Here is a 57,671-nt window from a genome sequence, read left to right as displayed (position 1 = left end):
GGCCTGCCCACCTCGCCCTGGTACGCCGCGGCCAACCGCTACGCGCCGAAGGGCGTGGGCGCGGTGCTCTCGTTCGAGCTCAAGGGCGGAGTGGACGCCGGCCGGGCCTTCGTCGACTCGCTGGAGCTGTTCTCGCACCTGGCCAACATCGGCGACGTCCGCTCGCTCGTCATCCACCCCGCGTCGACCACGCACTCGCAGCTCTCGCCCGAGCAGCAGCTGACCGCCGGCGTCACTCCGGGCCTGGTGCGCCTATCGGTGGGACTCGAGAACGTCGACGACCTCCGCGCCGACCTCGACCAAGCCCTCCGCGCCGCGCGCGCCGTCGTCGAGGCCTCCCGCGCGAACGCCTGAGGCCCCTCGGCGCCCTGACGGGGTCCCCGTCCTCGGGGATCGCGTCAGGGCGCTCCGCGCGCGGGCGGAGGAGCGCGGGAGCAGGGCGTAACAAACGGCTCCGCCCCGCGGCGCTCTGACACGATGGACAGCGCTATGGACTGGCAGCAGACACTCGAGGACACGGTCCCGTCGGCGTTCGTCACCGAGCGCCAGCTCCTCTCGGTCATCGGCAAGCCGCCCGCCACCGGAGCCTGGCGCGACGGCGACCACCCGGGCGGACGCCGCTTCGTCGACCTCGGCCCGTTCGACTTCGAGGCGGGCGGCCGCCTCCCCCACGCCCGCATCGCCTACGAGAGCTGGGGCGCGCTGAACGAGCGCCGCGACAACGCCGTCCTCGTCCTGCACGCGCTGACCGGCGACTCCCACCTGCTCGGCCGCGGCGATCCCGGCCACGCGACGGACGGCTGGTGGTCGGGACTCGTCGGCCCCGGCCTCGTGATCGACACCGACCGCTTCTTCGTGGTCGCCCCGAACATGCTCGGCGGCTGCCAGGGCTCCAGCGGTCCCGCGTCCCTCGCCCCCGACGGCCACGAGTGGGGCGCACGGTTCCCGTACACGAGCATCCGCGACCAGGTGCGGGCGCAGGTGCAGTTCAGCGACCTGCTCGGCGTCGAGCGCTGGCACACCGTCATCGGCGGCTCGATGGGCGGGATGCAGGCGCTGGAGTGGGGGATCGACCACGCGGAGCGGGTCGCGCGCCTCGCGGTCCTCGCAGCTCCCCCGCGGGCCACGGCCGACCAGATCGCCCTCAACTTCGTGCAGCTCGAGGCGATCCGCAACGACGCGGCCTTCGCGGGCGGCTCCTACTACGACGCCGGCGACGGCCAGGGCCCGTACCACGGCCTCGCGCTCGCCCGCCGGATGGCACTGCTCAACTACCGCAGCCCCTCCGAGCTCAACGACCGCTTCGAGCGCAGCTGGCAGTCGGGGCTCAGCCCGCTCGGCGGCGGCGGCCGCTTCGCCGTGGAGTCGTACCTCGACTTCCACGGCAACAAGTTCACGCGCCGCTTCGACGCGAACAGCTACATCACGCTCGTCGAGGCGATGAACTCGCACGACGTCGGCCGCGGCCGGGGCGGCGAGGCGGCCGCCCTCTCCCGGATCACCAGCCCGACCCTCGTCCTCGGCATCGACAGCGACCGGCTCTTCCCGGTCGAGGGCCAGCGGATCATCGCGGCGCACGCTCCCGGCGCTCTCGACGGCGGAGAGGTCGCGGTGATCACCTCGACGTTCGGCCACGACGGGTTCCTCATCGAGGACGACGCGGTCGGCGCGCACCTCGCCCGGCTGCTGGCGCATCCCGCGACGGCCTGACCCGCCCGACTCCGGCGCGGTTCGACGCCCCGAACCGCGCCGACCGGCCCGGCCAGTGGCTATCGTGAGACGGGGGCCAGCCCCGCGCCACGACCGGAGGGGGCCAGAGCGTGCCGATGATCCGCAGCGCCCGCGAGCGCGATCGGCTGCTGCGCCACTCCGCCTGCGGGATCGGCCTGCTCACGGAGGCGGGGGCGCTCGGCATGGCCCTCATCCCCGGGACGCTCCAGCCCGCCGCCGTGCCGTTCGCCGTCGCGCTGCTCCTGGGCATGATGGCCGCCCACGTCGAGCTCGCCCGGACGGGGCGCCGCAGCCGAGTGATCGCCGTCGCCGTCGGCGGCCTGCTGCTGGGCTGGGGCCTCGCGCTTGGGCTCGCTCCGGGCGCCGACTTCGCCGGGTTCGTCCTGGTCAACACCGCGAACGCCGTGACCGCGAGCATCGCCGTGGTCGTGACGACGTCCGCGCGCCGACTGCTCCTGCTGCTGCCGGTGCTCCTCCCGAGCCTGATCCCGTCGGTGCTCGTCTCGAGCGGCACCATGATCCCCACCGTGGTCGTCCAGAGCCTGCTGCCCTGGGGCACGCTCTGCGGATTTGCCCTCTGGATCGGCACAGCGGTCCCTCGGGTGGTGCGGCGGATCGACAGCATCGGCAACGCGCACCGTGTGGAGCGCCTCGCCAGCGAGACGGAGGCGCAGCGCCGGCAGGGTGCGCGGCTCCTGCACGACACGGTGCTGGCCACCCTCACGCTCCTCGCGCACTCGGGCCGCGGAGTGTCGGTCGACGCGCTCCGGCAGCAGGCGGCGCAGGACGCGCAGCTCCTGCGCCAGCTCCGGCTCGGCGGGACCCCCACCCCGAGCGCGTCCGGCTCCTACCAGCTGACCAGCGTCACCTCCGCCCCCGCGGCCAACACCCTCGAGACCGTCCGCAACCGCTTCGGCCGGATGGGGCTCGACGTGATCTGGCACGGCTCCGGCCAGGTGGCGCTCACCGGCGCGGCCCTCGACTCCTTCGTGCTCGCCCTGGCGGAGTGCCTCGAGAACGTGCGCCGCCACTCCGGCGTCGCCTCGGCCGACGTGACGATCACCGAGGACGAGACGACCGTCCGCGCGATGGTCACGGACGCGGGCGCGGGCTTCGACATCGCGACCGTCCCCGACACGAAGCTCGGCTTCAAGGAGTCGGTGATCGCCCGGCTCGGCGACGTCGGCGGCCGCACCAGACTGTTCAGCGCCCCCGGATCGGGGACGACCGTGGTGCTGGAGGTCCCCAAGTGAGCCCCGCGCCGGAGTCGCGGGCCCCGCTGCTGGGACGCGTGCCCGCGACGCACGGCCGCTCCTCCCGGTCCGCCCGCTCGGTCCGCCGCCAGCAGGAGGGGCTCGGCACCAACTACCTCGGCAGCGGCCTCAACGGCATCGCCGCCGCGATCCTCGCCTACGAGCTGCTGATCTTCCTCTCGACCTCCGCCCGCTACAGCGACCTCGCACCCGCGGCGATCGCCTGGGTCCTCGTCGTCCTGGCCTTCGGGTCCACCGTCCTCGCGATCCACCTCGGCGGACGCCGCCTGCCGCTCCCGGTCTACCTCTGCTTCCTCGTCGCCCTCGGAGCCGCCGTCGTGCTCGACCTGGTGGCCGTGACCGACTCCGGCGCGGCCCGCACCGTCCCCACCGCCGCGGTCGCGGGCGCCGTCGCGCACGCCGCGCTGATCGTCCACCGGCGCGGGATCGAGATCCTCGCGGTGAGCGCCCTCGTCGCGATCGCCGAGGTGATCGCGTTCCTCTCGATGGAGTCGGGCGGCGCGGGCGCGCTCTCGGTGCGCATCAGCGCCCTCGTGGTGACGATCGCGCCGGCCGTCGTCGTGGTCGTGATGATGCGCGGATTCCGCCGGATGGTCCAGCTCGAGATCGACCGCGCCCTCGTGCAGAGCACCACGCTCGGCCCGCGCTACGCGGTCGGGATGCTCGCCTCGGAGGAGCTCGCACGGCTCGACCTCGCCGCCGAGCGCCTCCTCGCCGAGGTGGGCGACGGCTCGGTCCGCCTGCCCCTCGACGCCCAGCGCGCCGCGCACGCGACCTCGCTCGCCACCCAGCTCCGCCTCCACCTCATCGAGGGGCGGCGCGAGACCTGGCTGCACCACGCCGTGCTCGAGTCCGAGCTGCTCGCGCCGCTCGTCGAGCTCGACGACCCGGACGGCACCGCCGGACTCCTCGGGCACCAGCAGCGCGACGGGCTCCTCTCGGCGATCTGGCTGATGGCCGACAGCGCGACCGGGCTCGCCGTGGTCCTCCACGTCGAGTCGGGCAGCCCCCGCGATCCCGGAGCCGGGACGGCCGCCCGAGGACTGCTCGTGCCGATCACGCTCCGCTCCTCAGGCGCGCCCTTGCGCGGCGTCGATCCTGCGACGTGGGAGGCTATCGCTCAGGTCGGCGTCTTCCGCGACACCTCGCGCGACGGGGAGCTCCGGATCGAGATCGACTGCCTGGTCGAGAATCCCGCCGACCGGTGAGCAGCCGCCGAGAGACCGCCGACGACCGCCGACCGAAGGACACCGATGACACCCACCGCTGACGCGAAGATCACTCTCGCGGTCGTGGACGACCACAAGATGCTCCTCGGAGCGCTCACGGAGTGGATCCGCGGAGCCGCCTCCGACATCCAGCTGGTGGCCGCGGTCGCCTCCTGGCCCGAGCTGCTCACGCACCCCGAGTTCCCCGTCGACGTCGTGCTCCTCGACCTCGACCTCAAGGACAACATCCCGATCTCGGTGAAGCTCTCGACCCTCAAGACCACCGGGGTGAAGACCGTGCTGATGAGCACCTACTCCGAGCCCGCCGTGGTCCGCGAGGCGCTCGCCTCCGGAGCCCTCGGCTACCTCGTGAAGACCGAGGACGCGGACATGATCGTCGAGGCGATCCGCGCGGCCAAGGACGGCCACTCCTACATCTCGCACGAGCTCGACATGGCGCTCTCCACCGGCGACTCCGACGGAGCGCCGAAGCTCAGCGCGCAGGAGCGCCGCGTGATGGCCCTCTACGGCGGCGGCGAGCCGGTCAAGTCGGTCGCGTTCGAGCTGGGCATCTCGGAGGAGACCGCGAAGTCGTACCTCAAGCGGATCCGCGAGAAGTACCGCGTCGTCGGCATCGACGTCGGCACGAAGGTGGCGCTCCGCAAGCGCGCCATCCACGACGGGATCCTCATCGAGACGGACTGAGTCCTCTTCCGCGGCGGTCCCCGCCCGCCGCGGCGCGGTCGGCTTCACGACGGGGTGCGTTCCGCAGAGCGGGGTGCGTCGCCCGGCATCGATCCGCTGACACGCGGATCACTGTCGGCGGGCTCCACGACGGCGCGGCGGTCCCCGCCCGCCGCGGCGCGGTCGGCTTCACGACGTGGTGCGTTCCGCAGAGCGGGGCGCGTCGCCCGGCATCGATCCGCTGGCACGCGGATCGCTGTCGGCGGGCTCCACGAGGGCGCGGCGGTCCCCGCCCGCCGCGGCGCGGTCGGCTTCACGACGTGGTGCGTTCCGCGGAGCGGGGTGCGTCGCCCGGCATCGATCCGCTGACACGCGCATCGCTGTCGGCGGGCTCCACGAGGGCGCGGCGGTCCCTGCCCGCCACGGCGCGGTCGGCTTCACGATGTGGTGCGTTCCGCAGAGCGGGGTGCGTCGCCCGGCATCGATCCGCTGACACGCGGATCGCTGTCGGCGGGCTCCACGAGGGCGCGGCGGTCCCCGCCCGCCGCGGCGCGGTCGGCTTCACGACGTGGCGCGTTCCGCAGAGCGGGATACGTCGCCCGGCATCGATCCGCTGACACGCGGATCACTGTCGGCGGGCTCCACCTCGTCGAGCGGCGGCCACCTGCTCCTGCGGTCGAGCAGGGCGGGCGTGCCCGAGTCGTGCCGGTCGAGTCGCCGCGGGACGCGGCGTATCGAGACCCGCCAGGCACGGGCAACGGGTCGATGCTGGTCGAGATGCCGCGGGACGCTGGGCATCGAGACCCACCGGACCGGGACTGCGAGTGCTCCTGCGGGCCCGCGTCAGGGGGCCAGGACGGCGACCGTCATGCCGGGCGTCGCGGCGGGGGCGTCCATCGCGGCGAGAGCGGCGGGCAGGTCCTCGAAGGCGATGGTGCGGCCGACGGAGTCGGCGGGGCGCAGACGGCCGGCGACGACGTCGTCGAGGAGGGCCGTGTAGCCGCTCCGGGCGATGCCGTGGCTGCCCAGCAGCTCCAGCTCCTGGGCGATGACCCGGCCGAGCGGCATCGCCGGTGCGGCGTCGGGCCCGAGGAGCAGACCCACCTGCACGTGCCGGCCGCGCGGACGCAGGGCGGCGATCGACGCCTCCGCCGTGACGCTGCTTCCGACGGCGTCGACCGCCAGATGGGCACCTCCTCCGGTCGCCGCCCGGATCGCCTCGGCGGCACCCTCGCCTCCGGGGACGGTCACCGCCCCGAGCGCGGCCGCGGCCTCCCGCGCCGGGGCGGAGACGTCCGACGCCACCACGCGGGCCCCGGCCGCGAGCGCGACGATCACCGCGGAGAGGCCGACTCCGCCGCAGCCCAGCACCGCGACCCACTCCCCCGGGGCGACCCGGCCGCGCTCGTGCAGGGCGTGGTACGCGGTCCCGAAGCGGCAGCCGAGACCGGCCGCCTCGACGAAGCCGACGGAGTCGGGCAGGCGCACCAGGTTCAGGTCCGCACCCGTCACGGCCACCGCCTCGGCGAACGACCCGTCGAGGGTGAATCCCGGCTGCTGCTGCCGGAGGCACACCTGCGTCGCCCCCTCCCGGCACTGCTCGCAGTCGCCGCAGGCGAACACGAACGGCGCCGTGACCCGGTCACCGACCGCGAAGAGCGACACCTGGGCTCCCGTCGCGATCACCGTCCCGGCGAACTCGTGCCCGGGGATCTGCGGCAGGACGACCGAGTCGTCGTGCCCCTTCCACGCGTGCCAGTCGCTCCGGCACACCCCGGTCGCCGCGACGCGGACGACGACGCCGTCGACGGGGCAGACGGGCTCCGGGACCTCGACGATCGCGGGGAGGGCGGAGAAGGACGAGTAGCTCACGGCGCGCATGCCGAGAGTCTTCCAGAGGCCCTGGCCGCGCTCTGCTTACAGCGCGTCGACCGGGATGCCGCCGGTGCCCGGCTGGGCGGGCTCGCGGTGGACCGGGTAGACCGTGCCTCGGGCGCGGTCGATCGCGATACTGCCGAAGGCGAGCACGATTCCGGCCGCGGTCAGGCCCACGCCGACCCAGATGGGCGACAGGTAGCCCAGTCCGGCGGCGATCGTCAGGCCGCCGAGCGCGGCACCCACCGAGTTGCCGATGTTGAGGGCGGAGTGGTTGAGCGCGGCCGCGATCGTCTGGCTGTCGCGCGCCACGTCCATCAGCCGGGTCTGGATCGCGGGCGACGCGGCCGCCGAGAAGCCCGCCGAGAGGAACGCGAACAGCACCAGGCCGACGACCGACGAGGCCGACAGCGCGAGTCCGATCAGCGAGACGCCGACGCCGGCGAAGAACACCACCAGCGCCCGCCGCACGTCGCGGTCGGCGGCCCAGCCGCCGACGAGGTTGCCGACGGTCATCCCGAGGCCGATGACGACCAGGATCCACGGGACCGCGCCGAGCGGCAGGCCCGTCACCTCGGTCGCGAGCGGCGAGATGTAGCTGTACATCGCGAAGAGTCCGCCGAAGCCGATGGCGCCGACGAGGAGGGTCATCCAGACCTGCAGGCGCCCGAACGCCCGCAGCTCGTTGCGGACGGTCGCCGCCGGATTCCCGGGTTGCGCGGGCACCAGAAGCTGGACGGCCACGACGGTCAGCGCGAAGAGCACCGCGACCACGAGGTAGGCGCTGCGCCAGCCGGCCACCTGCCCGACCCAGGTGATCGCGGGCACGCCGATGACGTTCGCGATCGTGAGCCCGGAGAGGACGAACGCGACTCCCTTGCCGCGCTTGCCGGGACCCATCAGGTCGGCGGCGACCAGGGAGGCGATGCCGAAGTAGGCGCCGTGCGGGAGCGCGGCGACGAAGCGCGCGGCGAGGACGAGCGGGAAGCTCGGGAGCAGCGCCGAGCCGATCGTCCCGACGGTGAAGGCGACGAGGAGGGTCAGGAGGAGCCTCTTGCGCGGCCAGCGCGCCGCTGCGGCGGCGATGGTGGGGGCGCCGACCACGACACCGAGCGCGTAGGCCGAGATCAGCATCCCCGCCTGCGAGACGGCCTGCTCCTGGCTCGCGGCCCAGACCCCGGGGAGGAGGTCGGCGGCGAGCTGCGGGAGGAGCCCCATCGCGACGAACTCGGTCGAGCCGATGCCGAAGCCCCCCATCGCGAGGGCGAGCAGGGCGAGGCGGGTCCGAGCGGGCGAGAGCGTCACCGCTCAAGGCTACTCAGGATCGGACGGATGTCGAATCGATTCGAGCACACCCGCACGCGAGAGGTCGCGGCGGGGACCCGCTACTCCCCCAGCGCGTCGTTCAGCCGGGCGATCTTGCCGTCGATCTCGCCCGAGTAGCCGGGGCGGATGTCCGCCTTCATGACGAGCGACACGCGCGTCCCGAACGCTCCGACGGCCTCCGTCGCGCGCTTGACGACGTCGAAGACCTCGTCCCACTCCCCCTCGATCTCGGTGAACATCGAGGTCGTCCGCGACGGCAGGCCGCTCTCGCGGACGATGCGGACGGCGGCGGCGACGGCGTCGTGGACGGACGCGTCGGGCGCCTCGCCCCCGGACGGTGCGACCGAGAATGCGACGAGCATGGGAGCCTCCTTGACTGCGCGCACCGCGTGCCGGCCCCGCGCCCTCCGAGCCTACGAGCCCTGGGGCGCCAGGCGGGTCTCGCCGGTCAGCGACGACGCGGAAGTCGTGGCGCCGGGTGCGACGACCCGCGCCGTCCCCATCCTCCACAGCTCGCGCAGCAGCCAGCCGAGCAGCACCACGAGGAGGATGTTCCGCACGGTCAGCACGAGCACCATCCACCAGTGCGACCAGAGGAGGAAGAGGTAGAGGTACGGGTAAACCACCTGGGTCAGAGCCGCAGTGACGAGGGTCAGCTTCGCGGGCCGGTCGAACGCGCCGTCGCGGCACGCGATCAGCCCGGCGATCACCGGCGGCGCGAGCCAGACGATGTACTGCGGCGAGAGCACCTTGTTGGTGTCGATGAACACGACCACGAAGGTCAGCGCGAGCAGCGGGAACAGCCTGGCGGGGTCCGCCCGGCGGGCGAGAGCACGGGCACCCAGCAGGGCCACGCCGAGCATGGCCAGAGCGAGCAGCGGGGTCATCAGGCTCGCCGCGAACTCGGTGCCGGGCCCGTGCATCTCGAAGGTGTTGATGTCGGCGGCGTAGTAGACGTAGCTCCCCGATCCCGGGAGGACCGACAGCCACATCCAGGGAGTGCTCACGACGGCCTCGATCTGGAGGCCCCGATCGGTCTGATCGGTGACGAAGCTGAAGACCTGGTCCCCGCCGCCGACGAGGACGACCGCGAGCACGATGATCACGGAGGCGACCGCGGGGACGAGGATCATCCGCAGCCGTCCGCGCAGGACCAGCACGGCAGCGGCGAGGATCGCGGCCGGCCACACCTTGATCCAGGTGGCCACGGTCAGCAGCAGCGCCGCGACGCCCGGACGGGTCGCCGCCCAGAGCATCCCGGCGATGGCCGGCGGCGCGGTGAAGGCGTCGATGCGGCCGATCGCGATCGGCCCGAGGAGGACGAGGAACAGCAGCCACCAGCGCGCCGCGGCGAGGCGAGGCGCCGACCGGCCGCGCAGCAGCAGGGCGAAGGCGGCGGCGTCGGCGAGCGCGACGAGGACGAGCCACATCAGGTCGTAGCCCGCCGAGCCGAAGAGCCAGGAGGCGGCGATCGGGCCCCAGGCGAGGATCGGGTAGACCCAGCCCGTGTCGATCCCGGCGATGCCGCCGCCCTCGACGGCGGTCCTCATCCACTCCTTGTAGACGATGCTGACGTCGCCCATCGGCAGACCCGGAGCGAACAGCGCCAGGAGGGAGAGCACCACGTGCACCAGCGCGAAGGCGCCCCAGAGCACGGCGACGGAGTCGCGGTTCTCGCGCAGCCGGGCGAGGGGGCGGGAGGACGCTCGAGGAGGGGAGGACGGCACCGCGTCATTGTAGAGGGGCCGCTGAACGGGACCCTGGCAGCACCTGAGCCCGCCTGGGAGCGCCGCTCCCGCCGGGCATCGGTTGCCCGGCGGCGTCGGTCGCCGCCGGGCGTCAGCAGACGGCGTCGCGACCCGACGAACTCAGTAGCCGGCGAACGCGTCGGTGCGGATCCGCTTCGCCCCGGCACCGCGCAGGGCGCCGCGGACCGAGTCGACGAACGACGGCGACCCGGAGACGTAGCCCACGCGGCGGCCGGCGTCCGGCACCGCGTCCGCGAGCAGCTCGGCGGTCAGTCGGCCTGTGACGTGCGACCACCGTGCGGGGAGGTCGGTCGGCGCCTCCTTCGAGCAGAGCACGACCCGGGCCCCCGACTCCTGCAGCAGGTCGCGGTACGCGACCTCGGCGAGGCTCGGCGCGGCGACCACGACGACGACGTCGCGCCGCGGACCGTCCGCGAGCGAGCGGAGCTGACTGGCGAACGGGGTGATCCCGATGCCGCCCGCCACCAGCAGCAGTGGCACGGCGGGATCGGCAGGCAGGACGAAGTCACCGCCGACGCTCGTCGCCCGGAGCGAGTCGCCGGGCTCCAGAGCGGCGAGGGCGCGCTTGAAGCTGCTCGCCTTCTCCGGCATCCGCAGGGCGATCGCGATCTCGCCGTCGGACGGAGCGGAGGAGACCGAGAAGGTGCGCCGGCTGCCCCGGCTGTCGGCGCGGTGCGGCAGGTCGAGCTCGAGCCACTGGCCCGGCTCGAAGGTCAGCGGCGAGCGGGAGCGGAAGCGGTACTCCGCGATGCCCGGCGCCAGCACGCGGGTCGAGGCGAGCTCGAGCGTGTGCCGCCGACGCTGGCGGAATGCGAAGGCGAACGCGAGGGCGTTGCCGACCACGAGGCCCAGCTCCGGAGTGGCGGAGACGACGCCGATGTGGAAGGGAACGCTCGCCACGAGCGCTGCGACGACCGCGATGATCAGCTGCTGCGAGCGGCGCGGCGCGAGCGTGAGCGGCTCCGTCAGCATGAAGGCGCCGGCGAAGACGAAGGGGTAGGCCGTGAGGACCAGGGCCGCCGCGGCGCCGAGGTCCTGGCCGTTCTGCACCGCCTGCTGCACGGACACCCCGCCGGCGACGACGACGAAGACGGCGAAGACGGCCCAGCGGCGGACCCGCGCGACGATCAGGAGGGAGCCCACGACGACGAACGGCCAGATCGCGCCACTGGCGATCCACCAGGCTCCGGCGTTGAGCCCGGTGAAGCCGATGATCAGCACGGCGACCGCGGCCGGATTGAAGAGGTGGCGGCCCCGCCAGGCGAGGACGTACTTGGACGCGGCGGCGATCGCGCCGACGAGCGCGATCACGGCGAGCCCGCGGGGATCGGCCGTCGGGAAGAGGAGGCAGGCGATCAGCAGACCGGTGACGAGCGAGGACTCGAGGTGCGCGCGGCTGCGGAACAGCCGCGCGAGGACCGCGCTGACCAGGGCCGTCGAGGCGACGGCGACGAGCGTCGTGCCGAGGATCTCGAGCGGCGTCGAGAAGATCAGGCCGGCTGCGGCGTACCCGACGGCTACGAGCAGGAGCGCGGCGAGCGTCATCCAGACCAGCCGGTAGGTGGTGACGCGGCCGAGGGCGCGGTCGAAGGTGCCGATCATCGGAAGACCTCTCCGGGGAAGGAAGGCGAGTAGTGGAGGGTGCCGTCGCTGCGGACGCGGACGAACTCGAAGTCGAAGCGCTCGGCGAGGGCCTCGGGCGGACAGACGAACAGCGCGGTCGCGAGCCCGTCGGCGACGAGGGCCGTGTCGGCCACCGCCCAGGCGGCGACGATGCTCTCGACCGGAGCTCCGGTCCGCCCGTCGAGGACGTGGTGGAGGCCGCTGCCCCAGGCGCGGCGGTTGCTCGCCGAGCCGCAGAGCGCGCGGTCGCCGGGCACCGCCACTCCCAGTGCGCTGCTCGGGTCCCACGGGTGCTCGAGGCCGACCCGGACGGGTCCGGCGCCGATGCCCCGGAGGTCGCCGCTCGCGTCGACGACGGCGGGCCCGACTCCGTCGAGCTCCTCGAGGACGAGGTCGACGAGCTGGCCCTTGCCCGCGGCGCCGACGTCGACGACAGTCCCGGGCTCGACCCGCAGTCCCGCCGCCCCGCGTCGGGCGGCGGCCCAGGAGGGAGCGGGGACGGCGGGTCCGCGCGGGACGAGGGTGTACGCGGAGTCGTAGCCGAGCTGCTCGAGAGAGCCGCCGACGAAGGGGGTGACCGCCCCGCCGGTCAGCTCGTCGAGCACGTCGTACAGTGCGAAGAGGTCGGCCGCCTCGTCGGGGAAGACGTGCTCGCCTCCGACCCGCAGCTGCGAGACGGCGGAGTCGTCACGGAACCGCGACCAGGTGCGGTCGTACTCCGCGATGCGCGCCTCGACCCGCGAGCGGTGGGAGGGCTCGAGCGGCTCGGCGGTGTCGATCTGCCAGCCGGTGCCGATCGCGTCGAACCGCCACGCGTGGCCGAGGACCGTCGGGGCGTCAGGCCGTGGCATCGGCCTTGATGGTCTCGACGGCGTCGTTGAAGCCGCCGGAGGTGAGGGAGGACCCCGACACCTTGGAGACCTTCAGCTCGTCGAGCTGCTTGCCGACGACCTCGCCCGCGATGCCGCCCGCGAAGCGCGACTGGTACTGCTGGCCGGTGGGGTTCTCCGACTCCGGGGTCACGGTCACGTCGGTGACGACGCCGTCGGCGAGGGTCAGCGAGACGCCCACCTTCTCGTTCCCTCCGGGCGAGGTGTAGGCGCCCTCGGCCTCGTAGGTGCCGTCGGCGTAGCTGCTGCCGCTCGCGGCGGAGGACGCGGCGCCGGTGGCCTCGGGGGCGGAGCTGGTGGCGGTGCTCGGAGCGGTGGTGGTCGCCGCGTCGGCGGCGTCGCTCCCGGTCGTGGTGGTGCTGGAGCAGGCGGCGAGCGCGGCGAGGGTGCCGGCGCCGGCGAGGAGGGTCAGGGCGTAGCGGGCGGGAGTCGTGGTCTTCGCGGTCATGTCTGTTCTCCTGGTCAAGGCGGACGCGGCGGATCCGACGGTAGAGGTGCTCGCTTCGAGCACCCGATGAGGCGGCGGTGCGGAGCCGGTGAGCCGGGCCGCGGGCGTCGCTTCCTCCAGGACAACGGCGGCGGTCCCGGTTCGGTTCAGCGCTCGTCCGACGGGCGTGTCAGCGCAGGAGTGCGGCGACCACTCCGGGCAGGTGCTCCGCGATGTCGAGCGCGGCGATCGGGCCGCCGGCGGAGGCGCTCCGTCCGGCCTCCGCGTGCAGGACGGCGGCCGCGGCGGCCACCGGGGCGAGGTCCTCCGCGGTCAGAGTCGTCCCGGCCGCCTCGGCGTCCGCGGCCCGACCGGCGAGGAGTGCGCCGAGCACGCCGCCGAGGACGTCGCCGCTGCCCGCGGTCGCCAGCCAGGGCGTGGATCCGGAGACCTCGAGCTCGACGCCGCCCGCGACGACGTGGGTGGTGCCGCCCTTGAGGAGCACGCAGACTCCGAGGCGGTCCGCCGCCCGGCGCGCCCACTCCCCCGGGGCCTCGGCGATCGTCGCGGCGTCCGCGTCCAGACCCGCTCGGCCGAGCACTCCGGCGAGCTCGCGGTAGTGCGGCGTGATGACGACCGGGCCTGCGGCCTCGTCGATCAGGTCGAGCGCGCCCGCGTCGAGCACCGCCGGGACTCCCGAGTGCAGCTGCTCGATCAGGGTGCGCCGCTCCTCGTCGCTGCGGTCCTCGGCGCTGGTGCCGGAGCCGACGAGCCAGGCCTGCACGCGCCCCACCGCGGTCACGACCTCCGGCCGCCGGGCGAGCACCAGTCCCGCGGGCCGCTCCGGTCCGAGGTAGCGGACCATGCCGACTCCCGTCCGCACCGCCGCCTCGACGCCGAGCACCGCCGCTCCCGGGTACCGCTCCGACCCGGTCGCGATCCCCAGCACCCCGCGCGTGTACTTGTCGTCGTCCTCCCGCGGCACCCTGATGCTCCGCGCCGCCTCCGCCGTCCCGACCCGCTCACCCATCCCGCCACCCTACGTCGCCCTGCGGCGGAGCCGCCCGGTGCCGCCGCTGCCGCACTGGTGCCGGCGTAGCGCACTGGTGCCGGCGCAGCGCACTGGTGCCGGCGCAGCCGCACCCCTCTCCCCTTGCTCCAGAGGGGCGCGGGTGCTGGAGGGGGCAGTCGCAAGGCGGAGGAGGAAGCGGTACCGGCGGTACCGCGCCCGACGACAACGCCGCGAACGCCCCCTCCAGCACCCGCGGGCGCGGGCCGCGGAGGGGGCGGATGCAAGGCGGAGGAGGAAGCGATACCGGCGGTATCGCGCCCGACGACAACGCCGCCTCCAGCACCCGCGGGCGCGGGCCGCGGAGGGGGCGGATGCAAGGCGGAGGAGGAAGCGATACCGGCGGTATCGCGCCCGACGACAACGCCGCAGACGGCCCCTCCGCGGCCCGCGCCTAGCGGCGGGTGGCGTCGTCGACTTCGCCGACGAGCTCCTCGATGATGTCCTCGAGGAACAGCACTCCGGTGGCGCGGCCCTGCTCGTCGAACGCGCGGGCGAGGTGGGCGCCGGTGCGCCGCATGATCGCGAGGGCGTCCTCGAGGTCGGTGGCCTCGAAGATCGAGGCGAGCTGGCGGATGCGCTTGGCGGGGACGGGGAGGCGGAACTTGGCGCCCTCCGTGTCGCCGTCGAGGTCGAGGACGTCCTTGAGGTGGATGTAGCCCTCGGGGGTGCCGTCCTCGCCGAGGATCACGTAGCGCGAGAAGCCGTGCTTGGCGACGGCGCGCTCGACGTCGGCGGGGGTCGCTCCGCTGGGGAGGCTGACGATCCCGTCGAGGGGCAGGGCGACGTCGTGGACCTTCTTCTCGGTGAACTCGAACGCGGCGAGGAGGGTCCCGGTCGAGTCGCGGAGCGTGCCCTCGCGGGTGGACTGGTCGACGATCGTCTGCACCTCCTCGAGCGTGAAGGTGCTGTTCGCCTCGTCCTTGGGCTCCACCTTGAAGAGGCGGAGCACTCCGTTCGAGACCGCGTTGAGGGCGACGATGATCGGGCGGAGGACCCGGGCGATGGCGACGAGCGGCGGCGCCAGGAGGAGCACGGCGCGGTCGGGCATGGAGAACGAGATGTTCTTGGGGACCATCTCGCCGAGCACCACGTGCAGGAACGACACGATCAGCAGCGTGATGACGAAGGCGACGGTGCCGGAGAGCTCGTCGGGGATGCCGACGGCGTGCAGCGGCACCTCGAGCAGGTGGTGGATCGCCGGCTCGCTCACGTTGAGGATCAGCAGCGAGCAGACGGTGATGCCCAGCTGCGTGGTCGCGAGCATCAGTGTGGCGTGCTCCATCGCGGCGAGCGCGGTGATCGCGCTGCGGCGTCCGCTCTCCGCGAGGGGCTCGATCTGGGAGCGGCGCGCGGAGATGACCGCGAACTCCGCTCCGACGAAGAAGGCGTTCGCGGCGAGGAGCACCACGAGCCAGGCGATTCCGGCCCAGTCACTCATCGTCGGACTCCTTCCGTCCGCGGTGTCCGCGGGCGACGTCGGCGAGCGGGTCGGGGATCCCGTCGGGATCCGCGTCGGGGTCGGGCGTGAAGCGGAGGCGGTCGATGCGGCGGCCGTCCAGGCGCTCGACGCGCAGCGAGCCGCCCTCGACGTCGACCCGGTCGCCGACGGCGGGGAGGCGGCCGAGCTCGCTCATCACGAATCCGGCGACCGTCTCGTAGGGCCCCTCCTCGGGGATGTGCACGCCGGCGCGGTCGAGGACCTCGTCGGGGCGGAGCATGCCGGGGAAGGTGGTGGAGCCGGGGAGCTTGACCACGTCGGCCCGGGAGCGGTCGTGCTCGTCGGCGACCTCGCCGACCAGCTCCTCGACCAGGTCCTCGAGCGTGGCGACGCCCGCCGTGCCGCCGTACTCGTCGACGACGACCGCGAGCTGGAAGCCGCGTCCGCGCAGCTCCGTGAGCAGCACGTCGAGCTTCATGGTCTCGGGGACGCGGAGCGGCTCGGAGCGCAGCGCCGTGACGGGCACGTCGGACCTCTTGCCGCGGGGCACGGCGACGGCCTGCTTGACGTGCACGACTCCGACGATGTCGTCGATGTCGTCGTCCGTGATCGGGAAGCGCGAGAACCCGGTGGTGCGGGCGAGGTCGAGCACGTCCTGCGCGGTGCTCGCGCGCTCGACCGTCGACAGGCGCAGGCGCGGCGTCATCACGTCGCCCGCGGTGAGGGCGGAGAAGCGGAGGGTGCGCCCGAGCAGGTCGGCCGTGTCCTCCTCGAGCAGTCCGGCGCTGGCGGAGTGGCGCACGAGGCTCGAGAGCTCCTCGGCGCTGCGGGCGCCCGAGAGCTCCTCCTTCGGCTCGATGCCGACCAGGCGCAGCAGGGCGTTCGCGCTGCCGTTCAGCAGGGCGACGGCCGGGCGGAACACCGTCGTGAACGCGGTCTGCAGCGGCACGACGAGCTTCGCGGTCGCCCGCGGCAGAGCGAGGGCGAAGTTCTTGGGGACCAGCTCGCCGAGGATCATCGACAGCAGGGTCGCGATGACGATGGCGACCACCGTCATGACCGGCGCGAGCGCCTCCTCCGGGATGCCGAATCCGCTGAACGGCTCCTGGAGCAGCGTCGAGAGGGCGGGCTCCATCGTGTAGCCGGTGAGCAGCGTCGTGAGGGTGATGCCCAGCTGCGCGCTCGAGAGGTGCGTGGAGGTGACGCGCAGGGCCGCGATGGTCATGCCCAGGCGCGTCTCGCCGCGGTCGCGACGGGCTTCGAGATCGGCCCGGTCGAGGTTCACCAGCGCGAACTCGCTGGCGACGAAGACGCCGGTGCCCAGGGTCAGCAGCAGGCCGACGCCGAGGAGGAGCCACTCAGTTCCCACGGTGGTCGCCCCCGGTCACGAGAGGGAGGTGCGAGGAGGGCCGGACAGTGCGGGCCGGCGGAGCGGCGGCACCGGAGCGGCGGGCGGGAGTCCGAGGAGCACGGCGGCGAGCGGAACGGGCCGGATGCGCAGAGGGAGGGTCGTCCATTGTGGCGCCGAGTCTACCCGCCGCGGAGCGCTGCCGGGCGTGCTCCGACGCGGCGGCTCAGAGCCACTTCTTCCGCTTGAACACCGCGTAGAGCGCGAAGCCGAACAGCACCATCAGGCCCAGCGCCCAGGGGTAGCCGAGGCGCCAGTGCAGCTCCGGCATGTCGTCGAAGTTCATCCCGTAGATGCCGGCCACCAGCGTCGGGGCGAAGAGGATCGCCGCCCACGAGGAGATCTTGCGGACCACGTCGTTCTGGGCGAGCCCGGTCTCGGTCTGCCGGCGCGAGACGAGCGTCGAGTGCACCGTGAGCGCCTTGTCGAGGATCGCGCGCAGGGAGTCGACCGCCTCCGTCACGCGGATGGTGTGGTCGAGCACGTCGCGGAGGGAGCGGCGCAGCTCGATCCGCTCCGGCGAGGGCGAGGGCTCCCCCTCCACGGGCGTCGACTCCTGCAGCAGCTCGTGCAGCAGGGCGGTCAGCGGCTGCACCGAGCGCTGGAAGTGGATGACCTCGCGCGAGAGCCGGTAGATGCGCTCCGAGAGCCCGTCGTCCGAGTCGTCGCCGAAGAGCTGGTCCTCGATCTCGTCCACGTCGCCCTGGACGCCGAACACCACCGGCGCGTACTCGTCGACGACCTGGTCGAGGATCGCGTAGAGCACCGCTTCGGGCCCGCGGGCGAGGAGGGCCGGATCCTCCTCCAGGCGGCGGCGCACGCGGGCGAGGTCCGGGGAATCGGCGTGCCGGATGGTGACCACGAAGTCGGGGCCGACGAAGACGTGCAGCTCGCCGAAGACGACCGTCTCGGCGGCGTCCGCGTAGCGCGCCGGCCGCAGCACGACGAAGAGCCCGTCGTCGTAGCGCTCGAGCTTGGCCCGCTGGTGCCCGCTCAGCGCGTCCTCGACGGCGAGCGGGTGCAGCCCGAACTCCTCGGCGACCGCCTCGACCTCCTCGCGCGTCGGGCGGTAGAGGCCGATCCAGGCCATGCCGTGCTCGTCGCGCATCAGCTCGAAGGTGTCCTCGAGCGAGTCGGGGTTCCGGATGCGGCGGCCGTCGACGTACACGGCGTTGTCGACGATGGTCATGGGCTCGGTTCTAGCACGCGGCGCCCGCTCACCAGCTGACCGGCAGCGCCTTGCCCTCCTCGTAGCCCGCGGCCGACTGCAGGCCCACGTGCGCCCGCTCGTGGAAGTCGGCCACGCTCCGGGCGCCGGCGTAGGTGAAGGACGAGCGGACCCCCGAGGTGATCATGTCGAGCAGGTCCTCGACCGAGGGCCGCAACGGGTCGAGGTAGATGGTGGAGGAGGAGATGCCCTCGGCGAAGAGGCGCTTGCGGGCGAGCTCGTAGGCGTCGAGGCGGTCGAAGCGCTCCTGCACCGCCTTGGCCGAGGCCATGCCCCAGCTCTCCTTGTAGACCCGGCCGACCGCGTCGCTGCGCAGCTCCCCCGGCGCCTCGATCGTGCCGGCGAACCAGGAGCCGATCATCACGGAGGCGGCGCCCGCGGCCAGCGCGAGGGCGACGTCGCGCGGGTAGCGCACCCCGCCGTCCGCCCAGACGTGGGCGCCCAGCTCGTGCGCGCGCTCGGCCGTCTCGAGGACGGCCGAGAACTGCGGGCGGCCGACCGCGGTCATCATCCGGGTGGTGCACATCGCGCCGGGGCCGACGCCGACCTTGAGGATGTCCGCTCCCGCGTCGACGAGGTCGTGCACCGCGTCGGCCGTGACGACGTTGCCCGCCGCGATCGGCACTCCGAGATCGAGCGCGGAGACCGTCCGGAGCGCCCGGAGCATCCCCTCCTGGTGGCCGTGCGCGGTGTCGAGGACGAGGACGTCGACGCCCGCGGAGACGAGCGCGCGCGCCTTCGCCTCGACGTCGCCGTTGATGCCGATCGCCGCCGCGACGCGCAGACGCCCGTCCGCGTCGAGCGCCGGGTCGTAGACGGTGGAGCGGAGGGCGCCCGTGCGCGACAGCGTGCCGACCAGGGCGCCGTGGTGCAGCACCGGGGCGAAGTCGAGGTCGGCGGCCACCATGAGGTCGAAGGCGGCCCGCGCGGTGGGCACGTCGTCGGCGTCGATCGAGGGCGTGGCGGAGTGCACCAGGTCGCCGAGGCGCGCGTCCGGCAGCGCGGTCGCCAGGCGCGCGGCCGGGACGCAGCCGAGGATCGCGCCGCCCTCCTCCTGCACCACGAAGCCGTGGCCGGCGACGGCCGGCAGGATGCGCAGCGCCTCCTCCACGGTCGTCGCCGGCGAAGCGGTGAGGGCGCCGGAGAAGGCGACCGGCTGGCGCTTCACCCAGCGGATCGCGGCGTCCAGCGCCTGCAGAGGCATGTCCTGCGGGAGGACGCCGAGCCCGCCCCGGCGCGCGAGCGTCGCTGCGAGGCGCTGACCGGTGACCGAGTTCATGTTGGAGGAGACGACGGGGATCGTCGCCCCGGTGCCGTCGCCCGGGGCGAGCGAGACGTCGAGGCGGCTCGTCACCGACGAGCGGCCGGGGACGAGGAAGACGTCCGAGTAGGTGAGGTCGCCTGAGGGTGTTCCGCCGGAGAAACGCATGGGGGAAACGCTACTCCGGCGCGGCCCCGGGTCGGCCGTGCAGGGAACGGGGCTAGGCTTGGCGACCGGGACGGGACCAGGCGACGGCACCGGTTCCCGCTGGTGCGAGGACGACCTCCTCCGCCGCGGTGGCAGGCGCCGAGGGATGCGACGGGCCCGTCCGGATGATCGAGGACGAATCAACGGAGAGAGTGGGCGATCGGCTGTGTCGAGCCAGTTGACCGGAGCAGGAACAGAGCAGGGCGCGGAGGACTTCGGAGCCAACGAGTGGCTCGTGGAGGAGCTGTACGAGCAGTACAGCGCCGACCGCGCCTCGGTGGACGAGTCCTGGTGGCCCATCCTGGAGCGCTACGGCGCCCAGCTCGCGAACTCCGGCAAGGACGCTCCGGCTCCGGCTCCCGCCGCGGCCCCCGCGCCCGCCGCCTCGAAGCCCGCCGCTGCCGCCGAGCGCGTCTCGTCGAGCGGCGGAGGCGCCGTGACCCATCCCGCCGCGGCCTCCTCCTCCGAGTCGACCCCCGCCTCCCGCACCACGTCGAAGCAGCCGAAGGCGCAGCCGATCCCGGCGGACGCTCCGGTGAGCAAGCCCTCCGCCGAGGACTCGACGCCGGACGAGGACGTCGTCACCCCGCTCCGCGGCATGGCGAAGAGCCTCGCGACCAACATGGACGCCAGCCTCAGCATCCCCACCGCGACGAGCGTCCGCACGATCCCGGCGAAGCTGATGATCGACAACCGCATCGTCATCAACAACCACCTGCGCCGCACCCGCGGCGGCAAGGTCTCGTTCACGCACCTGATCGGCTGGGCGCTCATCCGCGCGCTCAAGGACTTCCCGAGCCAGAACGTGTTCTACGACGAGGTCGACGGCAAGCCCGCGGTCGTCGCCCCGGCGCACGTCAACCTCGGCATCGCGATCGACATGCCGAAGCCCGACGGCACGCGCGCCCTGCTCGTGCCGAGCATCAAGCGCGCCGACACGCTCAGCTTCACGGCCTACCTCTCGGCCTACGAGGACCTGGTCAAGCGCGCGCGCGGCAACAAGCTCGTCGCCGGCGACTTCGCGGGCACCACGCTCTCGCTGACGAACCCCGGCGGCATCGGCACGGTCCACTCCGTCCCCCGCCTGATGAAGGGCCAGGGCTGCATCATCGGCGCCGGCGCCCTCGAGTACCCGGCGGAGTTCCAGGGCGCGTCCGAGAAGACGCTGGTCGAGCTGGGCATCGGCAAGACCATCACCCTGACCTCGACCTACGACCACCGCGTCATCCAGGGTGCCGGCTCGGGCGAGTTCCTCAAGATCGTGCACGAGCTCCTGCTCGGCGGCCGCGGGTTCTACGAGGACATCTTCGCCGCGCTGCGCATCCCCTACGACCCGATCCACTGGTCCACGGACATCGCCGTCGACCTCGCCGAGCGCGTCTCCAAGACCGCCCGCGTGCAGGAGCTCATCAACTCGTTCCGCGTCCGCGGGCACCTGATGGCCGACGTCGACCCGCTGGAGTACGTGCAGCGCTCGCACCCCGACCTCGCCATCGAGAGCCACGGCCTCACCTTCTGGGACCTCGACCGCGAGTTCGTCACGGACGGCTTCGGCGGCAAGCGCCAGCTCAAGCTGCGCGACATCCTCGGGATCCTCCGCGACTCGTACTGCCGCACCGTCGGCGTCGAGTACATGCACATCCAGGACCCGGAGCAGCGCGCCTGGATGCAGCAGAAGCTCGAGCGCGGCTACGAGAAGCCGGGCCACGACGAGCAGCTGCGCATCCTGGGCAAGCTCAACGAGGCCGAGGCCTTCGAGACCTTCCTGCAGACCAAGTACGTGGGCCAGAAGCGCTTCTCGCTCGAGGGCGGGGAATCGCTCATCGCGCTGCTCGACGCCGTCCTGCAGGGCGCGGCCGACGAGCACCTCGACGAGGTCGCGATCGGCATGGCCCACCGCGGCCGCCTGAACGTGCTGACCAACATCGCCGGCAAGACCTACGGCCAGATCTTCCGCGAGTTCGAGGGCACCCAGGACCCGCGCACGGTCCAGGGCTCCGGAGACGTGAAGTACCACCTCGGCACCGAGGGCACCTTCCGCGGCGCGGCGGGCGAGGAGATCCCGGTCTACCTGGCGGCGAACCCCTCGCACCTCGAGGCCGTGAACGGCGTGCTCGAGGGCATCGTCCGCGCCAAGCAGGACCGCAAGCCCATCGGCACCTTCACCACGCTGCCGATCCTCGTGCACGGCGACGCCGCGATGGCGGGCCAGGGCGTGGTGGTCGAGACCCTGCAGATGTCGCAGCTGCGCGCGTACCGCACCGGCGGCACGATCCACATCAACATCAACAACCAGGTCGGGTTCACGACTCCCCCTCACGAGGCCCGCACCTCGATCTACTCGACCGACGGCGCGAAGACGATCCAGGCGCCGATCTTCCACGTGAACGGCGACGACCCCGAGGCGGTCGTCCATGTCGGGCAGCTCGCGTTCGAGTACCGCCAGCGGTTCCACCGCGACGTGGTCATCGACCTGATCTGCTACCGCCGGCGCGGGCACAACGAGGGCGACGACCCCTCGATGACCCAGCCGCTGATGTACAGCCTGATCGAGGCCAAGCGCTCGGTCCGCAAGCTGTACACCGAGGCGCTCGTCGGCCGCGGCGACATCACCGAGGAGGAGTACGACCGCGCCCACCAGGACTTCCAGGACCGCCTGGAGCGCGCGTTCGCCGAGACCCACGCCGCGCAGACCGGCGCGATCCCCGTGATCACCGCCGACGGCGACTCCGTGGCCGACCTCGAGCTGCCCGACGCGCAGCAGGGCGAGGACTACCCGGGCGAGCCCGAGGTGACCGGCGTGAAGACCGAGGTCGTCACCCGCATCGGCGACGCGTTCACGACGCCGCCCGAGGGCTTCACCGTGCACCCCAAGCTCCAGCAGCTGCTGGCGAAGCGCCGGGAGATGAGCCGCTCCGGCTCCATCGACTGGGCCTTCGGCGAGCTGCTCGCGCTCGGCTCGCTGCTGCTCGAGGACACCCCGGTGCGCCTCGTCGGCCAGGACACGCGCCGCGGGACCTTCGTCCAGCGCCACGCTGTCCTCCACGACCGCGAGAACGGCCAGGAGTGGCTGCCGCTGATGAACCTGTCCGAGCAGCAGGCCCGGCTCTGGATCTACGACTCGCTGCTCTCGGAGTACGCGGCGATGGCGTTCGAGTACGGCTACTCGGTGGAGCGGCCCGACTCGCTCGTGCTGTGGGAGGCGCAGTTCGGCGACTTCGCGAACGGCGCCCAGATCGTGATCGACGAGTTCATCTCCTCGGCTGAGCAGAAGTGGGGCCAGCGCTCGTCGCTCGTGCTCCTGCTCCCGCACGGCTACGAGGGCCAGGGCCCCGACCACTCGTCGGCCCGGATCGAGCGCTACCTGCAGATGTGCGCGGAGCGGAACATGACCGTCGCGCGCCCGTCGACGCCGGCGTCCTACTTCCACCTGCTGCGCCGCCAGGCCTACTCCCGGCCCCGCCGACCGCTGATCGTCTTCACCCCGAAGGCGATGCTGCGCCTGCGCGGAGCCTCGAGCCCGGTCGAGGACTTCACCTCGGGCCGCTTCCAGCCGGTGATCGACGACGCGCGGATCCAGGACGCCTCCGCCGTGAAGCGCGTCCTGCTCCACGCCGGCAAGGTCCACTACGACCTCAAGGCGGAGCTCGAGAAGAAGCCCGACGACGGCATCGCGCTGGTGCGGGTCGAGCAGTACTACCCGGCGCCGATCGAGGAGCTGCGCGGCATCGCCGAGCGCTACCCGGACGCGGAGCTCGTCTGGGTGCAGGACGAGCCCGAGAACCAGGGCGCCTGGCCGTTCATGGCCCTCGAGGTCGCTCCGAAGCTGGGCCGGTCCATGCGCGTGGTCTCGCGGCCGTCCGCTGCCTCCCCCGCGGCCGGCTCGGCCAAGCGGCACGCCTCCGAGCAGGCCGACCTGCTGTCGCGGGCGCTGACCCGCTGACCCGCGGTCCGCACGATGCGGTCGGGCCCGTCGGAACCTCGTGTTCCGGCGGGCCCGTCGCGTTGCGGGCGGACCGTGCCTGACCGCAGGCCCGCAGAGACCGGCAGGAGCGCTCGCGACGTGCGGGTGCTGCGGCGACCGGAGGCCGCCGGACACGACGGAGCCCCGGCCCCTCGAGGGCCCGCGGTGCGCGGGAGGTCTCGAACGGCCGGGGCTCCCCGGGTCGTGCGGCGCCTAGAGGCGGGCGGGCGCCTGCGAGTGCGCGGCGTGCTCGTCGCGGAGCATGCCGAGCACCTGGGCGCGGAGGTCCTCCGGCGCCGTCTCCTTGCACGCCCGCTGCACGGCGACCGTCAGCACCACGCCCACCTTCGCCTCGTCGGCGCAGTCGACGCATCCCGCCATGTGCTCGCGGATGTCGGCGGCGTCCTCCTTGCACAGCTCGTTGTGGAGGTACTCCTCGAGCTCGGCCTTCGCCTTCGTGCAGCCGCTGTCGGTCATTTCGTGCTCCCGGAAGTGAATGCGGCGCGGAATCCGCGCTCGCGTGCGTAGTCGGTGAGTCGTTCGCGCAGCATGCGCCGGCCGCGGTGCAGCCGGCTCATGACGGTCCCGACGGGGGTCTTCATGATGTCCGCGATCTCCTGGTAGGAGAAGCCTTCGACATCGGCGAAGTAGACGGCGAGCCGGAAGTCCTCCGGGATCGCCTGGAGCGCCTCCTTCACCGCGGTGTCGGGGAGATGGTCGATCGCCTCCGCCTCGGCCGAGCGGCTGGAGGTGGCCGTGGTCGACTCGGCGCCGCCCAGCTGCCAGTCCTCGAGCTCGTCGATCGCGCTCTGGTAGGGCTCGCGCTGCTTCTTGCGGTACGAGTTGATGAACGTGTTCGTGAGGATGCGGTAGAGCCAGGCCTTCAGGTTGGTGCCCTGCTCGAACTGGCGGAACGCGCCGAACGCCTTCGCGAACGTCTCCTGTACGAGGTCCTGCGCGTCGGAGGGGTTCTTCGTCATCCGCAGACCGGCCGCGTAGAGCTGGTCGATGAAGGGCAGCGCCTGCTGCTCGAAGAGGGAGCGGAGATCGACGGGAGCCTCGACCGGGGCGTCGTCCAGCGACTCCTCGACGGTCTCCACGATCGTCTGCTCCGCGTCGGCGGGCTCGGGAGCCTCGTCGGCGGGGGTGGTGCGGGGTTCGTCGTCGCGAGTCATCACGAGCGATTCTAGAGCGGCGGCGCGGCGGACGACCGGGGTTGCGGCGCGAGGGCGCCTCCGGGCGACGGGCCTGCTGCTCCGGAGGACCGGGGGTGCTGCCGTCATGCTCCGCCTCCGTCACGCTCCTGACGACGCCCTGCGCGCCGACTATCCTGACAACCGATGGTCTTCTCGCGTTATTCCGCCCCCGAGTTCGATGCGTACGGCGACGCCCGTGCGCTCCCCGGCGACGACGCCTGGCCCGCACCCCTCGCGGCCGGCGCTCTCGACGCCGAGGTCGGCCTGCCCGGCTCCAAGTCGCTGACCAACCGGGAGCTGGTGCTCGCTGCTCTGGCCGACGGGCCCTCCACGCTGCGGGCGCCGCTGCACTCCCGCGACAGCGCCCTGATGGTCGAGGCGCTGCGCTCGCTCGGCACCACGATCCGGGAGTCCGGCTCGACCGGCGGCTTCGGCGCCGACCTGTTCGTGGAGCCCGCGGAGGAGCTGCTCGGCTCGACGACGATCGACTGCGGGCTCGCGGGCACCGTGATGCGCTTCGTCCCGCCGCTGGCCGGCCTCGCGCTCGGCCCCACCACCTTCGACGGCGACGCGTACGCGGCGAAGCGGCCGATGGGGGCGACGATCGCCTCCCTCCGCGCGCTCGGCGTCGACGTCGCCGACGACGGCCGCGGCGCGCTCCCCTTCACCGTCCACGGGTCCGGGGCCGTCCGGGGCGGCGACGTCGTCGTCGACGCCTCGCGGTCGAGCCAGTTCGTCTCGGCGCTCCTGCTGGCCGGCGCCCGCTTCGAGGAGGGACTGCACCTGCGCCACGAGGGCAGCGCCGTCCCCTCCCGGCCCCACATCGACATGACCGTCGCCGCGCTGGCGGCACGGGGCGTCGAGGTCGGCACGCCCGCCGACGGCGAGTGGACCGTCGCGCCGCAGCCCATCGCCGGCGCCGACGTGCTGATCGAGCCCGACCTCTCGAACGCCGCGCCGTTCCTCGCTGCGGCCCTCGTCACGGGCGGCCGCGTCCGGCTTCGCCACTGGCCGGCCGTCACCACGCAGGTCGGGGCGCACCTCGAGCGGATCCTGCCGCTGTTCGGCGCCCGCGTCGAGCGCGACGGCGAGGACCTCGTGGTCACCGGCGGCGACGAGATCCTGGGCGTGGACCTCGACCTGTCGGAGGGAGGCGAGCTCGCCCCCGCCCTCGCCGCCCTCGCCGCGCTGGCCTCCACTCCCAGCACTCTGACCGGAATCGGCCACATCCGCCACCACGAGACGGACCGCCTCGCCGCCCTCGCCGCCGAGATCACCGGCCTCGGCGGCCGGGTCACGGAGCTCGAGGACGGTCTGCGCATCGAGCCCGCCGAGCTCCACGGCGGCCGCTGGCGCACCTACTCCGACCACCGCATGGCCCACGCCGGCGCTCTGATCGGCCTCGTGGTCCCCGGCGTGGTGATCGAGGACGTCGCGACGACAGCGAAGACCCTCCCGCAGTTCCCGGAGCTGTGGACGACCCTCGCCGGATCGGTCTGACCCGTGTCGTGGTGGACGGACAGCGGCCTCGACGCCGACGGTGCTCTCGACGACTTCGACGGGTACGACGAGTCGGACGCGCGGGTGCGCCCGAACCCGAAGGGCACGAAGCCCCGGACCAAGAACAGGCCCGCCTACGAGGACGCCGAGATCGCGATGGTGCTCGGCGTCGACCGGGGTCGCTACACGGTGATGATCGGCGACGGGACGCCCGAGGAGCACGAGTTCACGGCGGCCCGGGCCCGCGAGCTGCGGCGCCAGGCGATCGTGGCCGGCGACCGCGTCGACGTGGTCGGGGACTCGAGCGGCGACGAGGGGACGCTCGCCCGCATCGTCCGCATCCGCGAGCGGTCGACCCTCCTCCGCCGCAGCGCCGACGACACCGATGCGATCGAGCGCGTGATCGTCGCCAACGCCGACCAGATGCTCTGCGTGGTGGCCGCCGCCGACCCCGAGCCCCGGACCCGGCTGGTCGACCGCTACCTGGTCGCCGCCTTCGACGCCGGGATCACTCCGATGCTCTGCATCACCAAGACCGACCTCGCCGACCCGGCCCCGTTCCTCCGCAACTTCGAGGGGCTCGACCTCCGCGTGTTCCTCTCGAGCCAGGACGAGCCGCCGGTCGACGAGATCGCCGACGCCCTCCTCGGCCACGAGACCGTGGTCGTCGGGCACTCCGGAGTCGGCAAGTCCACCCTCGTGAACAAGCTCGTCCCGGACGCGCACCGGGCCATCGGGCGCGTGAACACCGTGACGGGCCGCGGTCGGCACACCTCGTCCTCCACCGTCTCGCTCCGCGTGGAGCGCGGCGACCGGCACGGCTGGGTCATCGACACCCCCGGCGTCCGCTCGTTCGGACTCGGCCACGTGAACACCGACAACATCCTCGGCGCGTTCACGACCCTCGCCGTGATCGCCCGGGACTGCCCGCGCGGCTGCACGCACCTGCCCGACTCCCCCGACTGCGCCATCATCGAGGCGGTCGAGGGCGGACTGCTGGGCGCCAGCGGACCGGAGCGCCTCGACTCGCTCCAGCGCCTCCTGACCACCTTCGCCACGACCGACGGAAGCAGACGATGACCGACCTCTCCCCCCTCCCCGCCGAGGCGCGCCTCGCCGCCGGCGACTCCGCTCCGGAGTTCACGCTGCCGAACCAGGACGGCGAGCCCGTCTCGCTCGCGGACTACCGCGGACGGCGCGTCATCCTGTTCTTCTACCCCGAGGCCGACACCCCCGGCTGCACCACGGAGGCCTGCGACTTCCGCGACAACGCGGCGTCCCTCCGCGACTCCGGCTACGAGGTCCTCGGGATCTCGCGGGACGCCCCGGAGGCGCTGCGCCGCTGGGCCGACGCCCAGGGCATCGCGTACCCGCTGCTGAGCGACCCCGACATGACCGTGCACCGCGCGTACGCGGTGTGGGGCGAGAAGAGCCTCTACGGCAAGACCGTCGTCGGCGTGCTGCGCTCGACGTTCGTCGTCGGAGCCGAGGGAGCGCTCGAGTTCGCGCAGTACGGCGTCCGGGCGACCGGGCACGTGCAGGCGCTCCGCAAGAAGCTGAAGCTCGTCTGACCCCGGGGCGCGCGGTGCAGGTCATCGTGCGCCACCGGCTCTCGGGGTTCCGCTCATCTGCGAGCATCTCTCATGTCGACGTGAGCGGCACCGCCCGGTGCCCCGTCGGGACGAGGGGTGGTCAGGGTGCGCTCGAATGCTCGCAGGACGACGGCCGCAGCGGCGATCGCGGTCGTGGCCGCTGTACTGGCGGGCTGCACGCCACCGGAGCCGGCGCTCACCGCCGCCAGGGTGCTGCAGGCGGTGTCCGTCGCCGTCTCGTCCGACGGGGGTGTCCGTGCGATCGAGGGGACGGCCCTCGCCGTCGGCGACGACCCGTCCGACACCTCGGCGACCACCACCGTCTACGATCCCCCCGAGGTCGCCGCCGACCTGCCGGTCCGTGTCCGGCCCTCGTGGCGCACCGCCGACGCCTCGGGCACCGATCCGGCCGACCTCGCCGGGCGCTCGGGTCGGATCGAGATCTCGCTCGCGGTGGAGAACCTGACGGTCCGGCCCGAGGAGGTCGCGTTCGACGCGGCCGGTCGTGCAGCCCGCCGCAGTGCACTCGTCGGCGCTCCGCTGACGATCGCAGCCTCCGCGGTCCTGCCGGGCGTCTCGCCGAGTCGCGTCGTCACCGAGAGCGAGTCGGGTGCCGTCACCAACGGCGTGCTCAGCCGTGACGAGCACGGAGACGCCGTCGTGCAGTGGGCCGCTCTCCTCGCTCCCCCGGGCGGTGGCGCGACGGCGACGCTGACCCTCGTCGCCGACGTCGCCGACTTCGCCGTCCCCGCCTTCGACCTGGCGGTCCAGCCCGGCCTGAGCACCGACCCGACCACCGAGGGGGCGCTGGGCGCCGCGTTCGACTCCTCCGACGCCTCTCCGCTCGCCCTCGAGCGCCGCACGATCGAGGTCGTCACCGCGGTGGACGACCTGCTGACGCAGGCCGGCACCACCGTCGCCGAGGTGCGGGCCTCGCTCGACGCGACCTCCGAGACTCTCGGTGTCCGCACGGCCGAGGAGCTGCGGGCCGGCGCCGCCTCGACGGCGGCCTCGATGCAGAGCCTCTCCGGGCAGCTCGGCGCGCTCCGGGCGCAGCTGTCGTCGACGGTCTCGGGCACCGAGTCCGGCCTGCTGGCGCAGCTGTCCGAGGCGATCGACGCGGTGGACGCCCTGCTGGGCGACACATCGGCCGCGGTGCCGCCGCCGACGGTCTCGGGCAGCGGATGCGGACTCGCCGTCGACGGCGGCCGCACCGGCTCGATCCACTCGGAGCTGCTACGGCTCACGGCCGAGCTCGACGCGTACGGGACCGCGGCCGAGTCCTGCCGCGACGAGGTCGTCGCGGCTCTCCGTGCTGCCGCGGGGCCGGCACAGCCCTCCGCCGAGACCTGCACGGCACCCTCGATGACCTGCTCCCTCGCCGCCTCCGCAGCCGCCGTCGACACCGTGCTGCTCGGGATGCTCGATCGCGGGCAGGACCTCGTCGACTCCCTGCAGCCGGAGCTGATGGACGGCGTGCAGGCCGGGTTCGCCGCACTCGCGAGCAGGGTGGACGCCGCGTCGGCCTCGGTGGACACCCTGGCCGACCCGGAGGGATCCGTCACCCGGGCGCTCGCCGCCCTGTCGGCGACGCTGGACGAGCTCGACGCGGACACCGCGGGCCTGGAGACGACGGTCGCCTCGGTCGGCGCCGCCGCCACGACCGCCCTGGACGAGCTCGGCACGCCGACCAGCACGGGGTCGCTGTCGGCGCAGAACCAGGAGCTGGCCGATCGGCTCTGCGAGCTGTCGCCGGCGACACAGTCCCCTGCTGCCGCACCCACGCCGACCGGGCGCCCGACGCGCGCACCCGTGGAGGTGACCCGGGGCTCCGTCGAGGAGCTCCGCGCCTACCTGACCGCGACGCCCTGCTCCGGCGCGGGCCGCCTCGACGCCCCCGACGGCTATCCGGCCCCCCTGGCCGACCGGCTGAGCGACCAGGTCCACGCGTGGACCGCCGTCGCCTCCACCGTCGGCAGCACCGGCGCGAGTGCCGACCTCGCCGCCCTGCGCGCCGCGCTCGCCACGGTCCGCAGCGGCATGGCCGAGGCCGGCGCGACGACCGGCTCGGACGACGCACGCCTCACCGGCCTGCTCGCCTCCCTCCGCACCGGCGTCGACGCGCTGACCGCTCAGCGCGACGCCCTCGGCACCCGCATCGACGCTCTCGGCGCCCAGCAGGACGCTCTCGCACCGGCGATCCAGAAGGCGTTCGCCGAGACGGACACGGCCGCCGCCTCCGCGGTCACCGCACTCCTCGACGAGCAGGTGCGGCGGATCTCGACGCGCTCCGGCGCCGACGCCGACGCGGTCGTCGCGATGTTCGACCGGTCGGTCTCGAGCCTGCGCACGGCCTCCTCCGGCATCCGCTCCGACGGTGCAGCGACGGTGGACGCCGGGCACCGGGCTCTCCGCACCGCGGAGGCCCGGATCGGCGGGGCCGTCTCCGAGCGGACGCGCGCCTCCCTGGCCGGCATCGCGACGACGATCGACGCCTCGACCCGCGACACCGACGCGGCCGCCGCGCTCCTCGCCGCCGATCTGCACAAGGTGCTCCTGGACCTCGGCGACCGGACGGTCGGCGGCTCCGGCCTGCTCGGATCGATGACCACGAGTGCCGCGAAGGTCGGCACCGCCGACGTGCAGCTCGCCCTCGCCTCGCAGAGCGCACGGGGCTACGCCGCGGTGCGATCCGAGGACGTCTCGGGCATCCTGCTGGCGCAGGCCCAGGAGCGGGCCTCCCTCCGCGCCGGGGATGAGCTTCCCGCGTTCCACCTCGACCTGCCCGAGGGCACGCGGACCCGGACGGTCTACTCCTTCCGGATCGGGGACGAGCGATGACCCGCCTGGGCAGGCGCGCGGCGCAGCACCCCCGCACCGCCCGACGGAGCCCGATGCTGATCGGCGGCGCCGTCGCCCTCCTCGGCGTCAGCGGTGCCCTCGTCTCCCTCCTGCCCCCGCAGTCCGCCCCGATGACGGAGGTCGCCGCTCTCCCGGTCGGCTTCTCGTGCGCCCGGGTGCCCGAGCAGCTGACGCTCGGGGTGGTGGTCTCGCTCAGCTCGGCTCCGGGCGAGGGCGCGGAGTGGAAGGACGCGGCGAACGGTGCCGTCGTCGCAGCGCACCGGTCAGCGAAGGGCGGCTGCGAGATCGGTCTCGTCGCCGTCGACGACCACGGGACGCCCGAGGGTGCCCGCGCCGCCGTCGAGGAGCTGACGGGCCAGGGCGTGTCCGGCCTCGTCCTCGCGACCTACGGCATGCACACCGCTGCGGCCGTGGACGCCGCTCGGGCAGCGGGGACAGCGGCCGTCCTCCCGTACGGAGGCGACCCCGCCCTGCCCGGCGACGGCGTCTGGTCCCTCGGACCCGACACCGCCTCGACCGACGCGGCACTCGTGGACGAGGCCGGCGGAGGCGCCCGGGTACTCCTCGTCGACACCGGTGGAGGCACCCCGACCGGTCTCTCGCCCGCCGCGACGGTGACCGCCGATCCCGGCGCCACCGCGGACGTGATCATCACCGCCGCCCGCCCGCACCTCGAGGGCGAGCCGGCGGTCGAGCGCGTCGTCGTGTCCGGCCCCGCCGCGGCGCAGGCGACGGCGGTCGCCGCTCTGCAGGCGGCGGGGGCGTCCGTCCCGATCCTGCTCACGCCCGACGCGCTGAGCCCCGCCTTCGCTCCCGCCCTGGCCGCGGCCGGAGGCACCCTCTCGGGAGATCTGACGACGATCGGCACGGATTCCGGCGACGCGGTCGCCCTCCGCGGCGACGAGCGCGGACGCGCGGCCTCCGCGTTCCTGGGGGCCGTGCGGATGACCGCCGACGATGCCGCGCGGGCGACCCTCCTCGGCGACCGTTCGTTCCGCGATCTCGCCGCGGTCGCGGACGCCCCCAGCCACGACGCCGTCGTGGCGCTCGTGCGAGCCGCGGCCGTCGCAGGCAGCAGGGAACCCTCGGCGGTCGCCGCCGCACTCCGGGGATCCACGATCGGACCGACGGACGGGCTCGCCGGTCCGCCGCTCGACTTCGGCGCCGCGCACGCTCTGGACGCCCCGGCACTCCCCCTCCACTCCTCGCCGCAGCGTCTCGGCCTGCGGCCCGCCGACCCGCCGCTGCTCTGGTTCGCCGGACAGCCCCGACCGTGAGCCCCCGGTGCGACTCCTCCTCGACCTCGACGGCACCCGCTCCGACATCGACCTCGGCCGCCACCGCGACTCCGTGACACTCGGCGAGCTGATCGCCACCGCCACCGGGCACCGCCTCCCGCCCGGGACGGCCCTCGCCGTCGACACCGCCCTGCATCCTGTGGAGACCCGGCTGGCCGATCTGCTGCTGCTCGAGGGAACGCGGATCGCCCGCTCCCCCCTGCCCCGACCTGCCGCGGCCCGCGGGTGGACGGCCGTGCTGTCGGGCGGTCTCGGCGCGGGAGCCGTGGTCGAGATCCCGCGGGGCCGTGCGCTGATCGTGGGCCGCTCCCCGCACGCCGACGTCGTCCTCGACACGGCGAGCGCCTCCTGGGAGCACTTCTCGGTGACCCGCGAGGGCGACGGCCTGCGGGTGCGCGACGCCGACAGCACCAACGGCACTCTGGTCGACGGCGTCTCCGCGACGGGGGACGGGGTCCTCGTCTCCGACGCCGCGGTCGTGATCGCCGGTGGGGCGGCTCTCCGACTGCGCCCCGCGCCTCCCGAGCTCCTCGCGCCCGAGCCGGGGAGCACAGACAACGTCACCGCGACGGCGACCGTGCCCTTCAACCGGCCGCCGCGACCGGGACGTCCGGCGGCCGGCGAGGCGGTCGTCCCGCCGGCCCGCCTCGAGATCGCCTCCGCCACGACCTTCAGCGTGATCACCGTCGCCGCGCCGCTCGTCCTCGCCTTCGCGATGGTCCTCATCATGGGCGATGCGCGCTACGCCCTCTTCGCCGCGCTCAGCCCCGTGGCCGGAGTGGGCCTGTGGTTCGAGCAGCGGCACCGGCACGCCCGAGCGACCCGGTCCGAGGAGCAGCGCTACGGCGAGGCGCTGCAGACGCTCCGCGACGACATCGCCCGTTCCGCGCGTGTCGAACGGGCCCGCCTCGAGGAGGACGCGCCCGACCCGGCGACGACGATCCGCCGGGCGGCGCTGCCCGCCACGTCGCTGTGGCAGCGGCGCGCGACCTCCGCCGATGTGCTCCGCCTGCACATCGGCGTCGGCGACGTCCCGTGGTCTCCCCCGCTCGATCAGCGCGGAGTGCCGCGGCTCGAGGAGGAGGTGCGCGCGATCCTCGCGGTGAGCGTCGTCCCGAGCGCGCCGGTGTCCATCGATCTCGCGGACTCGGGCGTCGTCGGGATCGTCGGCGACCGCGAGGGCGGCCTCGCTCTGGCGAGGAGCCTGCTCTGCCAGGCGGCGGTCCACTGCGGTCCGGCCGACCTGGCGATCGGGGTGTTCTGCGACCGGCGACGCGACTCCGACTGGAGCTGGGCCTCCTGGCTCCCCCACACGCGTCTGCCCGGGGGCGGACGCCGACTCTCCGACCGGCGCGACCGCAGCTCCGAGCTCCTCCGCGCCCTCCGCGAGGAGGACTCGCCGCGCGTGCTCCTGGTGCTCGACTCCGACGTGCTGACCGAGGGACGCGCCGCTCCGGCGCGCGAGCTCCTCGGACTCGGCCGCGGCGAGCGCGAGACGGCGATCCGGATCTCCGGCCTCGTGCTCGCGGCGTCGGAGGAGCAGCTCCCCGCCTCCTGCACGGTCGTCGTCCGGGTCGGAGCTGACGCCTCAGCGGTCCTCTCCCGGCCCGACGAGCGGATCACCGTCGAGGACGTGGTGCTCGCCGGTCTCGCCTCCTCCACGGCCGAGCGCTGTGCGCGCGACCTGGCGCGCTTCGAGGACCCGGAGCTCGTCACCGCGGGGGCGGCTCTCCCCGCGCTCGTGCGGCTGCCGCCGCTCCTGGGCGCCGATCGTCCGACCGCCGCGGACGTCCGGGGGTGGTGGTCGAGCGCCCGGGGCGTGCGCGCGCCCGTCGGCTCGTCCGAGCACGGTCCGCTCGTGCTCGATCTCGTCGCCGACGGCCCGCACGGCCTGGTCGGCGGCACCACGGGCTCGGGCAAGAGCGAGTTCCTGCGCTCCTTCGTGGCCGGCCTCGCGGCCTGGAACGATCCGACGCGCCTCACCTTCGTGCTCATCGACTTCAAGGGGGGTGCAGCGTTCGCGTCCTGCGAGCGGCTCCCGCACACGATCGGCACCATCAGCAACCTCGACGCCCAGCTCGCCGACCGCGCGCTGCGCTCGCTCGAGGCCGAGATGCGGCGTCGTCAGCGGCTCTTCGCCGCCGCCGGCGAGGGTGTCGACGACCTCGACGCGTACTGGGCCACCTCGCCGCCGGAGCCGATGCCGCGGCTCCTGCTCGTCGTCGACGAGTTCGCCGTTCTCGCGAAGGAGCATCCCGACGTCCTGACGTCCCTCGTGAGCGTCGCCGCGGTCGGCCGGACGCTCGGCGTGCACATGATCCTCGCCACCCAGCGTCCGGCCGGAGTGGTGAACGACGACATCCTCGCCAACACCAACCTCCGCGTCGCCCTCCGGGTGCAGAGCCGGGACGACTCCGCCGACGTGATCGGAGTCGCGAGCGCGGCCGGGATCTCCCGCTCCCAGACCGGCCGGGCGTATGTGAAGCGTGGCCAGAACGACATCTCGCCCGTCCAGACGGCGCTGGTCACCGGTCGAGCGGAGGCGGCGGCCGTCGAGGCGATCGAGGTCCGCCCGGTCGGACCCACGGGCGTCCCCGTCGAGGGCCCCTCCCCTGTCGCCGCCGACGAGACGGCCCCGACCGATCTCGACCTCCTGATCGACGCGGTGGTCGAGGCGGACGCCGCTTCAGGCTTCGGCCCTCCCCGCCCGATCTGGCCGGAGCCGCTCGAGGACACCGTGGCCCTCAGCGGGTTCGGCGCGGAGGAGTCCGACCTCGGTCGCGTCGTCGGCGACGTCCTGCACGTCGCACTCTCGGACGACCCCGACCGGCAGCGCCAGACGCCGACCGGCTGGGATCTGGGCGAGGGGAACCTGCTCCTCATCGGCATCCCCGGCAGCGGCACCAGCACGGTGCTCGCGTCGATCGCACTGACGGCCGCCCGCCACTTCCCTCCGGACGAGCTCGACCTCTACGTCCTCGATGCCGGTTCCCGCGACTCCGCCCCGCTCGCGCGACTCCCGCACACCGTCTCCTACGCCGGAGCAGGTGGCGGATCCCACGAGAAGCAGACCCGGTTCCTCCGTCACCTGGGCGACGAGGTGCGCCGGCGCCGAGCATCGCCCGGGGGCCACCGGCGTGCGCTGGTGCTCATCGACGGACTCGCGACTCTGAAGGACGAGTTCCAGGACTGGGAGGGCCTGGCTCTGATGGAGGCGTTCACCCGCGCCTACGCCGACGGACCGGAGCTCGGCCTGCACTTCGCGGTGACGAGCACCCGGGCGAGGGCGATCCCCTCGGTGATGGAGGAGGTCACGACGCAGAAGTGGCTGTTCCGCCTCGCCGACCCGCAGGACTACGCCGCCGCCGGGGTGAAGCCGGTGCAGGCGCCGGCAGCGGTGCCGGGGCGCTGCGTTCTCACCTCGTCGCTCCTGCAGACGCAGGTCGCGACTCCGAGGGCCGGTCTCGACGACGCGATCGCCGAGCTCGCGGCCGCCTGGCCGGATGCGCGCGGCAGGACGAGCACGGTCGGCACGCTTCCCGACAGGGTCGCCGTGAGCGCGCTCGGGATCGAGGCCCGCTTCGATCGCGAGCCGTGGCTGCTCCCGATCGGCCTCAGCGAGTCGGACCTCGCCCCGCTGGCGTTCCAGGTCTTCGAGGGCGAGCACGTCGTCATCGCCGGACCCGCCCGATCGGGCAAGTCGACCGTGCTGCTCGCCCTGGCCGAGGCGGCGCGGGCCGCCGGCTCGGTCGCCGTCTGGGGAGTGTGCGATCGACGCTCCCCGCTGAGGGGCGCGGACCTCGACCGACTCGCCGTGGGCGCGGAGGAGCTCCGCACCCTCCTCGCGTCGCTGTCGACGGAGGAGGGCCCCGTGCTGCTCCTCCTCGACGACGCCGAGCGCTGGGACGACACCGACCAGGCGCTGATGAGGCTGGTCTCGTCGGGTCGCCCGGGACTCTGCGTCGTGCTGGCCGGCCGGTCGAGCGAGCTCCGCAGCCATTTCGGGAACTGGACGAAGAAGGCGGCGGCCTCCCGCTCCGTGCTGCTGCTCCAGCCCGACATCGACAACGACGGCACTCTCCTCGGCGCGCAGATCCCGCGGCGCTTCCCCGTCCCGCCCACGGTGGGCCGGGGCTTCGTCAGCCTCGACGGCGAGATCCACTTCGTGCAGTCGGTCTCGCCGACGCCGGCGGACGGCGGCTGATCAGCGCCCTCGGGCGGGTGATCGCGCCTCCGCCACCAAGTCGATCGGCGCGTCCTCCTCGAGAGCGCTCCGATCACTCCGAGACGCACCGATGGAGGTGCGCGGAGGAAGGAGCGCGGAGACGACGAGCACGTCCCGCCCCCGCTCGCCGGAGCACGCAGGGGCGAGACGGCCGGTCAGCTCCCTCCGCCGGCGGCGAAGATGTTCTGCGAGATCGTCGCCAGCTGGCTGCGCAGCTCCTCGAGCTCCTGCTTGGCCTTCTCGAGGGCCGACTTCGTCTCCGGCCAGGTCGACGAGCGGAACTGCGAGGCCAGCGGACCATCCCAGACGTTCGGATCGGACAGTGTCCGCCCCTGTGCGTCGAGCCGGCTGATCTGATCGGCGAGGCCGCCGTTGACGATCGACTGGATCTGCTGGATCGCGGACTTCGCCTCGTCGGTCGAGAGAACACGTGACATGGATCACACCTTTCTACCCCTGCGGACGGGACCGTCCCGACCGCTCCCCACTCCACCAACGTTTCATGAGGATGTCTCGTCATGGTAGAAGGCAAGACAGCACAGACGGCTCGCGTGGCGTCGACGGCTCGACACTGGCGCGGGAGGTCGACTCACTCGCGAGTGGTGATCGCGAAGGGACTGCTCGAGAGGTCCGAGAACGCGCCCACTCGGGCGCGCAGCTCGCAGGACGGAGTCACCGTGAGGGCGGTCACCGTCAGCCCGTCGGACGACACGGCGACCGCGCCGCTGCAGCCGTCGCTGAAGCGAACGCCCTCCACTCCGCCCGCGATCGCCTCGAGCATGCTGCTCGCCGGCGCGGACGACGGCGTCGCGAGCAGGGGGTTCACGGGGTCGGCCCCGCTCGGCCAGACCGGCACCAGCGTCACCGGCAGCGGGGTCCGGCCGACCGTCCGCGCGGGAGTCTCGATCCGCACATCCCGCAGCCGCTGCACGGGATACGCCGTCCCGGTGACCGCAGGGTCGGCCACGGCCTGTGCCGTCGCAGACGCTGCCGCCGCCAGCCACCCGTCCAGGGCGCTCTGCTCGGCCACCGCGATCGGCACGGTCGCCGTGACGTCGACGATCCCCTGCGCCGGGACGTGCAGGTCCGTCAGGCTCCAACCGCAGCCGACCCCGACTCCGGTGACGCTCGGCCGGTTGCGCACCGCCGTCACTCCGGACCAGCTGGCCGCGGGGCACGCCGCCGCGGCGTCCGGGCCCGGCAGCACCTCGAGGAAGGACCCCGAGAGGGGCGCGCTCTGGGCGGAGTAGGAGATCTCGACGACCACGGCCCGTCGCTCCGCGTCCCAGGTGGCCGATCGCGTCACTCCGAGGCCCGTCGGCAGCGGCCGGTCCTGCTGCCGGGCCGACAGGTCGGCATCCGGCGCCGAGGCCCGTGCTCCGCCGCCGCGCGGCTGGACGGCGAGGAGCACCGCCCCGATGAGCAGGACGCCGGCGCCGAGGGCGGCGAGGATCATCCGCAGACGTCCGCCGCGCCCCCGCCGAGCTGGAGCCTCGAACGGCCGTTCCACCAGGCGCAGCTCGCGGCGCGGCACCGGGCGGAGCACGGTCGCCTGCGACGACGGGCCGAGCTCGGGAGCGGGCCCCTCCTCCACCGGCTCCGACGACATCTCCACCGCCATCCCGCGGAGGACCGTGCCCGGACGCTCGGCCTCCTCGAACTCCGCCGCGCCCGCCGCGAGCGGCAGCGCCGGCAGCCCGGCCAGCGCCGGGGAGAGGCGTCGCAGGATCCCCGCCGCCTCCGCAGCCGTCGGCCGCGACGCCGGATCCTTCGCGAGCATCCGGTCCAGGAGCGACGCGAGCCGCGGCGGCAGATCCAGCGGCGGCGGGAGCATCGCGACGTGCCGGTAGGCGACCGCGACGTCGGCGCCGGGACCGGCGAAGGGGGTCCGGCCGCACAGCAGCTCGTAGAGCAGGATCCCCGTCGAGTAGACGTCGCTCGGCGGGCCGGCCGCTCCGGTGGCGAGCATCTCGGGCGAGAGGTACTCCGGCGTCCCGATGACACCCGTCGTCGCGCGCGGCCCCTCGGCGACCACGTGAGCGATGCCGAAGTCGGAGACGCGGACGGCGGAGCCCGCATCGTCCGCACCCTCCGCGAGCAGGACGTTGTCGGGCTTCACGTCCCGGTGGACCGTGCCGATCGCATGCGCGGCGGCGAGAGCGTCGAGGATCGAGGCCGCCACGGGCAGCGCATCGACCGCCGGGAGGGTGCCCTCGTCCCGCAGCAGCTCCCGCAGCGATCCGCCGCCGACGAGCTCCATCACGATCCCGAGCGTCTCCCCCTCCACGACGAGGTCGAGCACCTCCACGACGTGCGGGTGCCGCAGACGGGTGAGCACCGACCTCTCACGGACGAACCGCTCGACCAGGCCCGCGTCGTGCACGTGCTCACCGCGGAGGAGCTTCGCCGCGCGGTCCGGCCCCTGCGCGTCGGCGACGCGCCACACCTCGCCCGCGGCACCCGAGCCGATCCGCTCGAGCAGGCGGTAGCGCGCCCCCAACGGATCCCCGGCACTCCTCGCCATGCCGCCTCCCGATCCGAGCTTCCGTCATCTTCGAGAGGAAGCGTAGCGGAGACCGCTCGGGCGGATCAGCGGTGGCGCATCGGCCGGATCAGAACCCCTCGTTGGCGCGCGGTGCGTAGTCGGCGCCCAGCGCCTCCAGCTCGTCGGCGGTCAGCTCCACGTCCAGCGACGCGACCGCGTCGTCGAGGTGGTGGAGCTTCGTGGCTCCGACGATCGGAGCGGTGACCGCCTCCTGCTGCCGGACCCAGGCGAGCGCCACCTGCGCACGGGGCACGCCGCGCTGCTCGGCGATGCGTGCGACGGTCGCGACGGTCCGCCGGTCGGCCTCCTCCTGCTGGCGGTAGAGGGTGCCGCCGAAGACGTCGGTCTCGGTGCGCGCCGTGGTCTCGTCCCAGTCGCGGGTGAGCCGGCCCCGGGCGAGCGGCGACCACGGGATCACGCCGACTCCCTGGTCGACGCAGAAGGGGTGCAGCTCGCGCTCGTCCTCGCGCTGGATCAGGTTGTACTGGTCCTGCATCGAGACGAACCGCGTCCAGCCGCCCAGATCCGCGGTGTACTGCGCCTTCGCGAACTGCCACGCCCACATGCTCGAGGCGCCGATGTAGCGCGCCCTGCCCGAGCGGACGACGTCGTGGAGCGTCTCCATCGTCTCCTCGATCGGCGTCTCGGGGTCCCAGCGGTGGATCTGGTAGAGGTCGACGTAGTCCGTGCCGAGACGCCGGAGGCTGTCGTCGATCGCGCTGAGGATGTGCCGCCGCGAGAGGCCGCCCCCGTTGGGGCCGGAGCGCATCCGCCCGTGGACCTTCGTGGCGATCACGACCTCCTCGCGGACCGCGAAGTCCGCGAGCGCCCGGCCGACGAACTCCTCGCTCGTGCCGTCGGAGTAGACGTCCGCCGTGTCGAACGTGGTGATCCCCAGGTCCAGCGCCCGCCGGAGGAAGGTCCGCGACTCCTCCTCGCCCATGCTCCAGCCGTGGGCCCCGCGGTCGGGAGCGCCGAAGCTCATGCAGCCGAGGACGATCGAGGAGATCTGCAGGCCGCTGGAGCCGAGTCGGGTGGAGTCCATGCGCGTCGCTTCCGTGTCGAGGAGGGGGTCCCTCCAGCGTCGCACCCGCGAGCGGCGGCGCGCCAGCCGTCCGGCTACACGGCCGGATCGCGACGAGTGGCGGCGACCACGCTCGGGAGGAACAGCGCGACGACGGCCACCACGGCCGGCGCCAGCAGCGCCCAGCCGATGTCGGGCACGGCGTACTGGCCCTGGAAGGCGCCGAGCGCCACGGCCATCATCACCAGCTGGATCGTCAGCGCCGACGCGCGCATCCAGCCGCGCCGTCGCACGGCGCCGAGCGTCGTCGCGGCGGCCCAGCACACGGCGATCAGCGCGAGGACGACGATGGCGATCCCTCCGCCGACCGTGTCGGCCCGGGTCGTCAGCAGCTCGAGCACGAGCCACGCCGCGACCCCGGCGACGGCGAGCGTCTCGAGGGCCAGGACCGCGATCAGCACCACCAGACCGAGCGGCCGGGAGGCGGTCGGGCGGGGTCCGCGGGACCCGTTCGCGTCAGCGGTCACAGGCACATCCCATCCAGGACTCTTGATTCGGGCTCATCCCCGTGACAGGCTAGTCCAGTTCGTTTCACCGCTCACAGGGTCGTGGGTTTCCGCCGATGTGAACATCCGATCCCGCCGCGCCGTCAGGCACGGGGGCGAGCCGGATGACCAGCACTGGAGCCGGGTGGCCGACGCAGTGCTCACGCATCGCGTCGAGTGCACCGGCAAGAACCGAGCGTTCTCCCGTCCACCACCCCGATCCACCCCGCGCTCCAGCACGGGGCCTCGTGGCGTGCGCCGGTGAGGGCGCGGAGGTCGAGTACTGGTCGGGATCGTCGGCGTGGATCGATCATCCCACCCGAACACTGCGTGGTTCCTCCACGCACGCCTTCACACAAGGAGCACCCGCATGGACTGGCGCGACAAGGCCGCTTGCCTCACCGCAGACCCCGAGCTTTTCTTCCCGGTCGGCAACACCGGCCCGGCCGTGGACCAGATCGAGAAGGCGAAGTCGGTGTGCGCACGCTGCACCGTCACCGAGGTCTGCCTCCAGTACGCCCTCGAGACCGGCCAGGACTCGGGCGTGTGGGGCGGCCTCAGCGAGGACGAGCGTCGCGCCCTGAAGCGCCGCGCCGCCCGCGCACGCCGCGCCTCCTAGGCGCACGAGCCGCTCGGCGGCACGAACGACCCCGACCCCCGTCGCCTCTCGGCAGCGGGGGTCGCGTCGTCTCCGGCTTCAGGAGCGGGCGCGCTCCAGCCACCGCAGCGGCACCTCGATGGTGACCTCGGTGCCGCGCCCGACCAGCGTGTGCCAGTCGATGGTGCCGCCGAGCTCGCCCTGGATGAGCGTGCGCACGATCTGCGTGCCCAGACCCGATCCGACCTTGCCCTCCGGCAGCCCGACGCCCGTGTCGCGCACCTTCACCGTGAGCTCGTCATCGCTGCGCGAGGCGACGATCTCCACGTCGCCCTCCCGTCCGGCCAGGCCGTGCTCGACGGCGTTGGTGACCAGCTCGGTCAGGGCGAGGGCGAGCGGAGTCGCGTACTCGCTGGGCAGGTTGCCGAAGCTCCCCGTCAGCTTCGGGTGCACCGTGGTGTTGTGGGTCGAGGCGACCTCGGCGATCAGCAGCAGCACCCGGTCGAAGACCGCGTCGAAGTCGACGTTCTGGTTCAGCCCCTCCGAGAGCGTGTCGTGCACGACCGCGATGGCGGCGACGCGGCGCATCGCCTGCGTGAGCGCCTCCCGGGCGAGGTCGGAGTGGGTGCGCCTGGCCTGGATCCGCAGCAGCGAGGCCACGGTCTGCAGGTTGTTCTTCACGCGGTGGTGGATCTCGCGGATCGTCGCGTCCTTGGTGATGAGCTCCCGCTCCTGGTGGCGCAGCTCCGTCACGTCGCGGCACAGGACGACGGCGCCGACCCGCTCGCCGCGGTCGCGGATCGGGATCGCGCGCAGCGACACCGTCACTCCGCGGGCCTCGATGTCGGTGCGCCACGGCGCCCGGCCGGTCACGACCAGCGGGAGCGACTCGTCGATGACGACCTTCCCCGCGATCAGCTTCGTGGTGACCTCGGCGAGCGACTCCCCCTCGAGCTCGTCGGCGAAGCCGATGCGGTTGAACGCCGAGAGGGCGTTGGGGCTCGCGAACGTGGTGACGCCGTCGACGTCCAGGCGGATCAGTCCGTCGGACGCGCGCGGCGCCCCGCGACGAGGACCGGTCGGCGCGCCCAGGTCCGGGAAGTCGCCCGAGGCGATCATCGAGAAGAGGTCGTTCGCGCAGTCGTTGAACGTCAGCTCCTGCCGGCTCGGCGTGCGCGTCTCGCTGAGGTTGGTGTGGCGCGTGACGACCGCGATGGGGCGGTCCGTCGTGCCGCCGTCGGAGGCCCCCAGGCGGCGCAGGACGGGCACCGCGCGCACGCGGGTGGGCGTCTCCTCGAACCAGTCCGGGGCGGAGGTGTCGACGATCCGCGCGGTCTCGAACGCCTCGACGACCTGGGCGCGCCACTCCGACTTGATCCTCTGCCCGACGAAGTCGCGGTAAAAGAGCGTCGCCGCGCTGCTGGGGCGCGCGTGGGCGACGGCGACGAAGCTGTCGTCGGCCGTGGGCACCCAGAGCACGATGTCGGCGAAGGCCAGGTCGGCGAGCAGCTGCAGGTCTCCGACGAGCAGGTGCAGCCATTCGACGTCCGCTTCGTCGGATCGGCCGTGGGAGAGGACGAGGTCACTGAGGGTCGACACCCGACAAGCCTAGGGCGCGGCCGGGCGGTGCACGCCGGGCTCGCTGTCCACAGCTCGGGACGGCCGACGATTATCCACAGTCTGCGCCTCTGCACTCCATGAGCATCCCTCGACTGCTTCGATGAGGTCGTCCTCGCGTGCCGACCCAGCGCGCCCCGCCCGTCGAGCAGAGAGGTGACCCGGACCCGTGAACAGCTCGTCCTGCCCCAGGAGATCGCCGCATGAGCCTTCCCCTCCACGCCTTCGACTACCGCACCCTCCCCCTCGACCCCGAGGCGGCCGTGGAGCGGCTCACCCTCGCGGAGTTCTTCGCCCCGCAGCCTGCGACCCGCGCGGAGCTGCCCGACCCGGAGCCCCTGCTCGCCCGGCTCACGCACCTCGTGATCGAGATCCTGGAGGGCTCGCGCGAGATCGACCAGATCGCGCGGTGGCTGAGCGACGAGGTCTACCACCACCTGCAGAAGCGGGTCGTGCTCGCGGCCCGCGCCCGCAGCCTGCGGAAGCGGACGGCGCAGCGCGTCCCGTTCACGGTCGGACGGGTGATCGTCACGGAGCCGCGGGACGGCGTCGTCGAGGGAGTGGTCCTGGTGCATCACCGCGCACGGAGCCGGGCCGTCGCGATCCGGCTCGAGGGCACGGACGCCCGCTGGCGTGCCACCGCGATCAACGTGCTGTGAGGAGCGGGTCAGCGCTCCCGGGCGGCCGCACCGGCCGGGAGCACGATCTCCGCTCCCCTGTCGCGCAGGGCCTCCTCGAGCTCCGGGGGCGGCGGGGCGTCGGTGACGAGATAATCCGCGCGACCGAGCTCCGCGACCTCCTCGGGGACGGCTTCACCGCCGCCGACTACGACCGCGTCGGCGGACTCCCTCCCCAGCCCGGCTCACAAGCGGTGTGCGCAGCGGTGGAGTCGACGCTCGAGGCCTGCTACGTCCCCGGGCTCGTCCTCGAGACGGACCGGCCGACGACGATCGGCCTCGGCGACACCTTCGCCGGCGGCTTCGTCTCGGCCCTCGCGCGCGGCGAGTCCTGACGGCGGGCGAGGCGGGGTCCGAGCCTCCGCAGGAACGCCGACGGCCCCGGACACCCGCTGCTGCGGGGCCGGGGCCGTCGGCGTCATCCGGGGAGGACTCAGCGGCGCTTGGACTGCGCGCGTCGCTCCTCGCGGTTGGCGGGGGCGTCCGAGCCGCCCGGCTTCTGGCCGAAGGCGCCGGTCGTCGGAGTCTCCTCCGCCTCGCCCTCGGGGAGCGCCTTGCGGGCCTCCTCGGCGCGGGCCTTCGCGGTGGCCGCCTGCTGCACCTGTCCGCGCTGGTCGCGGACCTCGACGCCGCCGGTGTCGCTCGGGGCCGAGTAGCTGAGCTTCTCGGCCGGAGCGACCGGCTGAGCGAGGCCCTTGGCCGCGACTCCGGCGACCTCGCCCTGCTTCTGGGTCACCTCGACCTCGAGGTTGAAGAGGAAGCCGACGGTCTCCTCGCGGATCTGCCCCATCATCTGCTGGAACAGGGCGAAGCCCTCGCGCTGGTACTCGACCAGCGGGTCGCGCTGGGCCATCGCGCGCAGGCCGATGCCGTCCTTGAGGTAGTCCATCTCGTAGAGGTGGTCGCGCCAGCGGCGGTCGATCACCGAGAGCACGACACGGCGCTCGAGCTCGCGCATGGCGGGAGAGCCCAGCTGCTCCTCGCGGCGCTGGTAGGCGAGCTGCGCGTCCGAGAGGATCTCGCGGCGCATGAACTCCTTGTTGATGCGACCGCGGCTGCCCGCCTCCTGCACCACCTCGTCGATGGTGAGGCTGATCGGGTACAGCGTCTTCAGCTCGGTCCAGAGGGCGTCGAAGTCCCAGTCGTCGCCGTTACCGTCGCCGGTGTGCACCTCGAGGATCTCGTCGATCACGTCGACGAGGAACTTCTGGGTGCGCTCGTGCAGGTCGTCGCCCTCGAGGATGTGGCGGCGGTCCGAGTAGATCGCCTCGCGCTGGCGGTTGAGGACGTCGTCGTACTTGAGGACGTTCTTGCGGATCTCGGCGTTGCGGGCCTCGACCTGCGACTGGGCGCTGCGGATGGCGCGCGAGACGACCTTCGACTCGATGGCGATGTCGTCCGGGACGTTGCCGCGGCCCATGAGCGCCTCGGCGGCGCCGGAGTTGAACAGGCGCATGAGGTCGTCGGTGAGCGAGAGGTAGAAGCGGCTCTCCCCCGGGTCGCCCTGGCGCCCCGAGCGTCCGCGGAGCTGGTTGTCGATGCGGCGCGACTCGTGGCGCTCGGTGCCGAGCACGTAGAGGCCGCCGGCGGCCTGGACCTTCTCGGCCTCCTCGCCCACCTTCTCCTTGACGGCGGCGAAGACCTCGTCCCACGCGGCCTCGTACTCCTCCGGAGTCTCGGAGGGGTTCAGGCCCTTGGCCGTCATCTCGGAGACCGCGAGGAACTCGGCGTTGCCGCCGAGCATGATGTCGGTGCCTCGACCGGCCATGTTGGTCGCGACGGTGACGGCGCCGAGGCGGCCGGCCTGGGCGACGATGGCCGCCTCCCGCGCGTGGTTCTTGGCGTTCAGGACCTCGTGGCGCACGCCCTTCTTGGCGAGCAGGCGCGAGAGGTACTCGCTCTTCTCGACGCTGGTCGTGCCGACGAGGACCGGCTGCCCGGCCGCGTGGCGCTCCGCGATGTCCTCGACGACCTGGGCGAACTTGACCTGCTCGTTCTTGTAGACGAGGTCGGCGTTGTCGATCCGCTGCATCTTGCGGTTCGTCGGGATCGGGACGACGCCGAGCTTGTAGGTCGACATGAACTCGGCGGCCTCGGTCTCGGCCGTTCCGGTCATGCCGGAGAGCTTCGCGTAGAGGCGGAAGTAGTTCTGGAGCGTGACGGTCGCCAGGGTCTGGTTCTCGGCCTTGACCTGCACGCCCTCCTTCGCCTCGATGGCCTGGTGGATGCCCTCGTTGTAGCGGCGTCCGGCCAGGATGCGGCCGGTGTGCTCGTCGACGATCAGGACCTCGCCGTTCAGCACGACGTAGTCCTTGTCCTTCTTGAACAGCGCGCGCGCCTTGATGGCGTTGTTGAGGAACGAGATCAGCGGGGTGTTCGCCGACTCGTAGAGGTTGTCGATGCCGAGGTAGTCCTCGACCTTCTCGATGCCGGGCTCGAGGACGCCGACGGTGCGCTTCTTCTCGTCGACCTCGAAGTCCTCGCCCTCGTCGAGGCGCTTGGCGAGGTTGGCGAACTCCGCGAACCAGCGATTCGCCTCGCCCGAGGCCGGTCCGGAGATGATCAGCGGGGTGCGGGCCTCGTCGATGAGGATCGAGTCGACCTCGTCGACGATGGCGTAGAAGTGGCCGCGCTGGACCATGTCCTGCGCCTGCCACGCCATGTTGTCGCGGAGGTAGTCGAAGCCGAACTCGTTGTTCGTGCCGTAGGTGATGTCGGCCGAGTACTGCTCGCGGCGCTGCTCCGGGGTCTGGCCCGAGAGGATCACTCCGGTCGTCATGCCGAGGGCGCGGAACACGCGCCCCATCAGCTCGGACTGGTACGACGCGAGGAAGTCGTTGACCGTGACGATGTGCACGCCGCGGCTGGCGATCGCGTTGAGGTAGGCCGGGAGGGTCGCGACGAGCGTCTTGCCCTCTCCGGTCTTCATCTCGGCGATGTTGCCCAGGTGCAGGGCGGCGCCGCCCATGAGCTGCACGTCGAAGTGGCGGAGGCCGAGCGTCCGGCGCGAGGCCTCGCGGACGGCGGCGAACGCCTCCGGCAGCAGGTCGTCGAGGGACTCGCCGTTCGAGTAGCGCTCGCGCAGCTCGACGGTCTCGTTCTTCAGCTCCTCGTCGCTGAGGTGCGTGAAGTCCTCTTCGAGGGCGTTGACGGCCTTCGCGTAGTTCTCGAGGCGACGGATGACCCGCCCCTCCCCGACGCGAAGGACCTTTTCGAGGACAGAGGCCACGGGGTACTCCAAAAAAGTAGAAGACAGGAGTCGCGCGCCGGAGCGCGGACCGCGACCAGCCTAGCCGGGGCGGGCGGCGAGCGGTCGGGGCGACGCGTCCGCCCTGGGCGGACTCCCTGCCTGGGCACGGGGAGGGCCCCGGAGCGGATGCTCCGGGGCCCGGGGTCGGATCTCAGCCGGCGGCCTGCTCGGCGAGCTCGTCGGCCTCGTCGCCGAGGCCGATCACGCCGTAGTCCCAGCCCTTGCGGCGGTAGACCACGCTCGGGCGGTTCGTGTCGGAGTCGATGAAGAGGTAGAAGTCGTGTCCGACCAGCTCCATGTAGTCGACGGCGTCGTCGACGGTCATCGAGACGGAGGCGAAGACCTTCTTGCGGATGACGACGGGGCAGTACGGCTCCTCGACCTCGTCCTCCACCGGCACCGGCGCCTCCTGCACGGGGATGACGCCCGTGCTCAGCTGCTCCAGCACCGCCGCGTCGGCCGGCTGGATGGCGACGACGCTGAAGTCGTCGGCGGCCGCGTCGCGGAGCGAGGTCGGCCGATGCTGGCCCCGATGGACCTTCTTCCGGTCCTTCGCGCGTCTCACCCGTTCGAGCAGCCGGCCGATGGCGACGTCGAACGCCGCGTACTTGTCGGCTCCGCTCGCCTCGGCCCGGACCACGGGCCCCTTGCCGATCAGCGTCAGCTCCACGCGGTCGCCGCCGGCCGAGCCCTTGCCCTCGGCGTGCCTGCTCGCCTTGATCTCGAGTGCGAGAGCACGATCGGCGAGGTGCGCCACCTTGTCCGACTTCTCCGTCGCGTACGCGCGGAAGCGATCGGTGATGTCGATGTTGCGTCCTGTGATGTCGATGTCCATGACAACCTCCCAGTCGAGTACGGCGTGCCGCCTTTCTCCGGGGCGGACCGTTCACGCCGTGCCCCCACCGTAGACCCCGGCCACCGGATCGTCACCGGGAGTTCGTCCGGATTCTGCTGCTACGTTCCCTCCTCGTTGCGCGGTGCCGGCCAGGGCCGCCGCGGCCCGGACCGTCCCGCCGGCCGCACGCACGGCGCGCCGGAGCTCGAGCAGGGTCGCGCCGGAGGTGACCACGTCGTCGACGAGGACCACCGGCGGCCACGACGAGAGCGGACGGCGGGCGCGGAACGCCCCGTCGAGGTTGCCGCGCCGCTCGATGCGGCCGAGCCCGACCTGGTCGCGGACCATCCGCGACCGCCGGAGAGGACGCGCCGCCCGCCCTCCCGCCGCGGCGACCAGCTGCGCGACGGGATCGGCGCCCCGCCGCACGCGGCCGAGCCAGGAGCCGGGCGGGACGACCAGGATCGCGGGGCTGCCTGCGAGCGCCGCGCCGAGGGCCGGACGCAACAGCGCGCCGAGCGGGGCGAGGCAGGCCGTGCGGCCCTCCTCCTTCAGCGCGACGACGAGGCGGCGCACCGTGCCCTCGTACGGGCCACCGGTGACGACGAGGAGCGGATCGTCCGGCGGCCCGACGACGCGGGTCAGCAGGCAGGCCGAGGCGGCCGCGTCGGCCGAGCAGTCCGGACAGGGCGCCCGGCTCGTCGGCTCTCCGCAGGCGGGGCACTCCAGCGGGAGGAGGACGGCGAGGGCGTCGAGCAGGTGATCGGAGAGCATGCCTCCACGTTCGCCGTCCGGGCCGCGGCGCGGGGGTGGATCCGTCGGATCGGGACGATCCGCCTGCCCGACGCGCCTGGGGAGGAGCATCCGGAGCGCTCCGTCGTCGACAGGGCTCGTCGCCGCCGACAGGACCGGTCAGGACCCCATGCCGGTCTGCGCCGCGAGCAGCCGGATGTCCGTCGCGGTCGTCTGCCAGGCCGAGCCCCGCTGCTGCCGGAGCTCCCCGCCCTCGGCGAGGATCCGGACCTGGGTCGAGGTGTTGCCCGCGGCGATCTGGACCGTGCCCGTCGTCGTGCCGAGCGCCGTGGCGCCTCCGCCGAGCAGGTTCATCGTGACGGCGTCCTCTCCCGTCGAGCCGCAAACGACCGACACCACGTCGAGCTCGTCCGTCCAGGCCGCGGCGACCGCGGTCCCCAGAGTCGAGCGGAGGACGACCGGCTCGCCGACCGCCACCGGGTCGCCGTCCCGGGAGCGGGTGATGCCGGCCACCAGCACCGTCGCCTGCTGCCCGTCCTGGGCGAGCGCCAGCATCCGGGTGCCGTCGCGCGACACGGCGATCGAGGCGAGCGACTCGACCTCGCTCCAGGCCGTCGCGACCTGCATCGAGCGCGAGCCGTCCGCGGAGTACGCCACCAGCTGCCCGGGCGAGGCCGACGGCACCGACCAGACGTACCCGAGCGGATCGATGGACGGCGCGACGAGGCCCGACCGCGCGTCGAGGAGGACGTCGGCACCGTCGGGCTCCACGAGGCTCACGCCCGCGGCGGTGAGCACGGCGGCCGATGCGTCCGAGTCGGCCCCGCGCTGCTCGCCGAGGACCGCGGCCCGCGGCTGCAGCGCCTCGATCCGATCCGAGATCCCGAGGCCGGCCAGCCCGGAGGAGCCGAGGAATCCGAAAGCGTCGTCGGTCAGCACGAGCGGCCGGGTGTCGACGCGGGGCGAGGTCGGCAGGCCGGTGACCTCGGAGGGGACGTCGATCGGGTTCTGCTCGACCGAGAGCGCGACTCCGGTGACGTTCGAGACGTTCGCGAGGCTCCGGTTCAGCTGCAGGGCCATCAGCCGCCACTGCGCCGGATCGGCCTCGAGAGCGGCCGGGTTCAGGTCGACCACGGCGCGCTGCGACTCGACCGGGACGGTCTCGGCCGCCAGCGTCGTCCCGGTCGGGAAGGCCGACACGACGGCGGCGGAGTCCCGCAGCCACGGCGTGGGGCCGCGCAGCAGCTCGGTGACGATCGTGGTGCTGGTGGAGCTGTCGGCGCGCGAGGCGAACCAGCGCAGGTCCGGCACGAGGTACTGGTATGCGGGGTCGAAGAAGTAGAGCGCGTGCGTCGAGAAGACCTGCTCGAAGGTGGTGCGGTCGATCACCACGCCGCTCGGCGGCGCGCTGATGCGCCACTCGCCGTTCTCCTGGACGAAGCCGTAGTCGAGGGTCAGGCCGGCCGTGGTGGCGACGTCGGTGTAGACGCCGGTCGCGTCGACCTCGGCGACGGGCGTGATCGTCAGCGAGAGCGTGGATCCCGACTGCGGCGAGGCGGAGCGCTGGCCCTCGTCGACCGTCACGTGCTCGCCCGGCGTCCAGTCGGCTCCGGTGGAGAGGAACTCGCGGGCGATCTTGTAGTTGTTCTGCGGGCTCGACGCGGCGTCGATGAAGCCGGTCAGGATGTCGCGCTGCGACGCACCGACGGCGGGTCCCGACGGGAGGAAGTCGTACTGGAGGTCCTGCGGCGCGGTGTCGGGCCGTCCGACTCCGACGTCGCCGTCCCGCGGGATGCCGGCGCACCCGGCCAGCCCGAGCGCGAGCAGCGCGGCGGCCGCGACGGCGCGGAGGACGCCGCGCCTCACGGGAGCACCCCCGCGGCCCCGACCGGAGGAGCCTGCAGCGGCGGGAGGACGATCGGGCCGCTGTAGGCCTGCTCGCCCGCGTCGACCGGGGGCAGCGGGAGCGGCGAGGCCTCGATCCGCTCGCCGCGGTGGCGGGGCACGGTCAGGCGGAAGCAGGCGCCGCGATCGGGCACGGACCAGACCTGCAGCCAGCCGTGGTGCAGGGCGGTGTCCTCCTGCGCGATGGAGAGGCCGAGGCCGGTGCCGCCGAGCGTGCGGCGGCGGGACGGGTCGGCGCGCCAGAAGCGGTCGAAGACGCGCACCACCTCCTCGCTGCTCATGCCGTGCCCGTAGTCGCGCACCGCGAGGGCGACCGCGCTGGCGTTGCTGTCGACGGTGACGACGACCTCGCGGCCGTCGCCGTGCTCGATCGCGTTGCCCAGCAGGTTGCGGACGATCCGGCGGATGCGGCGCGGATCGAGGTCGGCGTCGAAGTAGCCGCCCGGGGCGGAGAGAGTGAGCCGGGAGCCGTTCGCCTCCGCGATCCCGCGCATCGCCTCGATCTCGTCGCCGGCCAGCTTCACCAGGTTGACCGGCTCGAGCTCGAGCTCGGCCGATCCCGCGTCGTGGCGGGAGATCTCGAGCAGGTCGGCGAGGAGGCTCTCGAAGCGGTCGATCTGGCTGTGCAGCAGCTCGACCGTGCGCTCGGCGACCGGGGCGAAGTCCTCGCGCTGGTCGTACAGCACGTCCCCGGCCAGCTTCATCGTCGTCAGCGGCGTCCGGAGCTCGTGCGAGACGTCCGAGACGAAGCGCTGCTGGACCTGGCTGAGCGTCGCGAGCTCGCTGATCCGGTCCTGCAGGCTGTCGGCCATGCCGTTGAAGGACCGGGCGAGGGTCGCGATCACGTCCTGGCCCCGCTCGGGGATCCGCACGTCGAAGTCGCCGGCGGCGAGGCGCTGGCTCGTCTCGGCCGCGACCCGGACCGGGGCGACGACGATCCGCACGACGACCCAGCTGACCGCTCCGATCAGCAGGATGAGCAGGATCCCCGCCACGTTGAGCACCTGCTGCACGAACTGGAGCGTGCGCTCCGCGTCCGCGAGGGAGTAGCCGATGTACAGCTCGTAGCGCCCGGCCGAGCTCGGCAGCTCGAGGGTCGAGCCGACGAGGATGCCGGGCTGCTGCTGACCGGAGGCGTCGAGCGTCACCGACTGCCAGTACTGCCCGTCGGAGCCCGCCTGCACCCGCTCGCGCAGCGCGTCGCTGATCACGCCGTTCTGCAGCTCGCGGTTGTAGATGTCCTGGGGCGCCAGCGAGGACGCCTCCTGGTCGGGCGAGCGCACGACGGCGATCAGCGCGGAGGAGGAGGCGTCCCGGACGGCGGTGCGCACCGAGCTCATCACCTCCTCCATGTCCTGGCGGGTGGAGACGGTGGCGGCGTCGAGGTATCCCTGCGCGGCCCGGGTCGCGCGCGACGTGTCGCCCGTGACCTGCGTCAGCCGTGACTGGAACAGGTTGTCGCTGATGCTGTACGAGAGGTAGACGCCGGTCGAGCCGATGGCGATGCCGCTGAGCAGGACCGTGATCGCGACCGCGCGGAACTGCAGCGACGTGCGCCACACCCCGAGCACGCGGCGGGGCCACCGGCGCACGTCGGGAGCGGCGAGGCGGGGCACGGTCAGCCCGGGAGGACGGCGCCGGCGCGGTAGCCGACGCCGCGCACGGTCATCACGATGCGGGGGTCGTCCGGGTCCTTCTCGACCTTGGCGCGCAGGCGCTGGACGTGCACGTTCACGAGGCGGGTGTCGGCCTTGTAGTGGTAGCCCCAGACCTGCTCGAGCAGCATCTCGCGGGTGAAGACCTGCTGGGGCTTGGAGGCGAGGGCGAGGAGGAGGTCGAACTCGAGCGGGGTCAGGCCGATGCGCGTCTCGCCGCGGCGGACCTCGTGGCCGGCGACGTCGAGGCTCAGGTCCCCGACCTGCAGCACCGCGTTCGCGGCGGCGGTGGCGGGACGCAGGCGCGTCCTGATCCGCGCGACGAGCTCCTTGGGGTCGAACGGCTTGACCATGTAGTCGTCGGCGCCGGACTCGAGGCCCTGCACGACGTCGGAGGTGTCGGACTTGGCCGTCAGCATGATGACGGGGACACCGGATTCGGCGCGGATCGCGCGGCACACTTCGATCCCGTCGATCCCGGGCAGCATCAGGTCGAGCAGGACCAGGTCCGGCCGGGCCCGCCGGAAGGCCTCGAGAGCACCGGAGCCGTCCGCGCAGAAGGAGACGTCGTACCCGTCGGCGCGCAGGACGATGCCGATCATCTCGGCCAGGGCGGCGTCGTCGTCGACCACCAGAATGCGCGCGCTCATCGGTCTGCTCTTCCTCGTCTCGGGTTGCGCCCGCCCACGGCGCGCACGGTGACCCGACCCAGGCTAACCGACGCACCTCTCCGTGGGCGGGGAGCGGGCTCTGCGGGCGAAGGGGGTCCGCTCGGGGGAGGACCCCGCCCGCACGCCTGTGACAGCATGGAGGGGATGACCGACGCAGCTCAGTGGCCCCCGCCCGCAGGGCGTCCGGACGACGCGGCCGTCCCGGCGCAGGACGGCGACCGGCGCAGGCCGCTGCCCGCTCCCGTCGCCCCGGCCTGGTCGCCTGCGCCGCCGAGCGCAGGTCCCGTACCGACCGGTCCCGCCGGGGGCTCCTGGTCGCCCGCCGGCGCCGGCCCCTGGTCGCCCGGACGCCCCGCGCCAGGCTGGACTCCCCCGCCCAAGCCCGGTCTCGTGCCGCTGCGCCCGCTCGGCTTCGGCACCCTGCTCGGCGCCCCGTTCCAGGTCCTCCGCCGCAGCCCCCGCACGACCCTGGGCGTCGCCCTGCTGGTGCAGGGCCTCGGGTCGGTGCTCGCCCTGGCGGTCTACGGCCTGATCGCGGTGCTCGCCGTCGGGCGCATCGCGCAGGCGGAGTCCGCCGACCGCGACGCCGTCGGCGCAGGCTCCCTCGCGGTCGTGGTCCTGGCCGCCCTCATCCCCCTCGCCGTCTCGCTCGCCAGCGGCGCCCTCGTGCAGGGCGTGGTCGTGCTCGAGGTCACCCGCGGCGTCCTCGGCGAGCAGGCGACCTTCCGACAGCTGCTCGCCCGGCTGCGGGGCCGCTTCTGGGCGCTGATCGGCTGGACGGTCCTGCAGGGCGTCGGCTACCTCCTCCTGGTGCTCCTCGCCGTGGCGCTCGCCGTGCCGCTGTTCGTCATCGGAGCGATGGACGGGACGTCGAGCGCGATCGTCGGCGGGATCCTGGTGCTCGTCGGCTCCGGCCTGGTCGCCCTCGCGCTGGGGGTCTGGCTGTCGACGAAGCTCGCCCTGGTGCCGAGCCTGATCGTCGTCGAGCGGCTGCCGTTGCGCCGTGCGGTGGCGCGCTCCTGGCGGCTGGTGGCGGGCGGCTTCTGGCGCACCTTCGGCGCGCTCGCGCTGATGACCGTGATCATCCAGGTCGCCGGCCAGATCGTGGCCACGCCGTTCAGCCTGCTCATCCCGATCGCCGGCGCCCTGATCGCCCCGACCGACCCGGACGCGCAGCTCGTCACCTCGCTCGTGGTGACGATCGCCTCCGTCGCCGTGGGCTTCGTGATCGGCGCCGTCGGCACGGTGCTCCAGTCGGCCGTGACGGGCCTGGTCTACCTCGACCGACGGATGCGCCGCGAGGGCTTCGACCTGGTGCTGATGCGCCACGTCGAGGAGCGCGCGGCGGGCCGCCCCTCCCCCGATCCCTTCCCCGTGCCGGAGCGCCCGTGATCCTCGCCGCGGCCCCTCTCGAGCCCGACGCGGAGCAGGCGCGCCGACTCCTCCTCGAGGAGCTCGCCGACCCGCGCTACCGGGCGGCCGAGCCGACCCTCTTCGACCGGGTGGTGCAGGCGGTGCGCGACTGGTTCGCCTCCCTCACGCTGCAGGGCGACGGCCCGCCGGTGCCGATCGCCGCCGTGATCGGCGTGCTGGTGCTGGTGGCGCTCGTGGTCGCCGCGCTCGTCATCGCGGGACGGCCCCGCGCCGGTCGCCGCAGCACCGTCACGGGAGCGGTGCTCGCCGACGACGACACCCGCTCGGCCGCGATCCTCCGCTCGCTCGCCGAGGCCGCGGCCGCCCGCGGGGACTGGGACGAGGCGCTCGTCGAGCGCTTCCGCGCCCTGGTGCGCTCCCTCGACGAGCGGACCGTCCTGCGGGTCTCGCCCGGCACGACCGCGCTCGGCCTGGCGTCGCGCGCCTCTGCGGCCTTCCCCTCCTCCGCCGCCGCGCTGCGCCGCACGGCCGACGACTTCGACCGCGTGCGCTACCTCGGGCAGCCCTGCGGCCCGGCCGAGTACGAGCGGGTCGCGGCTCTGGACCGCGAGCTCGCCGCGGCCTCGCCGGTCCTGGACGCCCTGGCGGCGCCCCGGTGAGCGCCGACACGGTCTCCAGCCCGACCCTCGGCGCGCTGCTGCGCCGCGGACGGGTGTGGGTGCTCCTGCTCGTGATCGTCGCGGTCGGCACTCTGCTGCTCACCGTCGCGACCGGGACCCGGGTGGTCGCCCCGGACCTCGACGTCGACAGCGCGACCCCGGACGGCGCCCGCGCGCTCGCCCAGGTGCTGCGCGATCAGGGCGTCGAGGTCGTCCGCGCCGACGACCTGGACTCCGCTCTCGCCGCCTCCTCCCCGGACGCGACACTGCTCGTCGACGACCCGGACGTGGCCCTCGACGAGGCCCAGTACCGCCGGCTCGCCCGCGCCTCGGCATCGCTCGTCCTGGTGACCCCGGGAGGAGCCGCGCTCGACGCCCTGCTGCCGGACGTCCGCTTCGCCGGCTCCCCGGCCGGCGACGGCCCCTTCCGCGCCGAGTGCCCGCTCCCGGCGGCCGAGCGCGCCGGGACGCTCCCCGCCGGAGGGAGCACGTACCGGATCCTCGACGACGGCGACGCGGTCGGCTGCTTCCCCTCGGGCGACGACGGCTTCCTGCTCGTGAGCACCGGGTTCCCGCAGGGCGCCGACGTCACCGCGATCGGCGACGCCGACCTCCTCCGCAACGGCACCATCGGCCAGGACGGCCGCGCCGCTCTCGCACTCGGACTGCTCGGCGGTGAGGACCGGCTGGTCTGGTACCGCGCCGGAGCCGCCGACTCGGCGAGCACCACCCCTGCACCCGCCGACCTCGCCCCCGGCTGGGTGACCCCGGCTCTCCTGCTGCTGGTGGCCGTGTTCGTCGCCTCCGCCGTCTGGCGCGGCCGCCGGCTCGGCCCGCTCGCGGTCGAGCCGCTGCCGGTCGTCGTGCATGCGAGCGAGACAGCCCGCGGCCGCGCGCGGCTCTACGCGCGCGGAGCCCTGCGGCCCCGCGCCCTCGACGCACTGCGCATCGGCACCCTCCGGCGGACGGCCGCGCTCCTGGGACTCGCTCCGGCGACCGGGGTCGACGAGATCGTCGCCGTCGCCGCCGAGCGCCTCGGCCGCGATCAGGCCGCGCTGCGCCGTCTGCTCGTCGACGACCTGCCGGGCGACGACGCCGCCCTCGTCGCCGCCTCCGACGAGCTCCTCCGCTTCGAGAGCGCGCTCCGCGCCGCCCTCTCCCCGACGACCGCCCGACGACCGGAAGGCCCCTCCCGATGAGCGACACCACCCCCTCCGCCCGCGACGGAGCGCCGGTCTCCGACGACGACCTGCGCGCCGAGCTCGACCGGGTCCGCTCCGAGGTCGGCCGCGCGGTCGTCGGCCAGGACGGCGCCGTCTCCGGGCTCCTGATCGCCCTCCTCGCGGGCGGCCACGTCCTGCTCGAGGGCGTCCCCGGAGTCGCGAAGACGCTGCTCGTGCGCGCCCTGTCCGTCTCGCTCGGCCTCGACACCCGCCGGGTGCAGTTCACGCCGGACCTGATGCCCGGCGACATCACCGGCTCCCTCGTCTACGACGCCTCCACCTCCGGCTTCGCCTTCCGCGAGGGCCCGGTCTTCACGAACCTCCTGCTGGCGGACGAGATCAACCGCACGCCGCCGAAGACCCAGGCCGCGCTCCTCGAGGCGATGGAGGAGCGCCAGGTCAGCGTCGACGGGCGCACCCTGCCTCTGCCGGACCCGTTCCTCGTCGCCGCCACCCAGAACCCGGTCGAGTACGAGGGGACCTACGTGCTCCCGGAGGCCCAGCTGGACCGGTTCCTGCTCAAGCTCGTGCTCGACATCCCGCCGCGCGACGTCGAGGTGGAGGTGCTCTCGCGCCACGCCGCGGGCTTCGACCCGCGCGACCTCGACGCCGCGGGCGTGCGACCCGTGCTCGACGCCGCCCGTCTGCGCGCCGCCCAGGCCTCGGCCCGGCGAGTCGGAGCCGGTCCCGACGTCCTCGGCTACATCGTCGACCTCGCCCGCGCCACCCGCGAGAGCCCGAGCGTCAAGCTCGGCACCAGCCCCCGCGGCTCGACCGCCCTGCTCGCGGCGTCCCGCGCCTGGGCCTGGCTCAACGGCTACGGCTCGATCACCCCCGACCACGTGCAGGCGATGGTCCTGCCCGTGCTGCGCCACCGCATCCAGCTGGAGCCGGAGGCGGAGCTCGAGGGCGTCCGCACCGAGGCCGTCCTGGGCGGGATCCTGCAGCAGGTCCGCGTCCCGGTCTGAGCCGTGCACCTCACCGGACGCAGCGTCCTCGTCCTCCTCGTCGGCCTGGTGCCGGTCGTCCTCCTGGGCGGCCGCCCCGAGGTCGCCTTCGCCGTGCTCGGCCTCTGGCTCCTGGCCTGGGCGGTCCTCGTCGGGATCGACGTCGCGGTCGCGGGCTCGCCCCGGGCCGTGGTGCTCGAGCGGCGGGTGCCGGACCGGGTGCGGCTCGGCGAGAGGGCCGAGGCGACCCTCCTGGTCACGAGCACCGGCCGCAGGAGGATCACGGGGGTCCTCCGCGACGCCTGGGAGCCCTCGGCCGGTGCCCTCGAGACCCGGTCGCCCCTGCGTCTGCCGCCGGGCGAGCGCCGCGCGGTGACCACGGTCCTGGAGCCGATCCGCCGCGGCGAGCGCCGGGCACTCCACGTCACCATCCGCTCCCGCGGGCCGCTCGGGATGGCCGGCCGCCAGGCGACGCGGGCCGCGCCGGCCGTCGTCCGGGTGCTGCCCGCCTTCCGCTCCCGCCGCCACCTGCCCTCGCGCCTGGCGCGGCTGCGTGAGCTGGAGGGGCGGACCAGCGTGATGATCCGCGGCCAGGGGACCGAGTTCGACAGCCTGCGCGAGTACGTCCGCGGCGACGACGTCCGCTCGCTCGACTGGCGGGCGACCGCGCGGCGCCGGGAGCCGGTCGTCCGCACCTGGCGCCCGGAGCGCGACCGGCGCGTGATCGTCGTGCTCGACACGGGCCGCCTGTCCGCCGCCCGGATCGAGGACGAGCCGCGCCTGGACACGGCGATCGAGGCGTCGCTCCTCCTGGCGGCCCTCGCGGCCTCGGCCGGCGACCGGGTCGACGTGCTCGCGTTCGACCGCACCCGGCGAGCCCGCGTGCACGGCGCGACCGGCACGGAGGTGCTGACCCGCGTCGTGGACGCCCTCGCCCCCGTGCAGCCCCAGCTCATCGAGACCGACTGGGCGGCGGTCCCCGCGCAGGTGCGCACCCTGGCCTCCCAGCGCTCGCTGGTGGTCCTCCTCACCGCGCTCGACTCGGTCGGATCGGCGGAGGGGCTCCTCGCGGTGCTCCCGCAGCTCACCCGCGTGCACACGGTCGTGGTCGCCTGCGCGCTCGACCCCGAGCTGCAGCGGATGGCGGAGGACCGGAGCGACCGGGCCGCGGTCTACTCCGCCGCCGCCGCGGAGCGCTCGCTCGCGGACGTCGACCGGCTCTCGGCCGCCGTCCGCCGTCTCGGCGGGGACGTCGTGCTCGGCAGCCCCTCCGCGCTCCCGCCGGCGCTCGCGGACCGCTACCTCGCGCTCAAGGCGGCCGGACGGCTCTGACCT

The 57,671-nt window shown here is 73.6% G+C and carries 45 protein-coding genes (1 of these 45 only partly in view); 20 read left to right on the top strand and 25 right to left on the bottom strand.

The annotated features are described in order from the left end of the window. The 5 genes from C5C30_RS00470 to C5C30_RS00450 all read left to right on the top strand — a co-directional run. A protein-coding gene (locus C5C30_RS00470; RefSeq protein WP_104225507.1) for a bifunctional o-acetylhomoserine/o-acetylserine sulfhydrylase crosses the window boundary here: on the top strand, positions 1-354 show its final stretch. Its footprint begins 975 nt before the window's first position; 354 of the gene's 1,329 nt are visible here — the last part of the coding sequence; its start codon lies off the left edge, out of view; its stop codon occupies positions 352-354. A gap of 135 nt (positions 355-489) precedes the next feature. Next, positions 490-1,710 carry a homoserine O-acetyltransferase gene (locus tag C5C30_RS00465; protein ID WP_104232776.1) on the top strand — a complete coding sequence of 407 codons (1,221 nt, stop codon included), beginning with the start codon at positions 490-492 and terminating at the stop codon, positions 1,708-1,710. 116 nt (positions 1,711-1,826) lie between these two features. Continuing rightward, positions 1,827-2,984, top strand: a complete 1,158-nt coding sequence (locus C5C30_RS00460; RefSeq protein ID WP_104224445.1) for a sensor histidine kinase — start codon at positions 1,827-1,829, stop codon at positions 2,982-2,984. Between the two features lie 38 nt (positions 2,985-3,022). Beyond that, positions 3,023-4,213 (top strand): hypothetical protein, encoded by a 1,191-nt coding sequence (locus C5C30_RS00455; protein WP_146076851.1) that lies wholly within the window; start codon positions 3,023-3,025, stop codon positions 4,211-4,213. Between the two features lie 45 nt (positions 4,214-4,258). After that, positions 4,259-4,918, top strand: coding sequence for a response regulator (locus tag C5C30_RS00450; RefSeq protein ID WP_104224447.1), 660 nt, complete (start codon positions 4,259-4,261; stop codon positions 4,916-4,918). Positions 4,919-5,740: 822 nt separating this feature from the next. On the opposite strand, the gene C5C30_RS00445 is transcribed toward C5C30_RS00450, so the two are convergent. The 12 genes from C5C30_RS00445 to C5C30_RS00390 form a co-directional block, all read right to left on the bottom strand. Beyond that, positions 5,741-6,778 (bottom strand): alcohol dehydrogenase catalytic domain-containing protein, encoded by a 1,038-nt coding sequence (locus C5C30_RS00445; RefSeq protein WP_104268432.1) that lies wholly within the window; start codon positions 6,776-6,778, stop codon positions 5,741-5,743. A 36-nt stretch (positions 6,779-6,814) separates the two neighbouring features. Next, the gene (locus C5C30_RS00440) at positions 6,815-8,029 is read right to left on the bottom strand and encodes an MFS transporter (RefSeq protein ID WP_104333043.1); all 1,215 of its coding nucleotides are present in this window, start codon (positions 8,027-8,029) and stop codon (positions 6,815-6,817) included. Between the two features lie 128 nt (positions 8,030-8,157). Beyond that, entirely contained in the window at positions 8,158-8,460 is a 303-nt protein-coding gene (locus C5C30_RS00435; RefSeq protein ID WP_104332974.1) for a thiamine-binding protein, read from the bottom strand. Between the two features lie 51 nt (positions 8,461-8,511). After that, entirely contained in the window at positions 8,512-9,825 is a 1,314-nt protein-coding gene (locus C5C30_RS00430) for a glycosyltransferase 87 family protein (protein WP_104225503.1), read from the bottom strand. Between the two features lie 141 nt (positions 9,826-9,966). Further along, positions 9,967-11,469, bottom strand: a complete 1,503-nt coding sequence (locus C5C30_RS00425) for an oxidoreductase (protein ID WP_104232782.1) — start codon at positions 11,467-11,469, stop codon at positions 9,967-9,969. Next, complete coding sequence (locus C5C30_RS00420) at positions 11,466-12,341, bottom strand: FAD:protein FMN transferase (protein WP_104246649.1); 876 nt, start codon at positions 12,339-12,341, stop codon at positions 11,466-11,468. The genes C5C30_RS00425 and C5C30_RS00420 overlap by 4 nt, the downstream gene beginning before the upstream one ends. After that, entirely contained in the window at positions 12,328-12,828 is a 501-nt protein-coding gene (locus C5C30_RS00415; RefSeq protein ID WP_104224453.1) for an FMN-binding protein, read from the bottom strand. The genes C5C30_RS00420 and C5C30_RS00415 overlap by 14 nt, the downstream gene beginning before the upstream one ends. A 169-nt stretch (positions 12,829-12,997) precedes the next feature. Continuing rightward, entirely contained in the window at positions 12,998-13,837 is an 840-nt protein-coding gene (locus C5C30_RS00410) for an ADP/ATP-dependent (S)-NAD(P)H-hydrate dehydratase (protein WP_104332973.1), read from the bottom strand. A gap of 433 nt (positions 13,838-14,270) precedes the next feature. Further along, complete coding sequence (locus C5C30_RS00405) at positions 14,271-15,317, bottom strand: hemolysin family protein (protein WP_104224111.1); 1,047 nt, start codon at positions 15,315-15,317, stop codon at positions 14,271-14,273. Continuing rightward, complete coding sequence (locus tag C5C30_RS00400; protein WP_104224112.1) at positions 15,310-16,686, bottom strand: hemolysin family protein; 1,377 nt, start codon at positions 16,684-16,686, stop codon at positions 15,310-15,312. Before C5C30_RS00400 ends, C5C30_RS00405 begins: the two co-directional genes overlap by 8 nt. 205 nt (positions 16,687-16,891) lie before the next feature. Next, positions 16,892-17,914: a magnesium/cobalt transporter CorA gene (corA, locus tag C5C30_RS00395; protein WP_104224113.1), complete on the bottom strand. Its 1,023-nt coding sequence runs from the start codon at positions 17,912-17,914 to the stop codon at positions 16,892-16,894. Between the two features lie 28 nt (positions 17,915-17,942). Beyond that, complete coding sequence (locus C5C30_RS00390) at positions 17,943-19,382, bottom strand: GuaB1 family IMP dehydrogenase-related protein (RefSeq protein WP_104249514.1); 1,440 nt, start codon at positions 19,380-19,382, stop codon at positions 17,943-17,945. Positions 19,383-19,587: 205 nt separating this feature from the next. Here C5C30_RS00390 and C5C30_RS00385 point away from each other — a divergent pair, with 205 nt between their 5' ends. After that, positions 19,588-23,364 (top strand): multifunctional oxoglutarate decarboxylase/oxoglutarate dehydrogenase thiamine pyrophosphate-binding subunit/dihydrolipoyllysine-residue succinyltransferase subunit, encoded by a 3,777-nt coding sequence (locus tag C5C30_RS00385; RefSeq protein ID WP_181027091.1) that lies wholly within the window; start codon positions 19,588-19,590, stop codon positions 23,362-23,364. Positions 23,365-23,598: 234 nt separating this feature from the next. Here the strand turns inward: C5C30_RS00385 and C5C30_RS00380 are convergent, their stop codons facing one another. Continuing rightward, a complete protein-coding gene (locus C5C30_RS00380; protein ID WP_104224116.1) occupies positions 23,599-23,862 on the bottom strand; it encodes a zf-HC2 domain-containing protein in 264 nt (87 codons plus the stop codon). Further along, a complete protein-coding gene (locus tag C5C30_RS00375) occupies positions 23,859-24,560 on the bottom strand; it encodes a sigma-70 family RNA polymerase sigma factor (RefSeq protein WP_104224117.1) in 702 nt (233 codons plus the stop codon). Before C5C30_RS00375 ends, C5C30_RS00380 begins: the two co-directional genes overlap by 4 nt. A gap of 165 nt (positions 24,561-24,725) precedes the next feature. On the opposite strand from C5C30_RS00375, the gene aroA reads away from it, so the two are divergent. From aroA to C5C30_RS00345, 6 genes are all read left to right on the top strand, one after another. Continuing rightward, complete coding sequence (aroA, locus tag C5C30_RS00370) at positions 24,726-26,081, top strand: 3-phosphoshikimate 1-carboxyvinyltransferase (RefSeq protein WP_104332972.1); 1,356 nt, start codon at positions 24,726-24,728, stop codon at positions 26,079-26,081. Between the two features lie 3 nt (positions 26,082-26,084). Beyond that, positions 26,085-27,161, top strand: coding sequence for a ribosome small subunit-dependent GTPase A (gene rsgA, locus C5C30_RS00365; protein WP_104224119.1), 1,077 nt, complete (start codon positions 26,085-26,087; stop codon positions 27,159-27,161). Then, positions 27,158-27,652 (top strand): thioredoxin-dependent thiol peroxidase, encoded by a 495-nt coding sequence (gene bcp / locus C5C30_RS00360; protein ID WP_104232788.1) that lies wholly within the window; start codon positions 27,158-27,160, stop codon positions 27,650-27,652. The genes rsgA and bcp overlap by 4 nt, the downstream gene beginning before the upstream one ends. Positions 27,653-27,778: 126 nt before the next feature. Then, positions 27,779-30,514 (top strand): hypothetical protein, encoded by a 2,736-nt coding sequence (locus tag C5C30_RS00355; protein WP_146081457.1) that lies wholly within the window; start codon positions 27,779-27,781, stop codon positions 30,512-30,514. Beyond that, positions 30,511-31,812, top strand: a complete 1,302-nt coding sequence (locus C5C30_RS00350) for a hypothetical protein (RefSeq protein WP_146081456.1) — start codon at positions 30,511-30,513, stop codon at positions 31,810-31,812. Before C5C30_RS00355 ends, C5C30_RS00350 begins: the two co-directional genes overlap by 4 nt. Before the next feature lie 7 nt (positions 31,813-31,819). Beyond that, positions 31,820-36,037 carry an FtsK/SpoIIIE domain-containing protein gene (locus C5C30_RS00345; RefSeq protein ID WP_104332969.1) on the top strand — a complete coding sequence of 1,406 codons (4,218 nt, stop codon included), beginning with the start codon at positions 31,820-31,822 and terminating at the stop codon, positions 36,035-36,037. Between the two features lie 176 nt (positions 36,038-36,213). On the opposite strand, the gene C5C30_RS00340 is transcribed toward C5C30_RS00345, so the two are convergent. From C5C30_RS00340 to C5C30_RS00325, 4 genes are all read right to left on the bottom strand, one after another. Continuing rightward, positions 36,214-36,495, bottom strand: coding sequence for a pyrophosphorylase (locus C5C30_RS00340; RefSeq protein ID WP_104224124.1), 282 nt, complete (start codon positions 36,493-36,495; stop codon positions 36,214-36,216). A gap of 152 nt (positions 36,496-36,647) precedes the next feature. Then, positions 36,648-38,582, bottom strand: coding sequence for a serine/threonine-protein kinase (locus tag C5C30_RS00335; RefSeq protein WP_104332968.1), 1,935 nt, complete (start codon positions 38,580-38,582; stop codon positions 36,648-36,650). An 88-nt stretch (positions 38,583-38,670) separates the two neighbouring features. After that, positions 38,671-39,648: an aldo/keto reductase gene (locus tag C5C30_RS00330; protein WP_104283369.1), complete on the bottom strand. Its 978-nt coding sequence runs from the start codon at positions 39,646-39,648 to the stop codon at positions 38,671-38,673. 74 nt (positions 39,649-39,722) lie between these two features. Beyond that, on the bottom strand, positions 39,723-40,154 hold the full coding sequence (locus C5C30_RS00325; protein WP_104255262.1) for a hypothetical protein: 432 nt from the start codon (positions 40,152-40,154) through the stop codon (positions 39,723-39,725). A gap of 388 nt (positions 40,155-40,542) precedes the next feature. On the opposite strand from C5C30_RS00325, the gene C5C30_RS00320 reads away from it, so the two are divergent. Next, positions 40,543-40,791, top strand: a complete 249-nt coding sequence (locus tag C5C30_RS00320; protein ID WP_055788231.1) for a WhiB family transcriptional regulator — start codon at positions 40,543-40,545, stop codon at positions 40,789-40,791. A gap of 78 nt (positions 40,792-40,869) precedes the next feature. On the opposite strand, the gene C5C30_RS00315 is transcribed toward C5C30_RS00320, so the two are convergent. Beyond that, positions 40,870-42,369 carry a sensor histidine kinase gene (locus tag C5C30_RS00315; protein ID WP_104224128.1) on the bottom strand — a complete coding sequence of 500 codons (1,500 nt, stop codon included), beginning with the start codon at positions 42,367-42,369 and terminating at the stop codon, positions 40,870-40,872. A gap of 221 nt (positions 42,370-42,590) precedes the next feature. Between C5C30_RS00315 and C5C30_RS00310 the strand changes: the two genes are divergently transcribed. Then, a complete protein-coding gene (locus tag C5C30_RS00310; protein ID WP_219812326.1) occupies positions 42,591-43,046 on the top strand; it encodes an Rv3235 family protein in 456 nt (151 codons plus the stop codon). Further along, on the top strand, positions 43,043-43,399 hold the full coding sequence (locus tag C5C30_RS00305) for a hypothetical protein (RefSeq protein ID WP_104332967.1): 357 nt from the start codon (positions 43,043-43,045) through the stop codon (positions 43,397-43,399). Before C5C30_RS00310 ends, C5C30_RS00305 begins: the two co-directional genes overlap by 4 nt. Before the next feature lie 98 nt (positions 43,400-43,497). Here C5C30_RS00305 and secA read toward each other — a convergent pair whose 3' ends face one another. The 6 genes from secA to mtrA all read right to left on the bottom strand — a co-directional run bounded on the left by secA (position 43,498) and on the right by mtrA (position 52,112). After that, complete coding sequence (gene secA, locus C5C30_RS00300) at positions 43,498-46,293, bottom strand: preprotein translocase subunit SecA (RefSeq protein WP_104225488.1); 2,796 nt, start codon at positions 46,291-46,293, stop codon at positions 43,498-43,500. A 172-nt stretch (positions 46,294-46,465) separates the two neighbouring features. Then, positions 46,466-47,149, bottom strand: a complete 684-nt coding sequence (gene hpf / locus C5C30_RS00295; protein WP_104319069.1) for a ribosome hibernation-promoting factor, HPF/YfiA family — start codon at positions 47,147-47,149, stop codon at positions 46,466-46,468. Positions 47,150-47,200: 51 nt separating this feature from the next. Beyond that, positions 47,201-47,923 (bottom strand): ComF family protein, encoded by a 723-nt coding sequence (locus C5C30_RS00290; RefSeq protein WP_104246661.1) that lies wholly within the window; start codon positions 47,921-47,923, stop codon positions 47,201-47,203. A gap of 138 nt (positions 47,924-48,061) precedes the next feature. Continuing rightward, on the bottom strand, positions 48,062-49,768 hold the full coding sequence (locus tag C5C30_RS17490; RefSeq protein WP_181131400.1) for a GerMN domain-containing protein: 1,707 nt from the start codon (positions 49,766-49,768) through the stop codon (positions 48,062-48,064). Continuing rightward, complete coding sequence (gene mtrB / locus C5C30_RS00280; RefSeq protein ID WP_244229464.1) at positions 49,765-51,423, bottom strand: MtrAB system histidine kinase MtrB; 1,659 nt, start codon at positions 51,421-51,423, stop codon at positions 49,765-49,767. The genes C5C30_RS17490 and mtrB overlap by 4 nt, the downstream gene beginning before the upstream one ends. Positions 51,424-51,425: 2 nt before the next feature. Next, positions 51,426-52,112, bottom strand: coding sequence for an MtrAB system response regulator MtrA (gene mtrA, locus C5C30_RS00275; protein WP_104224133.1), 687 nt, complete (start codon positions 52,110-52,112; stop codon positions 51,426-51,428). Positions 52,113-52,277: 165 nt separating this feature from the next. Here mtrA and C5C30_RS00270 point away from each other — a divergent pair, with 165 nt between their 5' ends. From C5C30_RS00270 to C5C30_RS00250, 5 genes are read left to right on the top strand one after another with little or no spacing between them, the layout of a single operon-like run. Further along, positions 52,278-53,525 (top strand): hypothetical protein, encoded by a 1,248-nt coding sequence (locus tag C5C30_RS00270; RefSeq protein WP_146081455.1) that lies wholly within the window; start codon positions 52,278-52,280, stop codon positions 53,523-53,525. Beyond that, positions 53,522-54,166, top strand: coding sequence for a DUF4129 domain-containing protein (locus C5C30_RS00265; protein ID WP_104232800.1), 645 nt, complete (start codon positions 53,522-53,524; stop codon positions 54,164-54,166). The genes C5C30_RS00270 and C5C30_RS00265 overlap by 4 nt, the downstream gene beginning before the upstream one ends. Continuing rightward, complete coding sequence (locus C5C30_RS00260; RefSeq protein ID WP_104332965.1) at positions 54,163-55,365, top strand: DUF4350 domain-containing protein; 1,203 nt, start codon at positions 54,163-54,165, stop codon at positions 55,363-55,365. Before C5C30_RS00265 ends, C5C30_RS00260 begins: the two co-directional genes overlap by 4 nt. Further along, positions 55,362-56,357 (top strand): MoxR family ATPase, encoded by a 996-nt coding sequence (locus tag C5C30_RS00255; protein ID WP_104224137.1) that lies wholly within the window; start codon positions 55,362-55,364, stop codon positions 56,355-56,357. The genes C5C30_RS00260 and C5C30_RS00255 overlap by 4 nt, the downstream gene beginning before the upstream one ends. Positions 56,358-56,360: 3 nt before the next feature. Continuing rightward, positions 56,361-57,668: a DUF58 domain-containing protein gene (locus C5C30_RS00250; RefSeq protein ID WP_104332964.1), complete on the top strand. Its 1,308-nt coding sequence runs from the start codon at positions 56,361-56,363 to the stop codon at positions 57,666-57,668. Positions 57,669-57,671 lie beyond the last annotated feature (3 nt).

The sequence above is a fragment of the Rathayibacter sp. AY2B5 genome (assembly GCF_002931645.1).
GTDB lineage: Bacteria > Actinomycetota > Actinomycetes > Actinomycetales > Microbacteriaceae > Rathayibacter.
This window is presented reverse-complemented; position numbering and strand designations above follow the sequence as displayed.

Excerpts from the sequence above, each read along its gene's own strand:
- C5C30_RS00390 (WP_104249514.1), bottom strand. The coding sequence starts at position 19,382 with ATGCGTTTCTCCGGCGGAACACCCTCAGGCGACCTCACCTACTCGGAC.
- C5C30_RS00445 (WP_104268432.1), bottom strand. The coding sequence starts at position 6,778 with ATGCGCGCCGTGAGCTACTCGTCCTTCTCCGCCCTCCCCGCGATCGTC.
- C5C30_RS00410 (WP_104332973.1), bottom strand. The coding sequence starts at position 13,837 with ATGGGTGAGCGGGTCGGGACGGCGGAGGCGGCGCGGAGCATCAGGGTG.
- C5C30_RS00270 (WP_146081455.1), top strand. The coding sequence starts at position 52,278 with ATGACCGACGCAGCTCAGTGGCCCCCGCCCGCAGGGCGTCCGGACGAC.
- C5C30_RS00450 (WP_104224447.1), top strand. The coding sequence starts at position 4,259 with ATGACACCCACCGCTGACGCGAAGATCACTCTCGCGGTCGTGGACGAC.
- C5C30_RS00310 (WP_219812326.1), top strand. The coding sequence starts at position 42,591 with ATGAGCCTTCCCCTCCACGCCTTCGACTACCGCACCCTCCCCCTCGAC.
- C5C30_RS00320 (WP_055788231.1), top strand. The coding sequence starts at position 40,543 with ATGGACTGGCGCGACAAGGCCGCTTGCCTCACCGCAGACCCCGAGCTT.
- hpf (WP_104319069.1), bottom strand. The coding sequence starts at position 47,149 with ATGGACATCGACATCACAGGACGCAACATCGACATCACCGATCGCTTC.
- C5C30_RS00340 (WP_104224124.1), bottom strand. The coding sequence starts at position 36,495 with ATGTCACGTGTTCTCTCGACCGACGAGGCGAAGTCCGCGATCCAGCAG.
- C5C30_RS00375 (WP_104224117.1), bottom strand. The coding sequence starts at position 24,560 with ATGACTCGCGACGACGAACCCCGCACCACCCCCGCCGACGAGGCTCCC.
- C5C30_RS00425 (WP_104232782.1), bottom strand. The coding sequence starts at position 11,469 with ATGATCGGCACCTTCGACCGCGCCCTCGGCCGCGTCACCACCTACCGG.
- C5C30_RS00415 (WP_104224453.1), bottom strand. The coding sequence starts at position 12,828 with ATGACCGCGAAGACCACGACTCCCGCCCGCTACGCCCTGACCCTCCTC.
- C5C30_RS00435 (WP_104332974.1), bottom strand. The coding sequence starts at position 8,460 with ATGCTCGTCGCATTCTCGGTCGCACCGTCCGGGGGCGAGGCGCCCGAC.
- C5C30_RS00460 (WP_104224445.1), top strand. The coding sequence starts at position 1,827 with ATGATCCGCAGCGCCCGCGAGCGCGATCGGCTGCTGCGCCACTCCGCC.
- C5C30_RS00255 (WP_104224137.1), top strand. The coding sequence starts at position 55,362 with ATGAGCGACACCACCCCCTCCGCCCGCGACGGAGCGCCGGTCTCCGAC.
- corA (WP_104224113.1), bottom strand. The coding sequence starts at position 17,914 with ATGACCATCGTCGACAACGCCGTGTACGTCGACGGCCGCCGCATCCGG.
- C5C30_RS00465 (WP_104232776.1), top strand. The coding sequence starts at position 490 with ATGGACTGGCAGCAGACACTCGAGGACACGGTCCCGTCGGCGTTCGTC.
- C5C30_RS00350 (WP_146081456.1), top strand. The coding sequence starts at position 30,511 with ATGACCCGCCTGGGCAGGCGCGCGGCGCAGCACCCCCGCACCGCCCGA.
- C5C30_RS00380 (WP_104224116.1), bottom strand. The coding sequence starts at position 23,862 with ATGACCGACAGCGGCTGCACGAAGGCGAAGGCCGAGCTCGAGGAGTAC.
- C5C30_RS00290 (WP_104246661.1), bottom strand. The coding sequence starts at position 47,923 with ATGCTCTCCGATCACCTGCTCGACGCCCTCGCCGTCCTCCTCCCGCTG.
- mtrA (WP_104224133.1), bottom strand. The coding sequence starts at position 52,112 with ATGAGCGCGCGCATTCTGGTGGTCGACGACGACGCCGCCCTGGCCGAG.
- C5C30_RS00335 (WP_104332968.1), bottom strand. The coding sequence starts at position 38,582 with ATGGCGAGGAGTGCCGGGGATCCGTTGGGGGCGCGCTACCGCCTGCTC.
- aroA (WP_104332972.1), top strand. The coding sequence starts at position 24,726 with ATGGTCTTCTCGCGTTATTCCGCCCCCGAGTTCGATGCGTACGGCGAC.
- C5C30_RS00440 (WP_104333043.1), bottom strand. The coding sequence starts at position 8,029 with ATGGGGGGCTTCGGCATCGGCTCGACCGAGTTCGTCGCGATGGGGCTC.
- bcp (WP_104232788.1), top strand. The coding sequence starts at position 27,158 with ATGACCGACCTCTCCCCCCTCCCCGCCGAGGCGCGCCTCGCCGCCGGC.
- C5C30_RS00330 (WP_104283369.1), bottom strand. The coding sequence starts at position 39,648 with ATGGACTCCACCCGACTCGGCTCCAGCGGCCTGCAGATCTCCTCGATC.
- C5C30_RS00420 (WP_104246649.1), bottom strand. The coding sequence starts at position 12,341 with ATGCCACGGCCTGACGCCCCGACGGTCCTCGGCCACGCGTGGCGGTTC.
- C5C30_RS00405 (WP_104224111.1), bottom strand. The coding sequence starts at position 15,317 with ATGAGTGACTGGGCCGGAATCGCCTGGCTCGTGGTGCTCCTCGCCGCG.